Source organism: Nocardia sp. NPDC005825, from assembly GCF_040630175.1.
In the GTDB taxonomy this organism is placed as follows: Bacteria; Actinomycetota; Actinomycetes; order Mycobacteriales; family Mycobacteriaceae; genus Nocardia.
Map to the genome: position 1 here is coordinate 56,813 of NZ_JBEXXC010000014.1, position 57,671 is coordinate 114,483.

Annotated in this window: 38 protein-coding genes (2 of these 38 running past the window's edge); 25 read left to right on the forward strand and 13 right to left on the reverse strand. The window is 69.4% G+C overall.

Annotated features, from left to right (window positions below; genetic code table 11):
• The 3 genes from ABZ382_RS30220 to ABZ382_RS30230 all read right to left on the reverse strand — a co-directional run.
• Positions 1-15,777, reverse strand: the 5' portion of a protein-coding gene (locus ABZ382_RS30220) for an amino acid adenylation domain-containing protein (RefSeq protein WP_357095904.1). Its footprint begins 1,200 nt before the window's first position; 15,777 of the gene's 16,977 nt are visible here — the first part of the coding sequence; its start codon is at positions 15,775-15,777; its stop codon lies beyond the left edge, outside the window.
• 168 nt (positions 15,778-15,945) lie between these two features.
• Entirely contained in the window at positions 15,946-16,767 is an 822-nt protein-coding gene (locus ABZ382_RS30225; protein WP_357096070.1) for an SDR family NAD(P)-dependent oxidoreductase, read from the reverse strand.
• A gap of 70 nt (positions 16,768-16,837) precedes the next feature.
• Positions 16,838-18,490 (reverse strand): GMC oxidoreductase, encoded by a 1,653-nt coding sequence (locus ABZ382_RS30230; protein WP_357095906.1) that lies wholly within the window; start codon positions 18,488-18,490, stop codon positions 16,838-16,840.
• Between the two features lie 71 nt (positions 18,491-18,561).
• On the opposite strand from ABZ382_RS30230, the gene ABZ382_RS30235 reads away from it, so the two are divergent.
• Positions 18,562-19,851 carry a cytochrome P450 gene (locus tag ABZ382_RS30235; RefSeq protein WP_357095908.1) on the forward strand — a complete coding sequence of 430 codons (1,290 nt, stop codon included), beginning with the start codon at positions 18,562-18,564 and terminating at the stop codon, positions 19,849-19,851.
• Positions 19,852-19,911: 60 nt separating this feature from the next.
• On the opposite strand, the gene ABZ382_RS30240 is transcribed toward ABZ382_RS30235, so the two are convergent.
• The 3 genes from ABZ382_RS30240 to ABZ382_RS30250 are packed head-to-tail and all read right to left on the reverse strand — an operon-like array spanning position 19,912 to position 24,095.
• Positions 19,912-20,595 (reverse strand): hypothetical protein, encoded by a 684-nt coding sequence (locus ABZ382_RS30240; protein ID WP_357095911.1) that lies wholly within the window; start codon positions 20,593-20,595, stop codon positions 19,912-19,914.
• The gene (locus tag ABZ382_RS30245; protein WP_357095914.1) at positions 20,595-22,394 is read right to left on the reverse strand and encodes an alkyl sulfatase dimerization domain-containing protein; all 1,800 of its coding nucleotides are present in this window, start codon (positions 22,392-22,394) and stop codon (positions 20,595-20,597) included. Before ABZ382_RS30245 ends, ABZ382_RS30240 begins: the two co-directional genes overlap by 1 nt.
• A 12-nt stretch (positions 22,395-22,406) precedes the next feature.
• Positions 22,407-24,095 (reverse strand): SulP family inorganic anion transporter, encoded by a 1,689-nt coding sequence (locus tag ABZ382_RS30250; protein ID WP_357095917.1) that lies wholly within the window; start codon positions 24,093-24,095, stop codon positions 22,407-22,409.
• Between the two features lie 207 nt (positions 24,096-24,302).
• Here ABZ382_RS30250 and ABZ382_RS30255 point away from each other — a divergent pair, with 207 nt between their 5' ends.
• From ABZ382_RS30255 to ABZ382_RS30280, 6 genes are all read left to right on the forward strand, one after another.
• On the forward strand, positions 24,303-24,845 hold the full coding sequence (locus ABZ382_RS30255) for a helix-turn-helix domain-containing protein (protein ID WP_357095920.1): 543 nt from the start codon (positions 24,303-24,305) through the stop codon (positions 24,843-24,845).
• A gap of 103 nt (positions 24,846-24,948) precedes the next feature.
• Entirely contained in the window at positions 24,949-25,806 is an 858-nt protein-coding gene (locus ABZ382_RS30260) for a metal-dependent hydrolase (protein WP_357095923.1), read from the forward strand.
• A 31-nt stretch (positions 25,807-25,837) separates the two neighbouring features.
• Entirely contained in the window at positions 25,838-26,719 is an 882-nt protein-coding gene (locus tag ABZ382_RS30265; RefSeq protein ID WP_357095926.1) for a metal-dependent hydrolase, read from the forward strand.
• Positions 26,720-26,735: 16 nt separating this feature from the next.
• Positions 26,736-28,307, forward strand: a complete 1,572-nt coding sequence (locus ABZ382_RS30270) for an NAD(P)/FAD-dependent oxidoreductase (RefSeq protein ID WP_357095928.1) — start codon at positions 26,736-26,738, stop codon at positions 28,305-28,307.
• Complete coding sequence (locus tag ABZ382_RS30275; protein ID WP_357095931.1) at positions 28,304-29,194, forward strand: SDR family NAD(P)-dependent oxidoreductase; 891 nt, start codon at positions 28,304-28,306, stop codon at positions 29,192-29,194. Before ABZ382_RS30270 ends, ABZ382_RS30275 begins: the two co-directional genes overlap by 4 nt.
• Positions 29,191-30,231, forward strand: coding sequence for a ferredoxin--NADP reductase (locus ABZ382_RS30280; protein ID WP_357095933.1), 1,041 nt, complete (start codon positions 29,191-29,193; stop codon positions 30,229-30,231). The genes ABZ382_RS30275 and ABZ382_RS30280 overlap by 4 nt, the downstream gene beginning before the upstream one ends.
• Positions 30,232-30,548: 317 nt before the next feature.
• On the opposite strand, the gene ABZ382_RS30285 is transcribed toward ABZ382_RS30280, so the two are convergent.
• Positions 30,549-30,767: a hypothetical protein gene (locus tag ABZ382_RS30285; RefSeq protein ID WP_357095936.1), complete on the reverse strand. Its 219-nt coding sequence runs from the start codon at positions 30,765-30,767 to the stop codon at positions 30,549-30,551.
• An 18-nt stretch (positions 30,768-30,785) separates the two neighbouring features.
• On the opposite strand from ABZ382_RS30285, the gene ABZ382_RS30290 reads away from it, so the two are divergent.
• Positions 30,786-30,944 (forward strand): hypothetical protein, encoded by a 159-nt coding sequence (locus ABZ382_RS30290; protein WP_357095939.1) that lies wholly within the window; start codon positions 30,786-30,788, stop codon positions 30,942-30,944.
• A 67-nt stretch (positions 30,945-31,011) separates the two neighbouring features.
• Here the strand turns inward: ABZ382_RS30290 and ABZ382_RS30295 are convergent, their stop codons facing one another.
• On the reverse strand, positions 31,012-32,214 hold the full coding sequence (locus ABZ382_RS30295; protein WP_357095941.1) for an amidohydrolase: 1,203 nt from the start codon (positions 32,212-32,214) through the stop codon (positions 31,012-31,014).
• Positions 32,211-33,449: an MFS transporter gene (locus tag ABZ382_RS30300; RefSeq protein ID WP_357095944.1), complete on the reverse strand. Its 1,239-nt coding sequence runs from the start codon at positions 33,447-33,449 to the stop codon at positions 32,211-32,213. Before ABZ382_RS30300 ends, ABZ382_RS30295 begins: the two co-directional genes overlap by 4 nt.
• Positions 33,450-33,621: 172 nt before the next feature.
• Here ABZ382_RS30300 and ABZ382_RS30305 point away from each other — a divergent pair, with 172 nt between their 5' ends.
• From ABZ382_RS30305 to ABZ382_RS30330, 6 genes are all read left to right on the forward strand, one after another.
• Entirely contained in the window at positions 33,622-34,842 is a 1,221-nt protein-coding gene (locus ABZ382_RS30305) for a serine hydrolase domain-containing protein (RefSeq protein WP_357095947.1), read from the forward strand.
• Between the two features lie 234 nt (positions 34,843-35,076).
• Entirely contained in the window at positions 35,077-36,780 is a 1,704-nt protein-coding gene (locus tag ABZ382_RS30310) for a thiamine pyrophosphate-binding protein (RefSeq protein WP_357095949.1), read from the forward strand.
• A complete protein-coding gene (locus tag ABZ382_RS30315) occupies positions 36,777-37,436 on the forward strand; it encodes an SRPBCC family protein (RefSeq protein WP_357095951.1) in 660 nt (219 codons plus the stop codon). Before ABZ382_RS30310 ends, ABZ382_RS30315 begins: the two co-directional genes overlap by 4 nt.
• 2 nt (positions 37,437-37,438) lie before the next feature.
• Complete coding sequence (locus tag ABZ382_RS30320; RefSeq protein ID WP_357095953.1) at positions 37,439-38,455, forward strand: 3-oxoacyl-[acyl-carrier-protein] synthase III C-terminal domain-containing protein; 1,017 nt, start codon at positions 37,439-37,441, stop codon at positions 38,453-38,455.
• Positions 38,456-38,468: 13 nt separating this feature from the next.
• On the forward strand, positions 38,469-39,473 hold the full coding sequence (locus ABZ382_RS30325) for an aminotransferase class I/II-fold pyridoxal phosphate-dependent enzyme (RefSeq protein ID WP_357095955.1): 1,005 nt from the start codon (positions 38,469-38,471) through the stop codon (positions 39,471-39,473).
• The gene (locus tag ABZ382_RS30330) at positions 39,473-39,979 is read left to right on the forward strand and encodes a MarR family transcriptional regulator (protein ID WP_357095957.1); all 507 of its coding nucleotides are present in this window, start codon (positions 39,473-39,475) and stop codon (positions 39,977-39,979) included. The genes ABZ382_RS30325 and ABZ382_RS30330 overlap by 1 nt, the downstream gene beginning before the upstream one ends.
• Positions 39,980-39,985: 6 nt before the next feature.
• Here ABZ382_RS30330 and ABZ382_RS30335 read toward each other — a convergent pair whose 3' ends face one another.
• Both ABZ382_RS30335 and ABZ382_RS30340 read right to left on the reverse strand, forming a co-directional pair.
• Positions 39,986-41,005, reverse strand: a complete 1,020-nt coding sequence (locus tag ABZ382_RS30335; protein WP_357095960.1) for an alpha/beta hydrolase — start codon at positions 41,003-41,005, stop codon at positions 39,986-39,988.
• Between the two features lie 101 nt (positions 41,006-41,106).
• Entirely contained in the window at positions 41,107-41,817 is a 711-nt protein-coding gene (locus ABZ382_RS30340) for a Mut7-C RNAse domain-containing protein (RefSeq protein ID WP_357095963.1), read from the reverse strand.
• A 332-nt stretch (positions 41,818-42,149) separates the two neighbouring features.
• Between ABZ382_RS30340 and ABZ382_RS30345 the strand changes: the two genes are divergently transcribed.
• From ABZ382_RS30345 to ABZ382_RS30380, 8 genes are all read left to right on the forward strand, one after another.
• On the forward strand, positions 42,150-42,350 hold the full coding sequence (locus ABZ382_RS30345) for a hypothetical protein (protein WP_357095966.1): 201 nt from the start codon (positions 42,150-42,152) through the stop codon (positions 42,348-42,350).
• Between the two features lie 196 nt (positions 42,351-42,546).
• Positions 42,547-44,085, forward strand: a complete 1,539-nt coding sequence (locus ABZ382_RS30350; RefSeq protein ID WP_357095968.1) for a condensation domain-containing protein — start codon at positions 42,547-42,549, stop codon at positions 44,083-44,085.
• 50 nt (positions 44,086-44,135) lie between these two features.
• Positions 44,136-45,425, forward strand: a complete 1,290-nt coding sequence (locus tag ABZ382_RS30355; RefSeq protein WP_357095970.1) for a nucleotide disphospho-sugar-binding domain-containing protein — start codon at positions 44,136-44,138, stop codon at positions 45,423-45,425.
• Positions 45,422-46,396, forward strand: coding sequence for an ATP-binding cassette domain-containing protein (locus tag ABZ382_RS30360; RefSeq protein ID WP_357095973.1), 975 nt, complete (start codon positions 45,422-45,424; stop codon positions 46,394-46,396). The genes ABZ382_RS30355 and ABZ382_RS30360 overlap by 4 nt, the downstream gene beginning before the upstream one ends.
• Positions 46,393-47,226, forward strand: a complete 834-nt coding sequence (locus tag ABZ382_RS30365) for an ABC transporter permease (protein WP_357095976.1) — start codon at positions 46,393-46,395, stop codon at positions 47,224-47,226. The genes ABZ382_RS30360 and ABZ382_RS30365 overlap by 4 nt, the downstream gene beginning before the upstream one ends.
• Before the next feature lie 13 nt (positions 47,227-47,239).
• Complete coding sequence (locus ABZ382_RS30370) at positions 47,240-48,592, forward strand: hypothetical protein (protein ID WP_357095979.1); 1,353 nt, start codon at positions 47,240-47,242, stop codon at positions 48,590-48,592.
• A gap of 93 nt (positions 48,593-48,685) precedes the next feature.
• The gene (locus ABZ382_RS30375) at positions 48,686-49,693 is read left to right on the forward strand and encodes a diiron oxygenase (protein WP_357095981.1); all 1,008 of its coding nucleotides are present in this window, start codon (positions 48,686-48,688) and stop codon (positions 49,691-49,693) included.
• 92 nt (positions 49,694-49,785) lie between these two features.
• Positions 49,786-51,288, forward strand: coding sequence for an NAD(P)/FAD-dependent oxidoreductase (locus tag ABZ382_RS30380; RefSeq protein WP_357095984.1), 1,503 nt, complete (start codon positions 49,786-49,788; stop codon positions 51,286-51,288).
• 72 nt (positions 51,289-51,360) lie between these two features.
• Here ABZ382_RS30380 and ABZ382_RS30385 read toward each other — a convergent pair whose 3' ends face one another.
• Complete coding sequence (locus tag ABZ382_RS30385) at positions 51,361-52,068, reverse strand: hypothetical protein (RefSeq protein WP_357095987.1); 708 nt, start codon at positions 52,066-52,068, stop codon at positions 51,361-51,363.
• A 61-nt stretch (positions 52,069-52,129) separates the two neighbouring features.
• Complete coding sequence (locus ABZ382_RS30390; protein ID WP_357095990.1) at positions 52,130-53,689, reverse strand: carboxylesterase family protein; 1,560 nt, start codon at positions 53,687-53,689, stop codon at positions 52,130-52,132.
• A gap of 67 nt (positions 53,690-53,756) precedes the next feature.
• Here ABZ382_RS30390 and ABZ382_RS30395 point away from each other — a divergent pair, with 67 nt between their 5' ends.
• The 3 genes in view from ABZ382_RS30395 to ABZ382_RS30405 are tightly spaced (at most 30 nt apart) and all read left to right on the forward strand, a layout consistent with a single transcriptional unit that may run on beyond the window.
• The gene (locus ABZ382_RS30395) at positions 53,757-55,055 is read left to right on the forward strand and encodes an ROK family transcriptional regulator (protein WP_357095993.1); all 1,299 of its coding nucleotides are present in this window, start codon (positions 53,757-53,759) and stop codon (positions 55,053-55,055) included.
• A gap of 30 nt (positions 55,056-55,085) precedes the next feature.
• Complete coding sequence (locus ABZ382_RS30400; RefSeq protein ID WP_357095995.1) at positions 55,086-56,435, forward strand: M20/M25/M40 family metallo-hydrolase; 1,350 nt, start codon at positions 55,086-55,088, stop codon at positions 56,433-56,435.
• Positions 56,432-57,671, forward strand: the 5' portion of a protein-coding gene (locus ABZ382_RS30405) for a YfcC family protein (RefSeq protein WP_357095998.1). The gene runs 284 nt beyond the window's last position; 1,240 of the gene's 1,524 nt are visible here — the first part of the coding sequence; the start codon lies at positions 56,432-56,434; the stop codon falls past the right edge of the window. Before ABZ382_RS30400 ends, ABZ382_RS30405 begins: the two co-directional genes overlap by 4 nt.

Below are 57,671 nucleotides of genomic sequence, written 5' to 3' on the forward strand. Positions count from 1 at the left end.
GATCATGTGGGTCGGCAATCGGGTAGCGAGGTGCCTGGTCAGCACCCCGGCATCCGGAGTCGAGTGCGGGGTGGGCACCACATAACCGGTTAGCACGTCGCCGCCGCCCGGCCGGGTGTGGACCGTGACCGCGGCCCGGGAGACGTCGGGGTGACCCCGCAATGCGGTTTCGATGTCGCCCGGTTCGATCCGGTGGCCGTTGAGTTTGATCTGGAGATCGCTGCGGCCCAGGTAACGCAGTCGCCGGTCGCCGTCCCAGGTGACCAGATCGCCGGTCCGGTACATGCGCGTCCCCGGCGGCCCCCACGGGGCGGGGACGAATCGCGAGGCAGTGAGACTGGATTGCCCGTGGTAGCCGCGGGCGATGCCCGGTCCGGACAGATACAGTTCGCCCGCCACTCCGGGCGGAACCGGCCGCAGTCCGCGGTCCAGGACCACGGCGGAGAATCCGCGGGCCGGGCTGCCGATCAGCAGTGGACTGTCCGTCATCGTGGTCACGGCTTCGTCGCCGAAACTCACGACGGTGGTCTCGGTGGCCCCGTACGAGCTGATCAGCGCGCGGCCCGGCACCCATCGGTTCAGCAGATCCGGTGGGCAGATCTCGCCGCCGATGATCAGGGTGCGCAGGGAGTCCAGTTCGGCGGCGGGCAGGGATTCGAGCACCGTCGGGGTGAGCGCGGCGTGGGTGACCTGTGCGGCGGTGATCCGCTCGGCCAGTTCGGCACCGGCGACGACTCCTTCGGGGGCGACCACCAGGGTGGCCCCGGCGGCGAGGGCGCTGACCCATTCGAGGATCGACACGTCGAAGCTCGGCGACGCCGCGGCCAGCATGCGAGACGAGGCGGTGAGGCCGTACCGCTCCTGTGCTTCGGCGGCCAGATTCGAGAGCCCGGCATGGGTGACCACGACGCCCTTGGGGATTCCGGTGGAGCCCGAGGTGTAGATCAGATAGGCGGGATGCTCGGGCCGGAGCGTGGCCGTGCGCTCGCGATCGTCGATCGCGGTGGCGCGCGCGAAGGCCGCCTTCGTGGCGAATCCGGGACTGTCGACGCTGAGCCAGGAGGTGGTGTCCGGCAGTCGATCCCGATAGGACTCCGCCGTCAGCCCGACGATCGGGTCGGCGTCGGCGAGGATGTCGCCGATCCGGTCCAGAGGCTGGCCGGGGTCGATCTGGACGAACGCCGCACCGGTCTTGGCGACCGCCCAGAGGGCGATCATGGCGTCGATCGAGCGCGGGAAGCCCACGGCCACCAGCGTTTCCGGTCCGGCTCCGGCGTCGATCAGGATGCGCGCCCACCGGTTCGAGGTCTCGTCGAGTTCGCGGTAGGACAACACGTCGCCGTCGCAGATCACCGCGTCCGAGCGGGAGTCCGCCGCGGCCGCCAGCAGCTGCGGCAGCGTCGAGGTCGGCGCGCCGGGCCCGCCGCGCACGGGCGCCGAGTCGGCCAGCTCCTCCGGTGACAGCAGCGGGACGCGCAGGAGCGGCAGATCGATGTCGTCGGTGATGGCGTCCAGTACCCGCCGCACCCGGTCGGCGAGGGCGTCGATCTGCTGCCGGGTGAACGAATCGGGCAGGTATTCGAAGGTCAGCTGTAGTCGGGCGCCGAGGTGCACGATCAGGCCGAGCGGGTAGTGCGCGGCGTCGCGTCCGTGCACGTCGAGGACGCGCATCCCGGCGATGTCGGTGTCCTCGGACAGACCTGCCGTGTCGACCGGGTAGGACTCGAAGACGGTCACGGTGTCGAATATCGCGCCGGTCCCGGCCGCCTGCTGGATCCGGGCGAGGCCGAGGTGGTCGTGGTCGAGCAGCGCGGCTTGTTCGGTCTGGATGCGCCGGAGCAGCTGGGCGAGGGTTTCGCCGTGGTCGAGCCGGACCCGGACCGGCACGGTGTTGACGAACAGGCCGACCATCGATTCGATGCCGGGGAGCTGCGGGGGGCGGCCGGAGACGGTGGCGCCGAAGACGACGTCCTCGCGCGCGGTCGCGCTCGCGAGCACGATCGCCCAGGCCGCGCGAACAATGGTGTTGAGGGTGGTCTCCTGCCGGTGGGCCACGGCGACCAGGGCCGCGGTGCGGTCTTCGCTCAGCCGCACCCGGACCTCGCGCGCGGCGTCGGCGCCCCGGCCGCCGTCCGCCCGGGCCAGCAGCGTCGGCTCGGTGACGCCCTCGAGCGCCCGGGTCCAAGCCGCTTGCGCCGCTTCCTGATCCCGGGTTTCCAGCCACACCAGGTAGTCGCGGTAGGGGCGGGTCGGGGGCAGCGCGGCGGGGTCGCCGTCGGCGGCGTAGAGGATCAGCAGTTCCCGGATCAGCAGCGGGGTGGACCAGCCGTCGATCAGGATGTGATGCATGCTCAGCACCAGCGTGTACCGCTGTGGCGAGATGTCGGCCAGCGTGAGTCGCAGTAGCGGCGCGGCGGTCATGTCGAAATGCCGGTCGGCGTCCATGAGTTGCTCGAGCGCGGCCTCGGCGTCGGCGCGTGCCGTGAGGTCGATCCTGTTGAACGGCACGTCGACTCGGCGGTGGACCAGCTGCACCGGTTCGCCCGTGCCGTCGCGCGCGAACGAGGTGCGCAGGTTCGGGTGCCGTCCGATGAGGGTCCGCAGGGCGCGGCGCAGCCGGTCCGCGTCGACCAGTCCGCCGAGTTCCATCCGGAGTTGCACGATGTAGTCGTCGCGGGCGCCGTCGGCGAGCTGGGCGTGGAACAGCAGCCCCGCCTGCAGCGGTGTGAGCGACCAAATATCCTCCAGCTCCGGGCATTCGGCCTCGATCCGGTCGATCGCGGTCTGATCGAGGTCGACGAGGTCGAGGTCGGAGGGCGTCAGCCCGCCCGCGCCGGGGCGGGACGCGTGCGTCGCGAGGGCCGTCACCGCGTCGCTCCACAGTTCCGCGAGGTCGGTGACGTCGGCGGCGGTGATCAGTCCGGCCGGGTAGTCCCAGGCGGCGGTCAGGGCGGGTCCGTCCGGAGTGTCCATGGTGGCCGCGTTGATGCCCAGTACGGCCGCCGCCGACGCGTCGGGAGGCTGCGCGCCGCCCGCGGCATCGGCGCCGGCGGGCATCCATCCGAACTCGAGCGCCGCGTCGGGAATCGTGTCGAACCGGCCGAGATAGTTGAAACTCACCTGGGGGTCGGGCAGCGCGCCCAGGACGCGGGCGGTCTCGGCGTTCAGGTAGCGCAGCAGCCCGTAGCCGGCCCCGTCGCCGGGGACCCCCCGCAGCTGTTCCTTCACCGACTTCACGGCCGCTCCCGCGGCGGCTCCCGCGTCGAACGCGTCGTCGATGTCGATGTCGGACAGGTCGATTCGCACCGGGTATGTGGTGGTGAACCACCCGACCGTGCGGGTGAGGTCGGCGCCGGGGAGCGCGGTGTCGTCGCGCCCGTGGCTCTCGAGGGTGAGCAGCGCCTCGGCGACGGTCTCGCCGCGGCTTCGCCGCCACCGGGTCAGCGCCAGGGCGAGCGCGGTGATCAGGGCGTCGTCCACCTTGCCGTTGAACGCGTGGGGCAGGGCGGTGAGCACGGCCCGGGTCACCGTGGTGGGCAGCGTGACCCGGACGGTGGCCACGGTGGCCTGTTTGTCCACGGCCGGGTCGAGCGGGCGCGCCCCGATGGGCGGATCGGCGGCGGCGAGCGTGGAACGCCACCGGTCGAGTTCGTCGAGATTCGCGGCGGCGGTGTCGAGGGCGTGCGCCCAGCGGCGCATGGACGTGCCGACGGGTGTGAGCTGCGGCGGCTGCCCGGCGGTCACCTGGCCCGCGGCGACAGCGAAGTCGGGCACCAGGATCCGCCAGGACACGCCATCCACCACCAGGTGGTGGGCGACGACCAGCAGTCGGCCCGGCCCGCCGCCGCAGTCGAACCAGACCACCTGCAGCACAATGCCTTCGGCGGGGTCGAGGCGCTCGGCGGCGGCCCGCGCCTCCACGTCGGCGATCGCGGCGAACGCGCCGCTGTCCGGCGCCGCCTCCACCGACACGTGCCGGATCAGGTCGGCGGCGGACACCTCGGTCGGCCGCACCTCCACCGCCCAGCCCGACGGATGCGCGGGATCGGGCGCCAGCCGGGCCCGCAGCATGTCGTGATGGTCGAGCACGGCCTGCACGGTCGCCTCGATGACGGTCCGGTCGACGCCGGCCGGCAGCGTGAGCATCACCCACTGGCAGAAGGACTCGAATCCGCCGCGTTCGAGCATCCAGCACATGATGGGCGTCAACGGCATCGGCCCGACGCCCCCGCCGGGCAGTTCCTCCGGAAGGGCGGCGCTGTCGTGGACGGCGATCCGGGCCAGTCCGGCGACCGTCTTGTGCTCGAACACCTCTCGTACCGAGAGCTCCAGGCCCGCCGCCTTGGCCCGGGTGACCAATTGGATCGACATGATGCTGTCGCCGCCGAGCGCGAAGAACGAATCGTCGAGCCCGATCGTGTCGATCCCCAGGACTTCCGCGAACAGCCCCGCGAGCGTCGTCTCGGTCTCGGTGACCGGCGCCCGGAATTCGACTCGGCCCGTGCTGAAGTCGGGTTCGGGCAGTGCGCGGCGGTCGATCTTGCCGGTCTCGGTCGTCGGCAGCGCGTCGAGCACCATCACGGTGGCGGGGACCAGGTGCGGGGCCAGACGCTGCCCGGCGACGGTGAGGATCGCGACGGGGTCCAGTTCGGCGCCGGGTTCGGGCACGACATACCCGATCAACCGATCACCGGTGGATCCGTGGTGCACGGCCGCCACCGCGCGGGCCACGCCCGGGCAGGCCAGCAGACCCGATTCGACCTCGCCGAGTTCGATCCGGAAGCCGCGAATCTTGACCTGGAAGTCCGTCCGCCCGACATAGTCCAGCGTCAGACCTCCCCCCGGCAGCCGCAGCCACCGCACCAGGTCCCCGGTGCGGTACATGCGCTGCCCGGGGTTCGCGAACGGATCGGCGACGAACCGGGACGCGGTCAGACTCGTCCGGTTGCGGTATCCGCGCGCCAATCCCGGTCCGGTGAGGTACAACTCGCCGACGACTCCGACCGGCACCGGGCGCAGCCACGCGTCGAGCACGATCTCGCCGACGCCGCGGATCGGTCCGCCGATGGTCGCGGTCTCACCCGGCACCATCGGCTCGCCCGCATCGGTCTGGATCGTGGCCTCCGCGGGACCGTAGGTGTTGAAGAGGTTCCGGCCCGGCGCCCACCGCGACACCAGTCGGGGCGGGGGCGCTTCGCCGCCGATCACGACCGTCCCCAGGTGCCGCAGCCCGGCGGGGTCGACCGTGCCCAGGGCGGTGGGGGTCAGCGCGGCATGGGTGACCGCGTGCCGCGAGATGATCTGCGCCAGTTCGCTTCCGCCGAGGACCGTCGGCGGCGCGATGACGAGGCGTCCGCCGGACGCGAAGGCCCAGAGGAGTTCCAGGATGGCCGCGTCGAAAATGGGCGACGCGGCGTGCAGCACCCGCGCGCCCGGCCCGATGTCGAACCGCGAGCACTGCTCGGCCACCAGGTTCGCCAACCCCCGGTGCGAGACCACCACGCCCTTGGGCACTCCCGTCGAGCCGGACGTGTAGATCACGTACACGGGGTGGTCGAGTCGAATCGGCCGGACGCGCTCGGTATCGGTCACCGGCAGCGCGGGTGACCGCGCCACCTCCGCCGCGATATCCGGGTCGTCGAGGACCAGCCACCGCACCGAGCCCGGCAGCCGATCCTTCCACTCGGACAGCGTGATTCCGATCGTCACACCGGAGTCGGCGAGCATGTGCTCGACCCGTTCTCCGGGCGTGCGCGGATCCACCGGGACGAATGCCGCCCCCGACTTCGCCACCGCCCATACCGCGAGCACCGACTCGTAGCAGCGCGGCAGTCCGATCGCGACATTCGTCTCCGGTCCGGCACCGAGACCGATCAGCGTGCGCGCCAACCGATTCGACTCCGTCTCGAGCTCGCCATAGGTCCACTGCAGGTCCCCGCACACCACCGCCACCGCGTCCGGATCCCGGGCGTGGGTGGCCGCGAGCAGTTCCGGCAACACCCGCTCCGGCACCGCGGGATCCCCCGAGACCGGCGCCAGTTCGCGGTATTCCCGCGGCGCGAGCAGATTAAGCCGGGCGAGCGGCACATCGGGGTCTGCGGCCAGCTCGCCCAGGACGTCCAGGATCCGATGCAGGGTCGCCGCGATCGTGTCCCGGTCGAAGAACTCGGGCAGGTATTTGATCTCCAGGTGCAGTCGATCGTCGACGCGTCCGACCACGCCCAGCGGATAGTGGGCCGCGTCGGAACCGGTCACGTCGACCAGCCGCATACCGGCGATATCGGTGTCCGCGGTCAGCCCGTACCGGTCGACGGGGAAGGACTCGAACACCGTCATCGTGTCGAAGACCGCGCCCGGGCCGACCACGCGCTCGATCTCGGCCAGCCCGACGAACTGGTGGTCGAGCAGCGCCGCCTGCTCGGCCTGGACGCGGTCGAGCAATTGCCCGACCGTCTCCCCGGCGTCGAGGCGAACGCGCACCGGCACCGTGTTGATCAGCAGCCCGATCATCGATTCGACGCCCGCGAGCTGCGGGGGCCGCCCGGAGACGACCGCGCCGAACGTCACGTCCTTCCGAGATGTCAACGCGCCCAGCACTATCGCCCACGCCACCTGGATCAGGGTGTTGAGGGTGATGCCGCGGGACCGCGCGCGGCCGATCAGCGCGGCGGTCTCCGCCTCGCCGAGTTCTCCTGACAGCTCCCGTGATTCGGTGTAGCGGCGGCCGGGATCGGGTGCGGCCACCAGCGTCGGCTCGTCGGCGCCCTCGAACGCACGCGCCCAGGCGTCGAGCGCCGCGGCCGGGTCCTGCCGGGCGAACCAGGTCAGGAAGTCCCGGTACGGACGCACCTCCGGCAGCGGGGTGGGGTCGCCGTCGGTGGCGTAGAGGACCAGCAGCTCCTTCAGGAGCAGCGGCGTCGACCAGCCGTCGAGCAGCAGGTGATGGTTGGTCAGCACCAGCCGGTACCGCTCGGGCTCGATGGTGGCCAGCATCCAGCGCAGCAGCGGGGGACGAGCCGGGTCGAACCGGGTGGTGCGGTCGGCGGTCAGGATCCGCGTCCACTCGCGATCGCGGGCGTCGGCGTCCAGGCCGGACAGGTCCGGTTCCGACCAGGGCGCTTCGGCGGCGGCGTCGACCACCTGCACCGGTTCCGGATCGGTGACGAACGCGGCGCGCAGGTTCGCGTGCCGGTCGAGCAGCAGCGCCGCGGCTCGGCGCAGCCGCTCCGCGTCGACCCGGCCGCGCAGCTCGAGCACCAGTTGGGTGATGTAGGCGTCCACCGACTGCTCGGACACCAGCGCGTGGAACAGCAGGCCCTGCTGGAGTGGGGCCAGGGGCCAGACGTCGCTCAAGGCCGGGTACCGGTGCTCGAGTCCCTCGATGTCGGATTGCCCGAGCTCGGCGGTCAGATCCGACGGCGTCCGTCCGCCACTTCCGGCGCGGCGGACATGCGTCGCCAGCGCGGTCAGCGCCGACCGCCAGTTCTCGGCGATCTCGCCCACCGCTTCGCCGGTGAGCACCCCTGCGGGGTACGACCAGATCGCCTGTAGCCGAGGCTCTTTCGCGTCGTCCAGGACGGTGACTTCGATATCGAGTACCGCGGTCACCGGCATGTCCGGGGGCCGGGTGCCGAGGAGCTCCGCCTCGGCTGTCCCGGTGGCGACGCGGCCGCGGTAGGTGAACGCGATCTGCGGCGGCGCGGTCGCGAGAGCCGGTCCGGCGTCCTCGTCGAGATACCGCAGCAGGCCGTAGCCGATCCCCTGTTCGGGGACGGCGAGCAGTTGCTCCTTGACGGACTTGACCGCTGCCCCTGATGCGGGTCCGCCCGTGTGGGCTTCGTCGAGATCGATGCCGGACAGATCCAGGCGCATCGGATAGCTCGTGGCGAACCAGCCGACCGTCCGCGCCGGATCCGAGCCCGGTACAACGTCTTTCGCGCGGCCGTCGCCTTCGAGGCGGATTGTGACGTCCGCGGCGGCCGCTGTCCCGTGCTCGCGCCGCCACCGCGCGATCGTGACCGCCAGCGCGGTCAGCGGCCCGTCGTTCACGCTGCCGTGGAAGGCTGCGGGCACGCTGGTCAGCAGGGCCTCGGTCACGTCGGGGTCCACGTCGATCCGGACGGAGCGGGTAGTCGCGACCACGTCGATCGCCGGGTCGAGGGGCCGTGTGCCGAGCGGGGGATCGTCCCCGGCGGTCATCGCTCGCCACAGTTCGAGCTCGGTGGCGCGTTCCGGCCGCCGGGCCGCCTCGACCAGCCCGTGTGCCCAGCCGCGCATGGACGTTCCGGTCGGGGCCGGATCGGGTGGTTCGCCGGAGTCGACCGGTGCCCACGCGGCCGTGAGGTCCGCCGCCAGCACCTGCCAGGAGACGGGATCGATCGCCGAACGATGAACCACCAGCAGCACGGTTCCCGGTTCGGCGGAGCCGGCCGGATCGAACCAGACCACCTGCGTGACGATCCCGGTTCCCGGATCGAGCCGGTCCGCGGCGGCCTCCAGCTCGGCCGCCGCCAACGCACGGAATTCGCGTCGGCCCAGCGCTTCGATCGGCACTCGCACGAGGATGTCGTCTGCGCGAATCATTCCGGCGGGCAACACCTTCCATGCCCACTGCCCGTCGCTGCCCGGGTTCAGCTGCGTACGCAGCATGCCGTGCCGATCCAGGACCCTCTGCACGGCATCGGCCAGCCGTTGCCGGTCGATCCCTTCCGGCAGAGGCAGCATCGTCGCTTGGGCGAAGCGGGCGCACGCGGACCCCGTCCGTTCGAGCAACTCCCGCATGATCGGTGTCAGCGGTAGCGGGCCCGCGTCGGGCAGTTCCGCCGAAAGCTCTGTCGCGGAGTCGCTCTCCCGGGTGGCGACCAGGGCGAGCCCGGCCACGGTCTTGCGCTCGAACACATCGCGTGGCGAGAACGTCACGCCCGCGGTTCTGGCCCGGGTCACCAGCTGGATCGACATGATGCTGTCGCCGCCGAGGGCGAAGAAGGAATCGTCCGCGCCGACCCCGTCGGAGCCCAGGACGTCCGCGAAGCAGCGGGCGATGATCTGCTCGGTCGGCGTCTCGGGCGCTCGGAAAGGCTTGTCCGCAGCGAACACCGGCTTCGGCAACGCCTGCCGATCCAGCTTCCCCATCGGCGTCAACGGCACCCGATCCAGCACCATGATCGACGCCGGAACCATGTAGGACGGGAGCCGGTCGCCCAGATACTCGGTCAACACCGACGGATCGATCGAACACCCCGGCGCGGCAACGACATACGACACCAGCGATTGCGCCCCCGACTCGGCGCGACTGCCGACGGTCGCCGCGTAACTCACCGCCGCGTGCGCCGCCAGCGCCGCATCGATCTCGCCCAGTTCGATGCGCAGACCCCGGATCTTCACCTGGAAATCGGACCGACCCACATGTTCGACCGTCCCCGCGGACGTCCACCGGGCCAGGTCTCCGGTCCGGTACATGCGTTCGCCCGGCGCCCAGGGGCACGCGATGAAACGTTCGGCCGTCGCGCCCGACCGGTGGTGATACCCGCGCGCCAGTCCGCCACCCGCGACATACAGTTCGCCCGCCACGCCGACCGGAACGGGCTGCAGCCGCTGGTCCAGAATCCACCCCGACACACCGCGAATCGGGCCACCGATCGTCACCGCGTCACCCGCCGTCAGCGGTGTGCTCAGGGTCGCGGCGATGGTTGTTTCGGTGGGCCCGTAGGTATTGAGCAGGGCGTGGCCGGCACCCCAGTGCTGGACCACGTCGGCGCCGTAGTCCTCGCCGCCCACCATGAGGTGGGTCAGATCCGGTAGCGGCCAGCGGGTGTGGTCGATGGTCGACAGCGTGGACGGCGTCATCAGGACATGGCTGACGTGTTCGCGGGCGATCAGGTCGGCGAGTTCGTCACCGCCGTAGACGTCGCCGGGCGCGATGACCATGGTGGCGCCGGAACCCAGCGACAGCAGCAGTTCCAGAACCGACACGTCGAAGCTGGGTGAGGCCATGTGCAGGGTCCGGGAATCGGATTCGATGCCCATGGCGGCGCGGTGCTCGATGGCGCAGTCGTACAGACCGCGATGGGTGACCGCGACGCCCTTGGGCAGTCCGGTCGATCCCGAGGTGTAGATGAGGTAGGCGAGATCGTCGACTCGCAGCGGCCGGGTCCGCTCACCGTCGGTGATGGGCCGACCGTCGGCCACGTCATCGGCGTGATCGAGGTCGTCCGGTGTCAGCCAATCGATCCCGTCGGGCAGCCGGGAGCGCACGGCCGGCACGGTCACACCGATGACCGCCTCCGACTCGGTCATCAGGTGCGTGATCCGTTCCCTCGGATGACCCGGATCGATCGGCAGGAACGCCGCCCCCGATTTCGCGACCGCCAATTCGGTCAGCACCGAGTCCGGGGACCGCGGCATCCCGATCGCGACGATGTCCTCGGGGCCGATGCCTCGCCGAATGAGCGCTCGCGCCAGACGATTCGAACGCTCATCCAACTCGCGATAGCTCAATCGCTCCCCTGCGAACACGATCGCCGTGGCGTCGGGATCCTGTGCTGCCGCGGCCAGTAGATCCGGCAGCGTCATCGGGGCCGCGGCGAGAGCACCGTGGTGGCTCAGCAGATCGGCGCGCTCGGCGGGCTCGAGGACCTCGATCGCCCCGACCGGAACGGTCGGATCGGCGACCACCGACTCCATGATCCGGATCCACCGGTGGACAAGGGAATCGACCGTCGCGGCATCGAACAGGTCCGTGGCGTAGGTGACCGTCATCGTCATGCCGCCGCTCGCGTGGTCCGGCGAGAGGATGAATTGCAGGTCGAAGCGGGACGCGGTGCCGGGCAGATCGATCACCGACAGCTCGAGGCCGGGCAACACCAGCGTCACCGGTTCCAGGTTCTGGAAGGCCAGCAGCACCTGGAACAGCGGATGGCGAGCCTGGGACCGCTGCGTGACCAGCTGGTCCACCACCAGCTCGAACGGGATATCGGCATGATCGAACGCGTCCAGATCCACCTGCCGGACCAGGCCGAGCAGGCCGGCGAACGACTGGCCCCGATCGACGGCGGTCCGCAAGACCAAGGTGTTGACGAACATCCCGACCATCTCGTCGAGCGCCGCCACGCCACGCCCCGCGATCGGTGTGCCGACCGGTATGTCGGTGCCGCCGCTCATCCGGGCCAGCAGGACCGCCAACGTCCCGTGCACCACCATGAACAACGAGGAATCATGCTGTCGCGCGCAGGTCTCCAGCCCGCCGACCAGGTCCGCGCTCAACGAGAAATTGGTGGTCGCACCACGATTCGACATGACCACCGGCCGCGGCCGATCGAACGGCAGCGGCAGCTCGTCGATCATGCCGTCCAAGGTCTCGGTCCAGTAGCCGAGCTGCCGGGCGCTCAGCGACTCCGGCTCGTCGGGCGAACCGAGGACGTCCCGCTGCCACAGCGCGTAGTCCGCGTACTGGATGGGCAGCGGTGTCCACGAGGGGGTTTCACCGCGCAGCCGGGCGGCGAAGGCCATGGTCAGATCGCGGGCCAGCGGAGCCATGGAGAAGCCGTCCGCGGCGATGTGATGCACGACGACGGCCAGCAGGTGTTCGGGTTCCTCGGCGTCGGCCACCCGGAACAGCCGGGCGCGCACCGGCACCCGGGTGCTCACGTCGAAGCCCTCGGTGACGAATTCGGTGACCGCCGGGACCAGTTCGCCGGACGGCACCATCGTCAGCGCGGGATCCGAGTCCAGGCGGTCGACGGATTCGACCACCTGGATCAGCACGCCGTCATGGTCCGGGTACCGGGTGCGCAGCGATTCGTGTCTGGTCAGCACGTCGATCAGGGCCAGTCGCAGGGCCTCGACGTTCAGTTCGCCCCGCAGCCGCAGGGCGATCGGCATGTTGTACGCCCCGGAGCCGGTGTCGTACTGGTTGAAGAACCACATGCGTTGCTGCGCCGGGGCCAGCGGCACCAGATCCGGGCGCGGAGCGGCGATCAGCGGTGGCCGGGATCGCCGCTCCGATCCGGCTTCCTGCTCGATCCTGGTGGCCAGTTCGGCGGTCGTGGCCGTGTCGAACAGCAGCCGCACCGGAATCTCGGTGTCCAGCGCGGCGCCCAGGCGTGCCGCGACCCGGGTGGCGACCAGGCTGTCCGCGCCGAGGGCGAAGAACGAGTCGTCGATCCCGAGGGCGTCGATGTGCAGGACGTCGGCGAAGGTCTCGGCGATGAGACGCTCGGTCGGGGTCCGGGGCGCCCGGTACGGCTTGTCGTCGGCGAACACCGGTGCGGGCAAGGCTTTTCGATCGAGCTTGCCGGTCGGCGTCAACGGTATCCGGTCCAGCACGACGATCGCGGCCGGAACCATGTAGGGCGGCAGGCGATCGGCGAGATGATCCGCCACGAGTGCGGTATCGATCGTCCGGCCCGGTGCGGCAACGACATACGAGACGAGCTGCTGGGCTCCGGAATCGGCGCGATAGCCGATCGTGGCGGCGTAGCCGACACTCGGGTGACCCGTGAGCACGGCGTCGATCTCCCCGAGCTCGATACGCAGACCGCGGATCTTGACCTGGAAATCGGACCGGCCCAGATGTTGGATCGCACCGTCGGCCGACCAGCGGACCACATCACCGGTCTGGTACATGCGCTCACCGGGCGACCATGGACACGCCACGAACCGCTCCGCGGTCAACCCCGCCCGGCGGTGATATCCACGAGCCAGAAGACCACCGGCGACATACAACTCACCCGCCACACCGACCGGCACGGGCTGCAATCGCTGGTCGAGGATCCAGGCCGAGACGCCGCGGATGGGACGGCCGATCGTGACGAGCTCACCCGCCGACAACGCGGTCAGCGTGGCCGCGATCGTGGTCTCGGTGGGCCCGTACTCGTTGTACAGCCGACGGGTTCCGCTCCACCGTTCGACCAGCTCGGTGCCGTAGTCCTCGCCGCCGACGACCAGATGTCCCAGATCCGGTAGGGCCCACCGGGTGTGGTCGATGGTGGAGAGCGTCGAGGGCGTCATACACGCGTGGCTGACGTGTTCGCGGTCGAGGAGTTCGGCGAGTTCGTCGCCGCCGAAGCTGTCGCCGGGCGCGACGACCATGGTCGCGCCCGCGCACAGCGCCAGCAGCAGTTCCAGGACCGAGACGTCGAAGCTCGGCGAAGCCAGATGCAGTGTGCGAGAGGACGGTCCGATGCGCAGGGCCTCCCGGTGTTCGACGGCGCAGGTGTGCAGTCCGCGATGGGTGACGGCCACGCCCTTGGGCAGGCCGGTCGATCCGGAGGTGTAGAGGACGTACGCGATATCGTCGACCCGCGGCGGCCGCACCCGATCACCGTCGGTGATCGGCCGAGCGTCGCCCTGGTCGAGGTAATCCGTTGTCAGCCAGTCGATGTCGTCGGGGGACCGGGCGCGGGCGACCGCCGCGGTCAGGCCGACCGCCGCCCTCGAATCGGTCAGCATGTGGGCGACCCGTTCGGCGGGATGGCCCGGATCGATCGGCAGGAAGGCGGCCCCCGACTTGGCCACCGCCCACACTGCCAGCACCGAATCGGCGGACCGCGGCATGGCGATCGCGACGATGTCCTCCGGACCGATGCCCCGCTCGATCAGCTTCCGGGCCCACCGATTCGAGCGTTCGTCCATCTCCCGGTAGCTCGCCGTCCGCCCCCCGGCGACGATCGCCGCCGCCTCGGGATCCACCGCGACCGCGGCGGCCAGCAATTCGGGCAGGGTGACCGGCGCGGTCGCGGGCGCGCCGCGGCGCGTCAGCAGATCCTCGCGCTCGGCGGGGTCGAGCACGTCGATCGACCCGACCGGAACGGCCGGATCGGCGACCACCGACTCCAGGATCCGGATCCACCGACGGACAAGGGAATCGATCGTCGCGGCATCGAACACATCCGTGGCGAAGGTGACCGCTCCGGTCGTATCGTCCGCACCGGCGGGCGTCGACAGGTTGAATTTCAGGTCGAAGCAGGATGTTTCGCCTACCTGTCCGATTGCGAGCAGCACTTGGCACGCGGGGTTTCGCGATAGTTGCTCCGCCACTTGTTCGAACGGGATATCGGCATGGTCGAATGCATTCAGATCTGCCTCGCGAACCCGGTCGAGTAATTCGGTGAACGGTTCTCGAGGATCGACTTCGGTGCGCAACAGGACAATATTGCCGGATTGCCCGACAATATCGTCGGCCGGTGTGCCGACGGGAATATCGGTGCCGCCGCTCATTCGCGCCAGCAATGCCGCCAATGCGGCGTGCGCCACCATGAAGAACGAAGAATCATGCTCCCGTGCGCAATTCTCCAATCCTCGAACCAATCCCGCGGGCAAGGAGAAATTCGCGCTCGCGCGCCGATCCGACATCACCGTCGGCCGCGGCCTGTCGAAGGGCAGCGGAAGCTCTTCGGGAAGGTCCGCGAGGGCCGTCCGCCAGAACGTCAGATTCTCACGGTTGCGGCGGATCCCGGCGCCTTCGGCGGCGCTGCGGGGATCGACCTGTCCGAGCGCGGCATCCGGGACGGCGGCGAACTCGTCGAGGAACTCCGCGAATCCGGTGCAGTGCGCGGACAGTTCGCGGTCGGTGTAGAGGTTCGGATTGGCCAGGAACTGGAGGACGGTCCGCGGCGGATCCCCGGTCCGATACACATCGATCAGCAGATCCTCGACCGGGCCGGAGCTGAGGATGTGGAACTGTCCGGTCACCGAACCGAACTCGAGCTTGTGGTCGAAGATCATGACGTTCACGACCGGGCCCGCGAACCTGCGCTGCGTACCGGGGATCCCCAGGGCGGCGCGAATGTCGGGGAGGCCGCACCGCTGATGCCGCAGGACGCCCACCAGATCGGCCTGCACCCGCAGCGCCAGCGTCGCGACGGTGTCGGCCGGCTCGAGGGTGATCGGCAGCGGCGCCACATTGACGAAGACCCCCGCGGATCGCCGCAGCACGGCGGTCGTGCGACCCGACACCGGAATATTGACCAACACGTCGTCGCGGCCGGTCTTGCGGGCCAGATAGCAGCCGAACGCGGCGATCACCAGTGCGGCCGGGCTCGCCCCCACCGCCGTCGCCGCACGGTCGATCCGGTCCATCGTCGCCGCCGACAGTTCGGTGATCACGACGGCACTGTCCGCGCAGGGGGGCGCCTGCCTGGCGGCCAGACTGGTCTCCTCGTCGATCCCGGCGAGCTTGTTCGCCCAGTACGCCTGGTCGTCGGCGAATCGCTTCGACTCCCGGTAGCTGCGATCGGCCTCGTACAGGGCGCGAATGTCCGCGGGCTGGTTGGGCTCCGCCTCCTGGCCCCGCACCGCCGCCGTGTACAGCGCCGCGATCCGGTTCACGATCACCATGGCGCCGTAGCCGTCGAGCGCGACGTGATGACACCGGCTGTACAGCAGATAGTCCTGATCGCCCACCTGCAGGATCGCATTGGCGACCAGCGGGCCCCGGGCCATGTCCAACGGTGCCGTGTACTCCCGGCGCATCCAGTCCACAGCGGCCGCGAAGGGATCGGGTGAATCACGGACATCGATCAGCGCTGCCGCCAAGCCGAGAGCCGGGTCGTACAGCAGAAACGGCGCACCGTCGGCCTCGACCAGTCTCAGGTACCCCGACTGGAACTCGTGGCCCGCTCGAATCGCGGTATTGCACAGCGTTTCGATGTCGAGGTCGCCGTGGAACTCGATGTATTGTGCCTCGGATATCGGCACATCGGGGCTCAATTTCTGGGCCAGCCACAATCCCTGCTGTCCGGCGGACAGCGGTATGGGCAGCGGTCGCGGTGCAGTCATGGTTTCCCTTTGAACTCTGACCGCGCTTTATTCGCGCATTATCTACTGCAAAACCCCGACCGCGGCCAGTATATGCCCGCGGGTAGTTGCTGTACACCGCCCGAGGCCGAAATGGTTTCAGCTTCAACACAAATGGTTTCAGCTTCAATTCAACTTCTGTTTCGGCGTTCAGCTCTGGAGTCGATGCTCCATGAAACGCCGGACCTGGCGACGGTGGACGGCGGACCAGGCCTGGACCCGGACCGCCCACCAGGGCGCCACCTCGCCGGGTCTGGCGGTGACGGCGTGCGCGACGAGGTCGGCGGCCTCGTCGACGGTCAGGGCCGGGATCCGGTGGAAGTCGGTGGGGGCGCTCATCCGGGTGTGGACCAGCGGCATGTAGACCGAGGTGATGGTGACGCCGTCGGCGGCGATCTCCGCGGCGACGCTGCGCAGCCAGACGTCGAAGGCCGCTTTCGAGGCGCCGTAGGCCGCCCAGCGCGGACTCGGCGGCATGAGCACACCCCAGGTGGAGACGTTCACGATGTGTCCCTGCCCGCGGGCGCGCATGGCGGGCAGCAGGGTCAGCAGCAGCCGCACCGGGCCGAGGTAGTTGATATCGATGGTGCGGGTGAAATCGTGGAAGCGGTCGTAGGACTCGGCGATCGGGCGCCGAATCGACTTGCCCGCATTGCTGATCACCACGTCGATGTGCCCGTGCTCGGCCAGCAGCTTCTCACCGAGCAGGCCCACGGCCTCCATGTCGGTCAGGTCGGCCGGGTAGACGTGGGCGATGCCGCCCGCGGCCGTGATCTCGGTGGCCAGCTGTTCCAGTTCGGGCCGCGAACGCGCCACCAGCAGCACTTCCGCGCCCGCCGCGGCCAGCTTGCGCGCACTGGCCTTACCGATGCCGTGCGAGGACCCCGTCACCAGCACGATCTTGCCGGTGACAGCCGTCCGCAACGACTCCTCGGCGGGCCGGAATGTCGGGTACAGCAGCCGGATCGCCAGCCGCTCGGTGCGTGAGCGCCGACGGTGTGGGACCGGAGTCTCCTCCACCAATCGACTGTATCCCTCGGCGCTAACCCCCGGAACCGATGATCCGCTCGATATTGCGCTCCGCCAGCGCGGCGATCGTCAGGGAAGGATTGACCGTTCCGGTGCTGCCGGGCACGGCCGCCCCATCCATCACGTACAGGTTCCGGTAGCCGCGCACCCGGCCGTATTCGTCGGTCGCGCGTCCGATTACCGCGCCGCCCAACGGGTGCGCGGTGATCGAGGCGTTCGCGTCCAGGTCGGGTCGCGGGATCAGCTCGCAGTGGCAGCTCATGGTGTCGTTGACCTCGCGGGCTCGGGCGAGATACCCGGCGGCGCCGTCGGGCGGCCACAGCAGGTCCACGCGCCCGTCGTCCGCGTAGACGAACCGGCCGCGGGTGTCGTCGAGCACCATCCCCAGCGATCCGACGAGGCCGGTGTCGAAGGGCGTGGTGCCGGGAACGAACCAGCTCTCCAGCGAGACCGGCGCGCCCGCCTCGTCCAGGATCCGGCTCGCGGACGGCGTGCCCTGTGTGCCGACCTCGAGCGTGGTGAGCGGCCGAGCCAGGGCGACATCGCCATTGCTTCCCCAGCCTTCGCCGATGTGCTCGTTCAGGTTGGGCAGCGCGCCGGTGGCCCGCGCGCGTACCAGGAGTTCGGAGGTGCCGACCGAGCCGGCGGCCAGGAACAGCATGTCGCAGGTCAACGTGCGGGTGCGGAGGACTTCACCGGTAGGGGCCAGCTTGCTCACGGTGACGGCATGGCGGCCGGGTTCCGCGGCGATGGCGTCCACCCGATGACCCGGGTAGATCCGGGCGCGGCCGGTGTCCTCGGCCCAGCGCAGATAGTTCTGGTTCAGATCGAATTTCGCGCCGTTGGAGTTGCCGAGGTCGGAACAGCCCACCGTCGCCGACGGCAGCGATCGTCCGGCCAGCTCGTCGCGAATCACGTCCCACCGCCAGGTGCCGTCGATGGGCTGCGGGTCGTAGCCGGCCGCGCGGGCCTGTGCCTCCCAGGCGCGGGAGTGCGCGAACGCGGGGGAGCGGTAGATGTCGTCCGGTATCGTGCTGGGCCGCAGCATCTCTCGCACCCTGGGGTAGTAGATGTCGTGCATCTCCCGGTAGTCGACCACGCCGCGGAATACCTGGTCGAAGAACCGCTCTTCCGGTTCGATCATCACCCCGGTGAACACCACCGAGCCGCCGCCGACGCACGCCGCCCGCCACACGTCGATGCCCGGGTAGTTGCCGACATCGAGGACCCCGCCGAACGAGTCGACCGCCACCGGGATCCGGTTCGCCCCGGTGAAGGTGGTCCGATGCCAGAAGCCGCGGCCGTCCGGGATCGTGTCCACGGCGAAGATAGGGCGCCACGGATCGTTCGGCCAGCGCGATCCGCGCTCGAGCACCGCGACGTCGACCCCGGCCTGCGCCAGGCGCAGCGCGGTGACCGCCGCCCCGAACCCGGATCCGACGACGATCGCGGAAACGTGATCGGCCGGGTCCGGCAGGGGCGCGAAGATCTCCGGCACCAGCGCGCGGTAGATCGGCGTGTTCGGGCTCTGGCCGGGGGCATCCGCCCGGGCGAGCGATGCCGCCGCGCCCGTTCCCGCGAGGCCCAGCAACGCCGCGGCCGAACCGATGCCCGCGAGGAAACAGCGCCTGTCCATAGTGGTCCGCCCGCCCGATTCGACCGTCATACCAGCACACCTGGCAATCTCATAGCGAATCATTATCATAAAGGGCAGGTCAGGGGGTGGACGAGGTGAAGATGTTGACTCGCACATGGACACGGTGGCTGCTCATGCACGGCTTCCTGCGCACCTTTGCCCGGGTGTCGGCGCGCCGAGGTGAACCACTCGGAAAGCTGGCCCTCGGACCGGACGGCCTGCTCGGCTCATCGCCGTACATCGAGGAGATCCGACAGCGGGGCCCGATTCCCCGGATGTCCGGTGTGTACATCAGCGCCGATTACGAGGTGTGTCGAACCGTCCTGCGAGACCGCAGCTTCGGCGTGGTCTCGCCCACTCATCCCAGCCTGCCCAAGCCGGTCCGCTGGCTGCTGGCCAAAACGGATCTGGGACTGCCGAACCTGGGGGAACCGCCCTCCATGCTGGTGACCGATCCGCCGGATCACACCCGGTATCGACGCATCGTCGGGCAGGCGTTCGGGCCGAAGGCGATCGCGACCCTGGAGGAGCGCATCGCCGAAGTGGCCGATGATCTGATCGATCGCCTGGAATCGAAGCCCAACCCAGATCTGATCGCCGACTTCTCCGCGCGGATGCCCGTCACCATCATCGCCGAGATGCTCGGACTGCCCGCCGAGATGCATTCGACCCTGTTGAAGTGGGGCGACTCCGGAGCGCCGCTGCTCGAACGCGGGTTGGCCTGGACTACCTACCGCGACGCCGTCGACGACTTGATGGAGGTCAAAGAGTACTTCGACCGGCAGTTCGACGAACTCGACGACGAACCGCGCGATGACGTGCTCGGCATGCTGGCGGCCGATGACGCCCTGACCCGCCGCGAGCAGGTGGCCAATGCGGCCCTGCTGCTGGACGCCGGCTTCCTGACCACGGTGAACATGCTCGGCAATGGAATCGCCCTGCTGGCGAGCCATCCCGAGCAGCTGGAGCTGCTGGCCGACGAGCCGTGGCGGTGGCGCAACGCGGTCGAGGAGATCCTGCGCTACGACGGTCCGGTGCGGATGACCGGCCGGGTCGCGAACCACGATGTCGACCTCGACCATGAGCGGATACCGGCCGGTTCCCTCGTCCTGCTGTCATTGGCCGGCGCCAACCACGACCCCGAGGTCTTCCCCGACCCGCATCGATTCGACGTGACCAGGGACAACGCGGCGGAACATCTCGCGTTCGGCAGCGGGATCCACGGGTGTCTGGGATCCCGGCTCGCCAGGCTGGAAGGCAGCATCGCGCTGCCCGCCCTCTTCGATCGGTATCCGAACCTGCGCCTGGACGGCCCGCCGATCCCGCATCCGCTGCGCAATCTGCACGCCTACCGCTCCATGCCCGTCGAGCTGGGTGCGGAAGCGCGCTGACGAAACACAGCCGGTCCTCGATTCCGAGGACCGGCTGTGCGACCACCGTCCGACGTCGGATCAGACGGTGGGTAATTGGTTGCGGCGCAGCACGATGTACACGCCGACCACCAGCGCCCAGGCGGGCAGAATCCAGGCGATGTGGATCGAGGTGGTCACCGCGATCAGCATGAAAAGCGCTGCCGCCGTGGACAACAGCGTCAGACAGCGCGGGAACGCGCCGCTGACGCGGGCCAGATTGGCCAGCGAGAGCATCAGGACCGCCCCGAGCCGGGGCGCGATGACGGTCACCAGATTCATGCCCAGGCCGTAGCTCACCGGATACGCGTCTGCCGCCGCGTCCGGACTCACCCGGCTCGCCAATGTCGCCGGAATCGAGAAGGCGCTGATCGAGGTGAGCAGGGTGGCGATCAGCACCAACCCGCTGCCGAGGAACACGGTGGCGAACAGCTGATCCTCACCGCTGCCGAGCCGCCGGCGGATGGTGCCGATGAACCACAGCAGCGCGATCGAGGCCACCACCATGACCAGCACGACGACCGTCATCCGCGTGCGATTGCCGGACTGCGCGAACCACTGTTCCACGGTCGCGTGATCGGCGTTCCAGCCGGGAAGCTCGCGCAGCATCTCGATCGCGATCGCGGCGAGCACCGCGAAGAGGATGCCGGTCAGGCCCATGGCCTCGTACGAGGCCGCGCGGCCCGGGGGCGGCGGCGCGGTCTGCGATGTCGAGTCCGTGGTCATCAGGGCGTGACGATCGCGAAGTTGGGGTCGGACTTGTCGAGCAGCCCGGCGAGCCGCTGCCAGACTCCGGCGTCGCCCGTGGTCTCCAAGCCGTCGAACTTGCCGGTCGCCATCAGCTGCAGCAGGCCCAGCTTGGTGAGCGTGACGTCGAGGTCGGCGTCGCGCTTGCGGGTGGCCGGGTGGTGGATGAGCGCGCCGTGGCTCAGCTCCATGCGGTAGTCCTCGCCGCTGTCGGTGAAATGCCAAGCGATGCTGAACTTCTCCGACCAGGCCTTGGAGCCGACAATGTTCAGCGACAGGGTGTCGAAGAGCTGGGTGACGCTCATCGCCATGGCGACGGCCGGGCTGGCCGACATCGGAGTCGGCTGGATGTCGTTGCTCAATTCGTAGGCGCCGGTGAGGAAACAGTTGCGCCAGGTGGCGCATTCGGAGCCGAAGCCGAGCTGCTCGAGGATCCCGGCGAGGGTCTGCTTCGCCCCCGGGTGCGAGGGCTCGGCGAAGACCGCGTGGCTGCCGAGTTCGGCGGCGAAACGCAGATCGCCCTTGTCGGCGAACTCCTTCACCTTGGCCACGGTGGCATCCACACCGCCCAGCAGTTCCACGTAGCGGGTCGCCTGCGCCTGCGGGGGGTGCTGCCACAGGTGTGCCGGGTTGGCGTCGTACCAGCCGAGATACCGCTGGTAGACGGCCTTCACGTCATGGCTGATGGAGCCGTAGTACCCGCGGTTGTTCCACTGCGCCTCCAATTCCGGTGCGAGCGGGAAGTTCTCGGCGATCTCGGACCCGATCTCGCCCTGGTTCATCCGCCGCACGGTCTGGTCGTGCAGGTAGGCGTAGGTGTCGCGCTGCTGGGTGAGGAACTCGACGATATTGTCCCGGCCCCAGGTCGGCCAGTGGTGCGAGGCGAACACGACGTCGGCCTTGTCGACGAACAGCTCGATGGCCTCGGCGATGTAGCGCGACCACGCGCGCGCGTCACGCACCTGCGCGCCGCGCAGGGTGAGGATGTTGTGCAGAGTGTGACAGGCGTTCTCGGCCATGCACAGGGCATTGTGGTCGGGCAGCAGGAAGTTCATCTCGGCGGGAGCCTCGGTGCCCGGCGTCATCTGGAAGATGAATCGGACGCCGTCGATGGACTCCTCCTGCCCGGTGGCCGTGATGTCCATAGTCGGTGCGAGCAGACCGAATTCGCCGGCCGAGGCGTTCGGACCCAGACCGATGCCCGTCGAACCGCGTGGGCCGCGCGGCAGATTCGCGCCGGCGTAGTAGCCGCCGCGGCGGAACATGGCGGTGCCCGCGTACACGTTCTCCGAGATGGCGTGTTCCATGAAGTGCTCGGGCGCGATGATCGGCACCTTGGTGTCCTGATCGACCACGCCGAGCACGCCGCCGAAGTGGTCGGCGTGCGGGTGGGTGTAGATCACCGCGGTCACGGCCCGATCGCCCCGGTGCTTGCGGTACAGCGCCAGCCCGGCGGCCGCGGTCTCCGCGCTCATCAGCGGGTCCACCGCGATGACGCCGTTGTCGGACTCGATCAGCGTCATGTTCGAGATGTCCATGCCGCGAATCTGATACACGCCCTCGCACACCTCGTACAGGCCGTGGATGTTGCACAGCTGGGACTGCCGCCACAGGCTCGGGTTGACCGTGTCGGCACCATCGGCGTTCAGGAACTGGAAGGCCTCGGCGTCGAAGACCACGTGTCCGTCCTGCGCCTTGATGGTGCAGGGGTCGAGCCGGTCGATGAGTCCGCGCTCGGCATTGTCGAAATCGGTGCGATCGACGGGTGCTGCTGTCATGGTGCTGTCACCTCACTGTTGGGATTTCCGACTGTCGATCCAGGTGGTTCCGAGGTCGACGGCCTTGGCGACCGGCCCGAAGATCTCGGGCTCGGACCCGACGATGCCGTCGACGCCGAGCTCATCGGTGAGCCCGGTGTGTTGCAGGACCCGCGTCAGTTCCGGTTCCACGCCCGCGAGCACGAGTCGCCCACCGGCGCTGTGCAGTTGGCGGTTGTAGCGTTCGAGCAGGCGCAGGATGGCCGAGGAGGGGATGTCGGGCATGGCGCGCAGCACCAGCACCAGCACCGAATTCCGCGCGCCGGAGACGTCGGGCAGGGCGGCTTCCAGGCGGGGGAGTTCGGCGAAGAAGCTGCTGCCGCGATAGTCGAGGACGGTGACCTCACCGGGCGGAAGGGCTTGCGGCACCGGCGAAGTGCACCACTTGCCCGCGTCGTTGCGAGTCAGTCCGACCAGCTGCACCTGTCCGGCCGCCTGCACGCAGTACAGCAGCAGTGACAGCATCGCGCCGATCACGATGGCCTGCTGCAGCGGCAGCTGCGTGGTGGCGGCGAAGGTGGCGATCATGGCCGCGGTGGACAGCTTCGAGGTGCGGGCCACCAGCTCGATGTCCTTGACCTTGCCCCAGATCAGCTCGCCGCCGACGACCAGGATGAGGCCGCCGATCACCGGCATCGGGATGCGCTCGGCCAGGCTGCCGCAGACGACCACCACCAGCGCCAGGAAGACGCCGGAAATGATTCCCGCCCAGCGGGTTCGGGCCCCGACCCCGGCCGCGACGCCGGTGCGGGACAAGGAGCCGCCCGACGGCAAGGAGGAGAACAGGCCGCCGCCCAGATTCGCGATGCCCTGGGCGGTGAAGTCGGCGTTCACGCTGGAGCGGCTGCCGTCCGGGTTCGGCATGGACGGCGCCACGCTGGCGGCCTGGGCCAGCGCGACCAGCGCCACCGACAATGCCCCGGCGGCCAAGTGCGGCATGGCATCCCAGTTCGGCAGCGACAGGCCGGGCAGCGCTCCCGGAATGCTGGCGATATCGGAGACCAGTTCGACGTCGGTGCCCAGAATCGCCACCGCCACGCTCACCACGACCATGGCGACCAGCAGGGCCAAGGCCTCGATCTTGGGTATCAGCCGGGCGACCGCCCAGACCAGGATGGTGCCGACGGCGACCCAGGTGGCCGACGACTGCCAGTTCCCGATGCCGGTGAGCCAATTCCATACCTGCACAAGCTTGTTGTGCCCTGGCGGCTTGTAGCCGGTGGCGTCCTTGAATACGCCGGTCATGATCTGCAGGGCGATGCCGGTGGAGAAGCCGACCATGACGGCGTTGGACACGAAGCTCATGACCACGCCCAGGCGCAGCACGCCCATGAGCACCATGACCACGCCGACCAGCAGGGTCAGCGCCGCCAGATTGCCGGCATCGTGCGGATCGAGTCCCGCGGTGGCGATGGCGGATTGGCCGGTGAGGGCGATCGCGCTGGTCAGGGTGGTGACCATGAGGACGGTGGAGGCGGTCAGCGAGCCCAGGATCGGCGGCACCACGCCCGCGTAGAGTCCGGCGACCGGATTGAATCCGGCGATCGAGGCGTACGCCATCCCCTCGGGAATGCTGAACAGACCGGTCGCCATACCGGCGGTGACATCTTTGGCTGTTGGTTTGCCGATGCGTTGCCGAATACGTGCCACGCTTACGCCCACGCGTGTGTCTCCTCGCTGCCCGATCAGCCGCCGACAAGGTGGAACCCAGATCAAGTAGAACGCGGCACACCGCGTCCGGAAACAGCCTTACATAGAGCGGGCGAACTTCCGGCAAATTGAGACCGGTCTGTTGCTCAGATTGACCCCTGGACGAATCCGGACGTACGTCTCAGGATGAGACCTGATCTTCACCGGTGAGGAGTGGGCATGGTGGCCGAGCAGCGCGTGGACTGGCTGACGGGTGGGGTGCGGCGATCGGTCGCCTCGGATCGGATCGTCGCGGTCGCCTCGGAACTGTTCCAGACGCGGGGCTTCGACCGGGTGGGCATGGACGACGTGGCGGGGGCGGTCGGCTGTTCGCGGGCAACGCTCTATCGGCACTTCCCGGGCAAGGCGGCGCTGTTCGACGCGGTCATGGCCAAGTCGGCGGTGGGAGTCGCCGAGCGGGTGGCCGCGACCGTGCGGCGCTACGAGGGCTCGCGGCGGATCGTGGAGGCGATCCTGGCCTCGGTGGCCGCGGTGCGCTCGGATCCGGTGCTGGCCAAGGGATTCGCCGGCACCCGGGCCGGCGGCAGCGACGGCGCGTTCGCCAGCTCGCCGGAGCTCGGGCGGATCGCGACCCTACTCACCGGCGTCGCGCCGGATGACGAAGCGGTGCAATGGATTGTGCGCATCGTGCTCTCGCTGCTGACCTGGCCGCTGGCCGATGCCGCGAGCGAGCGCCGGATGGTGGAGCGCTTCATTCGCTGAAGCCGGGCCGGACGCGCCCTTGTCTACTGTCTGGGACAGTTCTACACTTGGTATATCGAACACGCGGTACTAGGTACTTCGTGTCGCACCAAGGATGGTCCAGATGGCGAATACCCTTCCGGCGCAGACCTATCCCCGGGCCCGCCGCATCAGATTCCGATTCGATCGCGCTTCCAGCGACAAGTACTTCGTCGAGAACGACATGGTCTACAGCCATTTCGTGGCCGGCATGTCCGGTGGCTTCCCGGCGGGGGAGGAGTCCTTCATCCGCTCGGTCCGCCGGGTGGCCGACCGGGTCGTCGATCCGGTGCTGAAGAAGCGGGTGACCGGCTTCGTCGGGCAGGAGGCCATGCACGGCCTCGAGCACCGCAAACTCAACGAAAAGCTGGTCGAGCTGGGCTATCCCATCGCCTGGCTGGACTCGCCGCGGGCCGTCGAGCGCATGCGGTGGATCGAGGAGCGGGTATCGCCCGAGGTGCACCTGGCCATGACGGCGGCAGCCGAGCACTATACGGCGGTCCTGGCGCAGCGCATCCTGTCCAGCGATGAGATCCAGGCGATTCCCGGGGATCCGGAAGTCTGGAATCTGCTGAATTGGCATGCGCTGGAAGAACTCGAGCACAAGTCGGTGGCCTTCGACGTCTTCCGTGCGGTCGGCGGCAGCGAGCGCACCCGCATCGCGGTCATGCTCGCCATGTACTCGCTCACGCTGCCGCTGACCTACGTGACCCTGGCGCTGGCCGTCGGGCGCGATCCGGTCGCGCGGCAGCAGCCGATCCGCGTTGCGCGCGAGGCGTATCGGCTGTTCACCGGTCCGGTCTTCCACCGGCTCATGCCGGAACTGGGCAAGTATCTGCGCCCCGGCTTCCACCCCGACGACATCGACACCTCCGCCCTGCTGTCCCAGTGGCAGTCGGAGCTTTTCGGCGACGACGGCCAGCTCGTCGACCACCTGAAGTAGTCACAACTCCATTGCCAGAAAGGACCGGCCAATGACGATCGGTCGGCAGGACTCCACGTCCCTCATGCCCTACCCGAAGGTCCGGCGCATGCGTTTCCGGTTCGGTGACCCCGAGCCGATGGCGCACCAATTCGTCCGGGGCGATATCCCTTTGACGCATTTGATCGCCGTGCTCTCCGGCGCGTTCCCGCCGGGCGAGGAGTCGTTCATCCGCTCGGTGCGCAAATTCTCCGGGCAGGTCGGCGATCCGGTGCTCAAGAAGCGGGTGGCCGGGTTCATCGGGCAGGAAGCGGTGCACGGGCAGCAGCATCGGCGATTGAACGAGCAGCTGGTCGAGAACGGCTTCCCGATCGTGCGGCTGTTCACCTTCGCGCCGGGCGCGCTGCGCGAACGCGGGGTGATGGCGATCGAGAACGCGGTGCCGCCGGAGGTGCATCTGGCCTTCACGGCCGCGGCCGAGCATTACACGGCCACGCTGGCCAAACGGATTCTGAGCAGCCAGGAGATCCAGGACATTCCGGGGGACCCGGAGGTGTGGCATCTGCTGAACTGGCACGCTTTCGAGGAACTCGAGCACAAGTCCGTGGCGTTCGACGTCTTCCGGGCGACCGGCGGGACCGAGGCCGTGCGGATCGGGGTGATGGCGGGGATGTACGTGTTCACCATCCCGGTGGTCTCGCTCGGCGTCCTCGCCTCGATCCTCAGCGATCCGCGCAGCTGGCGGCCGTGGCAGGTGGCGCGGCAGACGGTGCGGCTGGCGCGCGGGCCCATTGTGAAGGGCCTGCTGAAGGAGATGCGGCCCTATCTGCGGCCGGGCTTCCATCCCGACGACATCGACACCGACGGGCTGCTCGCGCAGTGGCAGCGAGAGCTTTTCGGCGCGGACGGCGAACTGTCCGACCGTATCGGCTGAGCCGGAGGAGACCGACATGGCAACACAGCGCGGTGGCACGGGTGCGCCGTCCGCAGTCCGGCCCGACCACGAGGTCATCGTGGTCGGCGCCGGATTCGGGGGCATCGGCAGCGGGATCGCACTGCAACGGAGGGGAATCCACGACTTCGTGATCGTGGATAAATGGGATCGGGTCGGCGGCACCTGGCATGCCAATACCTATCCCGGTGTGGCGGTGGACATTCCGTCGTTCATCTACAGCTTCTCCTACGAGCAGCGCGGGGACTGGTCGCGGATCTTCGCGCCCGGCACCGAGCTGCGGGACTACGCCGAGGGCATGGTCGACAAGTACGGGCTGCGGGAGAAACTGCGGTTGAACACGACCATCATGGCGGCCGACTTCGACGACCGGAACAGCCTGTGGCGCTTGCACACCGACGGCGGGGGGCAGCTCACCGCGCGGCACATCGTGCTGGCCATCGGCGGGCTGGAACGGCCCAAGATGCCCGACATTCCCGGACTCGACGACTTCGGCGGGACGCTGGTGCACACGGCGCTGTGGGATCACGATGTCTCCCTGGCCGGGAAGCGGGTGGCGGTCATCGGCACCGGAGCCACCGCGCTGCAACTGATTCCGGCGATCGTGGACGAGACCGAGCATCTGACCGTGTTCCAGCGGACGCCCATCTGGGTGTTCCCGAAGAACGACGCCGAGGTGGGGCCGCTCGGGCGGATGGTGCTGGGCAATACACGGATTCGCGCCGCCTTGCGGCTGGCCGGAAATCTCGGCACCGAGGTCGCCATGAGCGGCATGGTGGCCGGACCGGCCTGGCTGACCTCGACCGTGCGCCGGGCCGCCGAGGTGCCGATCCGGCGCTGGATGCGGTCCCAGGTCCACGATGCGGACGTGCGGGAAAAGCTCACGCCGCGTTATGGATTGGGCTGCAAGCGGCCGTCCATGTCCAATGACTACCTGCGGACCTTCAACCGGTCCGACGTCAGCCTGATCACCGACTCCATCGCGCGGATCACCGAGCGCGGGGTGGTCACGGTGGACGGGACTGAGCACGAGGTCGACGTGCTCGTCTGCGCCACGGGGTTCAAGCTGTGGGAGAAGGGCTCCATCCCACCGTTCCCGGTGCGCGGGCGCGGCGGACAGGATCTCGAGAAGTTCTGGGACGAGCACCGATACCAGTCCTACCAGGGTGTTTCGGTGCCCGGATACCCGAACTCGTTCACCATCACCGGCCCGTACGGCTTCGTGCTCGGCTCCTACATCTGGATGATCGAGGCCACCTCGGCGCATCTGGCGCGGGTCATCGCCGAGTCCAAGGTGCGCGGCGCCACCGAGGTCGAGATCCGGCAGGAGGTGCACGACGAGTACTTCCGGCAGTGCCTGCGGCGGCAACAGAAGAACTTCCTGTTCACGCCGGTGTGCGAGGGCTCCAACACCTACTACCTCGACAATCACGGTGATTCGCCGTTCCGGCCGTCCACTCACGGCGAGATGTACTGGCAGAACCGGCATTTCGATCTGGACGTCTACCGCTACACGGTGGGTGCGCCGGTCGCGGCCGAGACGGTCGCGTTCTCGGAGGAGGTCTCGTGAAACTCAATGCCATCGATCCGAAGCTGGTGGTGGTCACCGGCGCGGGCAGCGGGATCGGGCGGGCGACGGCACTGCGGTTCGCGCGCGGGGGATCCCAGGTGATCGTCTCCGATATCGACAAGGACGCGGCGCTCTCGACGGTGGCGCTGATCCAGGCCGAGGGGCGGCGGGCGGTCGCCGCCCAGCTCGATGTGACCGATCCGCACGCCTGGGCCGCCTTCGCCCGGGACGTGCACGCCGATCACGGGGTGCCGGACGTGCTGGTCAACAATGCCGGAATCTTGGTCAGCGGGGCGTTTCTGGATCTGGAACCCGACGACTGGGTGCACCAGCTGGACGTGAACCTGCTCGGGGTGGTGCACGGCTGCCGGTCGTTCGGGCGGCTCATGATCGACGAGGGCAAGCGCGGGCACATCGTGAACATCGCGTCCGCGGCCGCGTTCACGCCGACGCCGGTCATGTCGGCGTACTCGGTGTCCAAGGCCGGGGTCAAGATGCTCACCGAATGCCTGCGGCTGGAGTTCGCGCCGAAAGGCGTGGGGGTGAGCGCGATCTGCCCGGGCGTGATCAACACCGATATCGCGAGGCACGCCACCACCGTCGGGGTGGATCCGCGGCTGGTGGAGCGCGGACAGCAGCTCACCGCACAGATCCAGGAACTCGCCGAACGCCTGCCGTTCTCGCCGATGAGTCCGGATCTGGTGGCGCGCGCCGTGGTCCGCGCGATCCGCTACGACCTGGCGGTGGTCCCGGTCCGCACCGAGGCGTGGCTGGGCTACTTCATGCTGCGGCTGGCGCCGGGCGTGAATCGTCGCATGACCCAGGCCCTGTCGATGGACCGCATCCAGGCGGCCGGTGAGCTGGTCTTCGGCAGGAGAGCGCCGTGACCGCTCGCGCCCACCAGCTGAAGGTGCGTGAAGTCATCAGCGAGACCGCCGACGCGGTCTCGCTGATCTTCGACATCCCCACCGACCTCACCCCCCGCTTCGCCTATTCCCCCGGCCAGTACCTGACCCTGCGCGTCCCCAGCGACCGCACCGGCTCCGTGGCCCGCTGCTACTCCCTGTCCAGCAGTCCCCACTGCGACGACCGCCCCACCGTCACCGTCAAACGCACCCCGGGCGGCTATGCCTCGAACTGGCTGTGCGACAACGTCTCTCCGGGAGACATCCTCACCGTCCTCGAACCCGCCGGAAACTTCGTACCCCGGGTCTGGACCCACGACCTGCTGCTCTTCGCGGCCGGCAGCGGAATCACTCCCGTCATATCCGTCCTGAAATCCGCCCTCACCCTGGGCCGGGGCGATGTCGTCCTGCTGTACGCCAATCGCGACCGCGCCTCCGTCATCTTCGGGGCCCAGCTGCGAGAGCTGGCCCGTCGCCACCCGCGTCGCCTCACGGTGACCTACTGGCTCGAATCCGACCGCGGCCTGCCGACGCCCCGTGCTCTGGCAAGCTGGGCCCGGCCGTACCGACGCCACGACGTATACCTCTGCGGTCCAGCGGGATTCGCCGCGACGGTCCGTCAGGGACTGGGTCAACTCCGCATCCCCGATCGGGCGATCCACCGCGAGGACTACCGCTCCCTGGCCGACAACCCCTTCGAACACCACGAACCCGCGGCCACCCCACAACCTGCCGACCCCACCGCTGCCACCGTCCGAGTCGACATCGACGGCGAATCCCACACCCTCCCTTGGCCCCGCACCAAAAGGCTCCTCGACCTCCTCCTCGATCACGGCATCGACGCCCCTTATGTTTGCCGCGAATCCGCCTGCGCCACCTGCGTCTGCACCGTCAAACACGGCCGCACCCGAATGCTCCAGAACGAATCCCTCATCGAGGAGGAACTGGCCCAGGGCCAAACCCTCGCCTGCCAAACCCTCCCCGAATCGGATGAACTGCACATCTCCTTCGAATCCTGACCCCGACCGGATTACCGATCCACCGACGGATTCGACTATCGGACAGCGGTGTCCCGCACTTCGTATGCTGCCGGACGTCGCCGGTGCACCATCGCCACGGACGCCTTGCAGGTCGGGGTGACCTACACGGTCACCGAACTCACGGTGAAGGATTCCTGCACCGCGACCCTGTACTACATCGATTCCGGCAGGCGGGTTCTCATCGACCGGGGCGCCGGCCGCGGCGAACTCGGCTCGGCCACGGCCACCCTGCACTGGACACCCAAGGACGCGGGTTCGATAGAACTCATCTCCTCGGTGACCTGTCCGGGCGGCTACTACACCGACCAGGGCAATATGACGGTCACCGTCGCTCCGGCCTGGACGCCGCCGTCGACGACGACCACCGTGCCGCCGACCACGACCACGACGGTCCCGCCGACCACCACGACGACCGTGCCGCCGACGACCACGACCGCACCCCCGACCACGACGACGAAGCAGTGCGCGCCGTGGGATTGGAGTTGCGGCCAGACCACGACGCCCGCGCCGACCACGACGGCGCAATGTGCTCCGTGGCAGTGGAATTGCGCCCCGGCGACCACGACCGCGCCGCCCGCCACGACCACGGTCCCGCCGGTGACCACGACCGCACCGCCGACGACCACGACGGCGCCGCCGACCACCACCACGCCGCCGAAGTGCGCATGGTGGCAGATCTGGTGCTGACCTAATTCCAGTAGAAGATCTCGAGCCCGGTATCCACTTCGCCTGTGCGGCAAGGGATACCGGGCTCGCCAGTTATGGGCGGGTGAGTTCGGCGCGGGCCGCCGTCAGCATGGTGGTGATGGCGGCGGGGAGGGCTTGGGCGGGGTCGGGGGCGAAGTGGGGGGAGTGGTTGGAGGGGTAGTGGGGTGGGAGGGCGGATTCGGTGAGCATGTAGTGGAGGTCGTCCTGGGTGAAGCGGGCGGGGTCCATGCCTCCGATGTGCCAGAAGACGGAGGGGACCTCGGCGGCGGTGCCGAAGGCGCCGAAATCCTCACTGCCGGTGATGGGGTTCTGCATGGGCATGACGGGGAGGTCGGCGGCGGTGAGGGCGGCCAGGACGCGTTCGGTGTCGCCGGGGGTGTTCTCGGTGACCGGGAAGTGGTCGTAGAACTCGACTTTCGGTTCCTGGGGCGCGCCCGCGGCGGCGGCCTCGGCCTCGGCGAGGCGCTGGATGCCCTCGATCATGCGGGAACGGGAGCCGTCGGTGAAGGTGCGCAGGCTGAGCAGCACCTCGGAGCTGTCGGCGATGATATTGGGTCGGGTGCCCGCGTGCAGCGCCCCGGCGGTGAGGACCGGCGTTGCGGCGGTGGCGGTCTGGCGGGCGGTCAGCGCCTGCATGCGCACCACGAATGCCGCCGCCATGAGCAGCGGGTCGATGGCGGTGTGCGGCTGGGAGGCGTGGCCGCCCTTGCCGAGGAAGGTGATGCGCACCGAGTCGGAGGCGGCCATCAGGGTGCCGGGGCGGCTCAGGATCAGCCCCGCGGGCAGCGGGCCGACATGCTGGCCGAGCACGATGCGCGGCTTCGGAAACCGCTCCAGCAGACCGTCGTTGAGCATGCCCTGCGCGCCGGAGCCGGTCTCCTCGGCGGGCTGGAACAGTGCGACCACGGTGCCGGGCAACGGATTCGCGGACAGTTCCGCGCACGCGCCCAGCAGTGCGGTCACATGCACGTCGTGGCCGCAGGCGTGCATCACCCCGGGCACGGTGGAGGCGTAGTCGAGGCCGGTCTCCTCCTGCACCGGCAGACCGTCCATGTCCGCGCGCAGCCACACCACCGGCCCGGGCCCGCTGTGCAGCACCCCGACCACGCCGGTGCCGCCGACGTTCTCGGTCACCTCCCAGCCGGGCAGCGCGCGCAGCTCGTCGGCCACCAGTCGCGCCGTGGCCCGCTCCTCGCCCGACAGCTCGGGGTGGGCGTGCAGATGCCGGTAGACCTGCTGCCAGTGCTCGATCATGGGAGACGCTCCTTCGACGGGACGGCCGCCGCGGCGCGCCGGGACACCATCGTCCGGAACGCGTCGGCGGTTTGCGGAACCACCAGCGCCGCCAGCAAGGCCAGCAGCGGCCCGATGGCCATGGTTTCGAAAGCCGTTGTGTACGAAACATGATCGGTGATGAACCCGAAGGCGAGCGGACTCGCCACGCCCGCCAGCTGCCCGCCGAAGACGATCACGCCGGTGGCCCCGCCGATGTAGACGCTGGGCAGCGCCCGCAGCGGCACCGAGAACGCGGGCATGTAGGCCAGCCCCGCGACCAGGCTCATCACCACGCCCAGCACCACGAAAAGCGGGAACGATTCCGCCCGCGGCAGCGCGAACAGCATGGCGGCGGTGAACGCCATGGCGGGCACCACGATCACCCGTGGCCGTCCGCCGAGCCGATCCGAGAGCCGTGCCCCCAGTACCACCCCGGCCGCCGCGGCCAGCGTGGTCGGCACCGCCGCGAAAGCGATGCCCGCCATGGAGATTCCGCGCTGCTCGTGCAGGAAGGTCGGCGTCCACGCGGTCACGCCCCACACCAGTACGTCGTAGCCGAAGAACATGACCGCGAAGCCGAGCAGTGCGGGGGAGAACAGCACCGAGCGGCGTTCGGCAGCGGGCCCGGCGTGCGCGACCGGAATCTCGTCCTGGGTCAGCGGTTCCGGCATCCACCGCCGCCAGGCCAGGATGACGGCCACCCCGAGCACCGAGATGACCGCGAACATGACCCGCCAGCCCACCGTGGGCAGCAGCACGCCCGCGATCACCGCCGCCAGCAGCAGGCCCGCGGCGTTGGAGGAGTTGGTCCAGCCGGCGGCCGTGGTGCGCTGATCGGGATGGCTGCGTTCGGCGAGCGCCTTGATGGCCGCCGCCGGGAACACGCCCTGCACCAGACCGAAGAGGAAGCGAATGGCCAGCAGCACGCTGAACGACCAGGCGAGCGCGGTCAACCCGGTGAAGATCGACCAAGCGGTCAATCCGACGATCCCCACCCGCAGCGCCCCGTACCGATCCGCGAGCAGACCCCCGGGCACCTGGATGATCGCGTACGCGAGAAAGAACACCGACACCAACAGCCCCTGCTGCATGTGGTCCAGCCCCAGGTCCGCACCGATCGACGGCAACGCGAAATTGATCACGGTCCGATCGATGTAGTCGACAACCCAGGCCGCGAACAGCAGCATGACGGTTATCCGTGTGGTGCGCGGCATCAGGCCCCTTCACAACGGGAGTGGCTGCATGCCACAGTGGCCCCCGAATCCGAGAATAGGGGCGATTTGCCCGATATTGCCATATGAACCGGGCCCCGCGACCGGCCCGGCGGCGGCTGACCCGCCGATGCCGCTACCGGCCCGAAAGCCGGTCCCCGTAGGCTCGCCGGCGATGAGCGAGATGATGCAGCACGGGTACGTGGCCGAGGGCTACGGCCGGGTCGCCGACGCCTTCCGCCGCAATTTCCGGCACGGCGAGATCGGCGCGGCGGTCGCGGTCTTCGACGGCGACACCCCCGTGGTGGACCTGTGGGGCGGCTCGCGTGACCCGGTGCGCGGACTCCCGTGGGAGCGCGACACCATCGCGCCCGTCTTCTCGTGCACGAAAGGCGTCGCGGCGCTGATCCTGGCCGTGCTCGTCTCGCGCGGACGGCTGGACTACGACGAGCCCGTGGTGCGGTACTGGCCGGAATTCGCGGCCCACGGCAAGGACGAGGTGACCGTCCGCCAGCTCATCGACCATCAGGTGGGCCTGCACATCCTGCGCGACACCCGGATGACCCTCGACGACCTGCACGATCTGGACGGCGTGGCCGCGGTGCTGGCGGCCCAGCGTCCCGGGTGGACGCCGGGTACGCGGCAGGGCTATCACCCGGTCAGCATCGGGCTGTATCTCAATGAACTGGTTCGCCGCGCGGACCCGGCCGGGCGCAGCATCCGGACGTTCATCGCGGAGGAGATCTCCGGTCCGCTCGGCGTCGATTTCACCCTCGGCCTGGACGCGGAGCTGGGTGGCGACCGGATCGCCCACCTGACCCGCACCACCGGCCTGGACCTGCGGCACGAGCGGAACCTGCCGTGGAATCAGGCGATTCCGGCGCTGCTGCGCCGCGGTCAGCTCTTCCGCGCCCTGTCGGTGCCGGAACTGGGGATGCCGGAGGATTTCGTGCGCCCCGAGGTCATGTCGATCGAGCTGCCCGGCAGCAATGGCGTCGGCTCGGCGCGCGGCCTGGCCCGCATCTACGCCGCGGGCCTGACCGGCGAGTTGCCGATCGCGCCGGAGGTGCGGGCCCGCATCGCCGACCCGGGCCCGGTGCCCGCGCCGGACGCCGTGCTGCGCACCCCGACCCGATTCCACCTGGGCTTCCGGAAGTCGTGTCCCGCCTTCCCCTTCGGCTCTCCCGACCACCGCGCCTTCGGCACACCCGGTCTGGGTGGTTCGCTCGGTTTCGCCGATCCGGCGACCGGGCTCTCCTTCGCCTACGTCCCCAATCGGCTGGGCCTCACCCTCAATGGCGACCGGCGCTGCCTACGCCTGGCCCGCGCGGTGTTCGACTCCTCGACACGCCGAACGGGCACGCGCACTGAACCGCGGCGGACCGCCGATCGTTGATCCGGATGTACCGGCCGCCGAGCCGGTAGCCGTCCAGATGCGGTCCGGATTTCCCCCTGTGCCCGGACCGGGGCCCCGCCGGGATATCCCCGGTGGGGTCTTCGCATGACCAAAACGCCTGTACAGCAGCATCTTTCGGGCAAGTGTGTGACCTGAGACACATTGATCGAGTTCGTTCCGGCCAGTTACCTTGTGTGCGATGCATCGCGGACAAGGCAATACGAACGGGGGATCGTGAACCAGAGCGAACGCACGGCCCGAACCGTCGCCGACCTCGTCGTCGAACGGCTCGCGATCCACGCCGACCACGTCTTCGGCGTCGGCGGGGCCAATATCGAGGACGTCTACGACGCCCTGCACCGGCATCCGGAACTCACCGGCATCATTGCCAAACACGAGTTCGGCGCGGCCACCATGGCCGACGGCTACGCCCGCGCCACCAACCGGCTCGGTGTCGTGGTGGCGACCTCCGGCGGCGGTGCCATGAATCTGCTTGCGGCCCTGGCGGAATCGTTCGACTCGCGGGTCCCGGTCCTCGCCCTGGTGGGTCAGCCGCCGCTGGGGCTGGAGGGCCGGGGTGCGTTTCAGGACACCAGTGGGGTGCCCGGCCGCATCGACGCCGAGCGGCTCTTCGCCCAGGTCGCCCGCTACTGCGTGAAAGTTCGCCGACCGCAGGACATCTCGGTGGAGCTCGACCGGGCGATCGCGGCGGCGCGGGCCGGTGGTCCGGCTGTCCTGCTGCTGCCCAAGGACGTTCAGGCGACTCCGATCGTCGAGGGTGACGAGGTGACGGCCGAACCGCAGGCCACTGCCGCGGAGCAGTCCGATGATGGGGAGCTGCTGCCCGATGACGTCGTGGACCTGCTGGCATCGCTGCCGCGGGGAAGTCACGCGGTAGTCATCGCCGGACCCGAGGTCGCCGCGGCCGACGCGCGTGCCGAACTGGCGACCGTGGTGCGGGCCCTCGATGCGACGGTCCTCGTCGCCCCGGACGCCAAGGACGCGTACTCGAACGCGGATCCCCGCTTCGCCGGTGTGGTCGGCGTGATGGGTCATCCGAACGCGGCCCGCCTGGTGTCGGAGGCGGAACTCTGCCTGCTGGTGGGAGCCCCGCTCTCGCTCACCGCCCGCGCCGGCCTGGATGCCGCCCTCGCCGCCTGCCCACGGGTCGTGTACCTGGGGATCGAGCAGCCTTTCGTCCCGGTGCACGCCGAGGCGCGTGGTCCGCTGGCCGCCGCGCTGCGCGGTGTCGCGAATTCGATCCACGGGACCGAGGGCGCGCACCTCGAGCCGGGATCCACTGGCGCACAACCCGATCGCCTTCCGCTCCCCGAGTTGCCCGTGCCGCCCGCGTCCGGACCCGGCGTCCGGTACCGCCCCGCCGTGGCGGCCATCGAAGCGGCACTGGACGCCGGCATCGATGTGGTCGCCGACGCCGGGAACACCGGCGCGGCCGTCGTGCACCACCTCGGAATCCCCGAGGGCGGACGGTTTCTCATCGCGCTGGGCATGGGCGGTATGGGTTATGCGTTCGGCGCCGGCATCGGCTGTGCGCTGGGCCGGGGCCGCCGCACCGTGGTGATCGCCGGGGACGGCGCGTATTTCATGCACGGCCACGAGGTGCACACCGCGGTCGAGTACCAGGCGCCGGTCACCTTCATCGTGTTCAACAACAATGCCCACGCCATGTGCGTGACCCGCGAGCAGGTCTTCTACTCCGGCGAGTACAGCTTCAACAGATTCCGCGCGTCGGAGATCGGCGCGGGCGTCGCCGCCCTGTACCCGGAGCTCCCGGCCTGGACCGCGCGCACCCTCCCCGAATTCGAGCAGGCCCTGGACAAGTCGCGGGCAATACCGGGGCCCGCCTTCATCGAACTGCAGTGTGACCCGGACGAGATCCCACCGTTCGCACCATTCCTGAAGGAGTCTTTCGCATGACCGAGACCGTCGCCGACGAGCCGATCGAAGTCCCGGAGCTGGATGTGCCGGGCGTGTACCGCATCGAGACCATGGCCCTCAAGGAGGGCATGCCGCTGGTCCTCGATATGACCCGCGCCGTGTACCCGCACGACGAGATCTACGGCCAGTACTGCACCGTCACCGAATACGTGGCCGCGCCGCCGGACGAGGTGTACGCCTACCTCGCCGACACCCGCAGCCTGTGCGAATGGACCTACAGCATGCGCGGTTTCGAGCGCACCGCCGATCCCGAGGTGTGGGTGTCCGACGACCGCATCGGTTCGCACACCCGCATCTTCACCCGTACCGTCGCCAACCCCGAGGCCCGCACCGTCGACTACCACTGCGCCTGGGACCAGGCCGACCACCTGTGGATGGTCTACCTGATGCGCGTGGTGGACGCGCAGGTGGTGCTGAACAAGCCGGGTTCGGTCGTCACCTGGACCAATTGCCACCACCCCTTCTACGAGGACAACGCCTACCCCGAGTCCGCGCCCGAGGGCCGCCCGGTGTGGGTCGGCGACTTCTGGCACCTCTTCGCCGCCGGGCACCTGCTGGAACTGCGCAATCTCAAAGCGATCTGCGAACACCGGCATGCCGCCGGGCAGCCGATCAAGCCGGAATGGATGGACTGATCATGAGCGCCGACACCGTGAGCCTGCTCGATGTCGCCGGGTACCTGCCCGAGACCATCGTCTCCGCCGACTATTTCGCCCAGTACGCCGACCCGGACGAGGTCACCGCGAACCTCATGTTCAAGGCCCCCAAGTTCCGCCGCCATGTCGCGCCGGGCGAGACCCCGGCCGATATGGCCGAGCGCGCGGTCGCCCCGATCCTGGACCGGCACGGCCGGGACGTGTTGCGCGGCATCGACATTCTGATCGTGCACACCCAGCTGCCCGACATCGGCATCGTCGGCAGCGGCGGGGATGTGGCGGCCCGGCTCGGCATCGCCCCGGAGTGGCTGATCGACCTGCACAACGGCGGCTGCGCGTCGTTCGTGTACGGCATGAAGCTGGCCCGCCAGATCCTGCTGTCGTCGGACGCCCGCTCGGCGCTGGTGGTCACCATCCAGAACGTGGCCGGTCAGGTCTTCACCCAGGAGCAGGTGCGGGGCAAGGCGCAGGCCGCCATTCCGGGCGACGGCGCGGGCGCGGGACTGCTGGTGAAATCCGGTGATTCGCCGATTCTCGATATCGAGACCCGCCACCTGCCCGAATTCGCCGGGCAGATGACGGTGATCGCCGACCCGCCGCGCCGCTACTGGGAGGCCGGCAGCGGCGAGATGCATGTCGGCTTCACCGAATCCAAGATCGCCAAGGTGTTGCAGCGCGGCAACCGGCTGGTCCCCGAGGTCGCGTCGGCGGTGTGCGGCCGGATCGGCGTGCCCACCCAGGACCTGGACTTATTGGTCACCAATCAGCCCAATAGAGCCTTCCTGCGCAATTGGCGGGACGCCCTGCAACTGCCGCAGGAACGGCATCCCGACACCTTCGACGACTGCGGAAACCTGTTCGGCGCGGGCATTCCCGTCACCTTCGACCGCGCGGTCGACGAGGGCCGGGTGCCGGCCGGATCGCTGGTCATGTTCGCGGGCTTCGCGCACGCGGGCGATTTCGCGGGGGCCGCCGCCCTCCGCTGGGGCGGACGCTGAGCGGGGCGGCGCCGTGAGCCCCCTGGTGACGGCCGGACATCGGCTGCAGCTCAACGAGATTCCCTACGGCCCGCCGCCCTCGGTGCAGGAGGCGCTCAGCGCGGCGCTGGCCTCGGCCAACCGGTATCCGGAATTCCTGCCGCGCCGCCTGCCCGGGCTGATCGCCGAACGGCTCGGCTGCCCGCCCGATCGGATCGTGGTGGGCGCGGGCGCGACCGGCGTGATCATGCACATCGTCCAGGAATTCGGCGCCGGTGGCGCCGAGGTGGTGATGGCGACGCCCACTTTCGACGGATTCCCCATCCTGACCAGCATGGCGGGCGGGCGGCCGATCGCGGTGCCGCTCACCGAGTCCGGGTGCCAGGATCTCCCGGCGCTGGCCGCCGCGGTCACGGCGAGAACCCGGCTGCTGGTGGTCTGCAGTCCGCACAACCCCACCGGAACACTGGTTCCGGCAAGGGAATTCGAGAATCTCCTGAAGGAAGTTCCGGACACCGTCACCGTGGTCCTCGACGAGGCGTATGTGGACTTCGTGTCGGACACCGATCGCATCGACGTGTTCGAGCTGTTGGATCGACATCCGAACCTGCTCGTCCTGCGCACCTTCTCCAAGGCGTACGGTCTGGCCGCGCTGCGGGTCGGTTACGCGCTCGGGGCCCCGCGGCTGATCGCGCGAATCGCCCGCTGGCAGTTGCCTTTCGGCATGACCGCGCTGGCCGAGGTGGCGGTGCGGGCCTGCTACGAGGCCGAATCCGAGATCGAGGCGCGGGTCGCGACCCTGGCCGCGCACCGCGACCGGCTCACCACCGGACTGCGCGCGCTCGGCCTCTCGGTGCCCGACAGCTACGCCAACTTCTCCTACCTGACCCTGCCCGGCCCGGAGGCCGATCGGGTGGCGACCGCGCTGGCGGGCGCGGACATCCACGTCAAGTCCTATCCCACCGGTATCCGCATCACCGTCGGCGATCGGGCGGCCACGGACGCCGTGCTCGTCACGGTCCGCAGTACAGTGCAGTAATGCAAGAACATCCGCCTTCCGCACCCGCTGGGGCCGGAGCGGACGAGGAGATCGATTACGCGCTGCTCTCGCTCAATGCCCAGCTGTGCTTCGCGCTGTACTCCACGTCGCGATCCATGACCGCCGCCTACCGGCCGTTCCTGGACGATATGAGCCTGACCTACCCGCAATACCTGGTGCTGCTGGCGCTGTGGGAGCGTCCCGGCATCGCCATGAAGGACCTGGGCGAACAGGTACACCTCGACTACGGCACGCTCTCCCCGCTGGTCCAGCGACTACAGGCGCGCGGCCTGGTGGAGAGCGTGCGCAGCGCCACCGACGGCCGGGCCGTGGTCCTGCACGCCACCGAGTCCAGCCGCGAACTCCAGCAGGGCGCGCAGCAGATGATCCGCACCGTGCTGGATCTGGTGGGAGTTCCGGTGGAGGACATCGAAGTCCTGCGCGACCAGGTCAAGGCCCTCGGTGCGCGCCTGGACGCCGCCGCGGCCGCCGCCCGCGCCCGCTGACCCCCGTCACCGCACGGAGTCGGCGAGCGCATTGCGGTCCACGCTGAAGTAGGTCTTGTCCTCGCGCAGCAGCCAGTCCGGACCGACGAAGTAGCGGGCGGCGTCGGGATCGCCGAAGCCCAGGTAGCGCAGCCACGCCACGGCGGTGCCGGACGAGCGATAGGCGTCCGTCCCGTCGACCGGCGAGAAGTGGCTCACGCCACGGGCATTCGCGATCCAGGCCGGGGCGTTCCAGGTCAGGTTGTACTGCCACCACCGCACCCAGGCGAAGTCCGGGACCACGAAATCGTTGACGCCGGTGAGATACAGCGTCGGGACGGTCAGTAGCGGGCCGAGGGCGATCGGCCCGGGTTCGATGGCCAGTACGCCCGCCACGTGCAGGGCCGGATCGATGAGGCCCGCCACCGGGGTCAGCATGGGCACCAGCTGTTGCGCGGCCCCGCCGCCGGCGGAGTGCCCGGCGAACACGGTGTGCGCGAGGTCGACCTTGCCGAACAAGGGCGAGGCCGGATCGCGGTTCGACCAGATCCCCAAGGCCAGGCCCGCGGCCGGGACATAGGCCAGCGAGTTGAACCACTCGTAGGGGATGGTGACGACGAAACCCTGGCCGGCCCACTGCCGGGCGAGCCGGTCGTACATGCCGGGATTGGCGTCGATGCCGCCGGTCAGCACGATCAGCGGGGCACTCGGCAGCTCGGCGATATCGGCCGGGTAGTAGGTGTTCACACCGGCGGGGGAGTCGAGGCCGTTGGGGAAGGCCGCGGTGCAGGTCAGGTCGTCGGTATTGCCGAAGATGTGGACGGCCACGTTCTGGACGAAGCCGACGATCGACGCCTGGCACGGACCGACCTGCGCGTTCGTCGCGACGGGGTGCGGGCCGGTGTCGCCGTAGCGGGACTGGGCCGTCGGTTCCGGACCGGGCGGATCCTCGGCCGAAGCCGTTGCGGCCGTCCATGATCCGGCCGCCAGCACGACCGCCGTGAGTGCCGCCGCGAGCGCGCGCCGACCCACCCGAATCCTCCGCATCGAGGTCCCTCCGTTCCCTGCACCGGCCGGACTGTGTGAGACCGGTCAGTGTCAGAGGAGCGTAGGCGACTGTGGGCCAGGACACAACGGTCCTGGATCGATCAGGCGAATTTGGCCAATGCGTCGGCCACGATGGCGTCCAGCCGCGCGTGGTGCGCGCCCTTCCAGTAGGTCTGGCCGCAGTCGACGCACTCGGCGAAGGTGTCGTAGCTCTGGCCGGTGTTGTCGGGCAGGCGGTCGCGGACCGTGGCCGGGTCGGCGGGGCGGAGCGCGCCGTTGCAGGAGGTGCACCGGGTCCACGGGGCCAGGCGGGGGGCGAAGCGCGACAGGATGTCGTCCAGCTGCTCGGCCGGGTGGTGGCTGTAAACGTAGGCGCCGGAATAGATTTCGCGACGCCGCAGCAGGCCGCGGTCGCGGGAGAGCAGGACCCGCTGCTCGGCGGCGGAACGGGAGGCCAGCGCGGCGTCGCCGATATCGGGATTCTCGTAGGCCGCATCGATTCCCAGCAGGCGCAGGCGGCGGGCCAGGGTACCGAGATGGATGTCGAGCAGGAAGCGCAGCGGCTCGGCGCACACCTGCGGGCGAGCCACGGCCGACACGGTGATCTTCTCGCCGCCGCGCGGAATGTGGCCGGTGGCAGCGGATTCGCCGTCCACCAGGACCGTGCCCACCTCGGTGAGCGGCACACCCAGCGACTCCACCACGTGCCCCAGCGTCGAGGTGCCGTCCACCCGGACCGGCGTGCGGTCCCGCTGACCGACGAACACGCGCAGCTCCGGCGCGAACTCGACGGTGATTTCCCCTGCGTTCACCAGCCCAGGATCCCAGAAATCGGGTACCCGCGAGCAACTCGTTTTCCGCCCGGGCCCTGGCGGCGGTCGGCGGCCGAATGTGAAGTGGAGGCGAATTCCACCGGTGCAGTGGCCTGAAGCACAGTGGAAGGGTGTGAGAACAGTCCGTTAACCAATTGTTTGCGATCAGGCTGGTTGCGGAGTTGGTCGGTAGATGATTTTCTTGGGATCGCAGGTCATCTACCCATCGGGTGAAAATCCTCGGCAGCGTCGCCAATCGCAATTCGGACCTGTCCACCCAAGTCGCCGCTCTCGGCGCACTTGTCCTGATGAAGGTGAAAGGAAATCGGGCCATGTCTGCATTCCGATCGGCTCGTGCGGCCGCAGTCCTGCTGGCGGGAATCGCCGTGCCCCTGCTCGTGCCCGTCCTGGCCACCGCCGCACCAGCGGGCGGTGACACCCCTGCCGGTGTGAGCCCGGCCCCCGAACAATCGATATTGCCGCAGCTCGGAACCGGTAGCGCCGCCGTGGGCACCGGGTCCGCCGGGAAATAGTGCTCGACAGCACAGTTGGCGGGGGGATTCCGATGTGCCGAATCGCCGTCGACCGGCATATCACCATTCAATAGCTTCTAATTCGCCGGATAGCTCAGAAACGGGTTCGATCGCGCTGGTTTCGCGCACCGTGAATTATTTACGGAAATCGAACGGCCGCACCGGCACCGGCGAAGTCTCGATGAGGGAGACGGTCATGGATTACACCCACCTATCCGAATTCGCGGTACGCCCGGGCGCACTCACCCTGTGGCGGGCCGAACTGGCCCCCGGCGCGGCGTGGACCGCCGACGCCCGGCCCCTGACCAGCGTGCACGTCCGCCACTGCCGGGCGACGGACGCCGCGGACCCGCGACCGGGCCGGGGCCGCTGGATCGGAACCATCTTCGAAATGGACGCGCCGTTCCACGCCGCGCACTGGCGCGAGACCACGCGCCGCTGGCACGTCCGCCACGAGGGCCTGCGCACCACCTTGGCCCGCCACGACGTCCCCGAACCCGAGCGGCTGGTCTGCGCGGCCGCCGACGTGGACGTCACCGCCGAACCGATCCACGGCGTCACCGGATCCGGCGCGATCAACGAATACCTCACCGCCACACTGGAATCGAAACTCTCGCCCCTCCAGTGGCCGCACTGCCTGCTCGCCACCGTGGAGCACGCCGACACCGGTGACTTCACCGTCCTGGTGGCCGCCGACCACTCCGTCCTGGACGCCTACTCGCAGGCCATCGTCATCCTCGAACTCCGCGCCCTGTACGCCGAGGTCACCCGCGGCGAGCCGCCCCGTGAATCGCCGACCTTCGGCAGCGCCGCGGACTTCGCCCAATGGGAACGCGACACCGCCGCCGCCCTCACCCCCGACTGCGAAGCGGTCCGCTACTGGCAGCGCTTCCTCGACGGCTCCGGCGGCATGCTGCCCCGCTTCGAACCCGCGATCACCGCCGAGGGCAGGGCGAGTGTGGTTCCCGGCGTGGGGACGGGCACGGTCGTCGGCGGGGGCGAGCCGGCAGCGCTCCCGCAAACTTCGGTGTCGCGAAAGCTGTTGTCGCTCAGCGACCTCGAGCAGGTGGAACGCGGGGTGACCGAGCGCGGCCACCGCCTCTCGGTGGCGGTCTTCACCGCGCTCGCCATCGCCTACCGCCGGGCCTTCGGCTACATCTCGCTGCGCGCCATCATGCCCATCGCCACCCGGCCCGACCTGCGCTGGCTCGAATCCATGGGCTGGTTCGTGAACGTCGTCCCGCTCGACCTCACCCTCGCTCCCGACCTGGATCTCGACTGCGCCCTGGAGTCGACGCGTACGGCCCTGCGCCGCTCCCGTACCGCTAACGACGCCACCTGGGCCCGCGTCCTGGAACTCCTGAACTGCACCGACGAGCCCCGCTTCGGCATCTCGTTCCTCGACATCCGGGCCCTACCCGACCACGAACTCGTCGAATCCCTGCGTGGCCACACCCTCCGCTCCGAGTCCTACTCGCCAGACGAGGTGTTCTTCTGGATCGTCCGAGCCACCGACGGCCTCCGCCTCTCCACCCGCTTCCCGGCCACCTTCCCGGAGGTCGAGATGGACCGCTTCCTCGCCGAATTCACCCGCGCCATGCGCGAATTCGCCGGTCCCGGTGACCACGGTGACCGAACGGCGGCCGCGCGAGCGCCTTTCGCGCTTCCGCCGACCGTGCACGACCGCGCGCCCGCCCCTGTGCCCTCGCGGGTCCCGACTCCGGCGCAGGTGTGACGCGTGGACGCGCTCGGGGAGTTGTCGAGCGACAGGATGCGGAGGGCGACATGAAGATTCTGCTCGCTTTCGCCGGGAGCCGGGGTGACGCGCAGCCCGGCGTGCTGCTCGGCCGCGAACTGCTGGGCCGCGGTCATGACGTAACCGTGGCGGTATCGCCCAATCTGGTGGAATTCGCGGAGCGCCGCGGCGTTCCGGCCGTGCCCTTCGGCCTCGACAGCGACGAACTGCTGCGCGCCCAACGGGATGATCGGCGCTTCCGGCACCCGAACCCGGTCCAGCGCGTGCGCGCCGTGCTGGATCTACAACGTCGCGGATTCGCCGAAGCGGCAGGTGATCTGCTCGCTGTCACAGGTGGGCACGATGTCCTGGTGACCGGCATGGCGTGTGAGGAAGCCGCCGCCGAAGTCGCCCGCGAACACGGTGTTCCGCTCGCGGCCATGCATTTCTTTCCCATCCTTCCCAATGGCAGCGTCCCGGTGGTGCCGTCGGGGTGGGGTGGGCGGATACCGCGCCCCGTGAACCGTACGGGTTGGCGAACCCTGACCGCCGCCCGCGCCCGGGCGCTGGCTCCCTGCGCCCTCGCCTTCCGCGAGTCGGCCGCCCCGGCGGGCGAGAGCGGGCGGAAGATCCCCTCGTACACGGCGATCCAGGCCTACGACCCGGAACTGTTCCCCGGGCTGGCCGGTGAGCTGCCCGACGCGCCGTTCACCGGGTTCCCGGTGGCTGCCGACGGCGTGACCACCGCCGGGCTGGACCCCGAGCTGGCCGAGTGGCTGATCGCGGGCCCGGCTCCGGTGTACGCGGGGTTCGGATCGATGCCGGTCGCCGACCCGGTGGCGGTCGAGGCCCTGGTCCGGGAGGCCGGTCGCCGCATGGGACTGCGAGTTCTGTTGGTGGGAACGATGTTTCGTGGCCGGATCGGCGATCAGCTCGCCGTGGTCGGTCAGGTGGACCATCCGGCCGTGCTGCCCCTGTGCGTCGCGGCCGTGCATCACGGCGGGGCCGGAACGACGGCGGCCGCCCTGCGCGCGGGCGTGCCCTCGGTGATCTGCTCGGTGCAGGCGGACCAGCCGTACTGGGGCAGGCAGGTGGCGGCGCTCGGATTGGGAGCCACCGCGACCTTCGCGGGTCTGACCGCGAATCGGCTGGAGCGGCTGCTGATCCGGGCGACCGCGCCGGAGGTTCGGATGCGGGCCGCGGTCTACGGTGCCCGGTTCCGGGACGACGGCGTGCGGCGGGCGGCGGATGTCGTCGAATCGCTGTCGCCGGAGCGGCCGCGGGCAGTCCTCGATCCGGGGGAACTATCGGCTTCGACCATGATCGGAGGTGTGCGATGAGCGGTGAGATCGCCATCGAGACACGGGGACTCGGCAAGAGTTTCGGATCCATGACCGCGGTGGACGCCGTCGACCTGACGGTTACCGCGGGCACGGTGTTCGCGCTGCTCGGGCCCAATGGCGCGGGGAAGACGACCACCGTGCGGATGCTGGCCACCCTGCTGCGGCCCTCACACGGCACCGCGACGGTTTTCGGGCACGATGTCGTGTCGCAGGCTACCGCGGTGCGGTCGATGATCGGTCTCACCGGCCAGTACGCGGCTGTGGACGAGAACCTGACCGCGTGGGAGAACCTGCGCCTGTTCGGGCGGCTGCTCGGCCTCGGCCGGCGCGGGGCGCAGGATCGGGCCGCGGAACTCCTGGACGAGTTCGAGCTGACCGCCGCCGCTGACCGCCGGGTGGGATCGTTCTCGGGCGGCATGCGGCGGCGGCTGGATCTGGCGGCGACGCTGATCACGGTGCCGCCCTTGATCTTCCTGGACGAGCCCACCACCGGCCTGGACCCGCACACCCGCGAACGCATGTGGTCGGTGGTGCGCGGCTTGGTCGGGCGCGGCGCGACCATCCTGCTCACCACGCAGTACCTCGAGGAGGCGGACGCCCTCGCGGACCGGATCGCCGTCATCGATCACGGCACCGTGGTCGCCGAGGGCACGGCGGGGGAGCTGAAGTCCTCCATCGGCGAGGAGATGCTGCGCCTCGACCTGGCCGATCCCGCGCAGCGCCCGCTGACCGACGCTGTCGTTGAAAGACTCACCGGCACTGCGCCTCTGCACGGCGACAACCCCGCCACCGTGGCGGTGCCGCTCACCGATATTGACGCCGCCGCCGACATCGTCGCCGCCTGCCGCGACGCCGGGATCCGCCTGCGCGGCTTCGGGGTCGAACGCCCCGACCTGAATTCGGTGTTCCTGGCGCTCACCCGGCGCCCGGCCCGCACCACGCCTCCGGCCGAAAGGCGGACCGCATGACCGTCCTGTCCGACACCCCGGTGCTGCTGCACCCCACCGCCCGCATCGCCCGGCAGCCGCGCCTCACCCGGGTCGGCCTGCGCGCGGGTCTGGCGCAGTCGCTGTTCATGGCCCAGCGCGGCCTGCTGACCTTCCGGCACAGCCCGCAGCTGCTGTACGACGCCGTGCTGTTGCCGATCGTGGGTCCGCTGCTGTTCGGCAGCGTCTTCGGCAAGGCCATCGCGGGCAGCCTGGACGCGTACCTGCCCACGCTGATTCCCGGTGTGCTGGTGCAGATCGTGCTCACCTCCTCGGTCGCCATGGGAGTCCAGTTGTCCGAGGACATCCGCTCGGGCGTCTTCGACCGCTTCGTCTCCATGCCGATCGCCCGCTTCGCGCCGGTGGCCGGCGGCCTGCTGGCGGGCGCGACCCGCTACGTCATCGCCGCACTCATGGTGCTGCTCGTCGGCTTGGGCATGGGCTACCGGCCGGACCACCCCTTGGGCCTGGTGGCGGGCGCGGCCCTGGTGGTGTTCGCGACCACCGCCATGAGCTGGCTGTTCGCCTTCATCGGCGTGACCGTGGCCAAACCCGCCGCCGTGCAGGGCATGTCGATGCTGGTGCTGACCTTCGCCAGCTTCGCCTCCAATGCCCTGGTCCCGGAGGCGGCCATGCCCACCTGGCTGCGCCATGTCTCCGACTACAACCCCGTCTCGCATCTGGTGGCGGCGGTGCGCACCCTGGCCGAGTCCGGTTCGGTCGGCTCCGACTTCGCCTGGTCGGTGGGTTCCGCGCTCGTCGTCGCGATCGTCTTCGCGCCCTTGACCGTTCGCACCCTGCGTGCCCAGTGATCCGGAGATCGTCATGCCCGCAGTGCTGAACCGGCTCACCGCCGACGACGACCTGTTCCTGAAACTGCACGACCTGTACGGCAACGCGCTGGTCAACCAGCTGGCCTGGCGCTTCGACGAACCGCTGGATCCCGTTGCGCTGGAACGCCTGCACGCGCACCTCGCCCACGGCTTCCTGGCGCGGCGGGTGATGACCACGTCGGTGCCCTTCGCTCGGCCGTGGTGGGTGTCGGCCGCGACGGCGGAACCGCTGGCCGTGCACCAGCGGCCGGTACCCGAAACAGGGGTCCTGGATTGGCTTTTCGAACAGAGCAAGGTGGAGTTCGACCCGGTGACGGGCCGGGTGTGGCGACTGTCGGCCGCGCCCACCACCTCCGGGGGCACCCTGCTGTCCCTGGTCACCTCGCACGTGGGCGCGGACGGCGGCGCGGTGCTCTACGCGCTGGGTGACGCGCTGCGCCGCCTGGACGCCGGGGACGCGCCGGATATCGCGACGAGTTCGGGTCGTCTGGTGGGCTCGATCCCCACCGGCGGCCTGTTCCGCGCGCACCTCGCCGACGCCGTCGGCCAGCTGCGCGCCGCCGCCCGCGGTGTCCGCGCCGCGTTCGAGGCCCGCGACGTCCGCGAGCCCGACCGCAACCCGCGCCCCGCCGCACCGCGGCTGCCGCTCCCGGAACGCCACTCCGCCGCCGACCTCGTCGTGGAAGTCGATGCGGCCGAATGGAATGCCGTCGCCGCCGCCCACGACGGCACCGACAACGGCCTCATGGTCGGCGTCGCCGTCGGCCTGCTCGGCCGTAGCGGTCGGATCGAGGACGGCGCCGAGGTCCGGGTCGACATTCCGCAGTCTTTGCGCGGCCTCGACGATCCCCGCGGCAATGCCACCACCGGCCTGCCCATCGCCGTGCCCTACCGCGCGGGCGTGCGCACCGATCTGCGTCAGGTCCGGACCGCCGTCAAACAGGCGGCCCGCGCCTACTCCGATCCGGCCACCACCCCCGCGCTGCAACACCTCCAGCCGGTCCAGATGATGCTGCCGAAGTTCGTCCTGGGCTTCTTCTCCCGCACGGCCAAGGCCCCGGAGTGCCTGTGCACGAATCTCGGCGCGACCGGTCAGGGCGTGGCGACCATCGCGGGGGTACGCGCCCGCTCGGTGCTCATGCGCCCGGTGGTCTGCACCGCCGACACCGATCTGTTCCGTCGTGTGGAGGTGGGCCTGAACCTGTCCTGGTCGAGCGACGGCGACACGGTCACCCTCGCGATCACTGGTGCGGATCCGGATCGTTTCCCGACTCGGGAAGCCCTTCGCGAGCTGGTCGGAGCCGAATTCGAGGCCTGGGGACTGCGTCCGCTCTTCTGGAGTTGAACCCTACTGGTCGGTACCTGTTGACGCGGCGCCAATGTACGCGTAACCATGGATTACAGATACTTAGGTCCATTTCCGAAAGAGGCTCTGACAATGACGTCAGCACATGCGACGGACGACCCCACGGTCGCGCTTGCCCGGCAGTACGCCGACAAGCTCATGCTGCTCTCGCAGGGGTCCGTCGACAAGAATTTCGATCCCTTCACCGATATCGATTGGGACCACCCCGATTTCGAGGTCAAGGCCGACGACAAGCGCTGGATCCTGCCCGTCTCCGGTGACATGTTCGCCCGGCATCCCTGGTATCAGGCCCAGTCCGAGGCGCGCAAGATCGCCATCGGTCTGTGGCGGCAGGCCAATATCGCCAAGGTCGGCCTGCAGTTCGAGACCCTGCTCATCGGCGGCATGGTGCAGCACACCTTCAAGCTGCCCAATGGCTCGCCGGAGTTCCGGTACTGCACCCACGAGGTCATCGAGGAGTGCAACCACACCCTGATGTTCCAGGAGATGGTGAACCGCATCGGGATCGACGTGCCCGGCATGAGCACGATCCTCAAGCAGCTCACCTACCTGGTGCCGCCGCTGGCCTCGGTCTTCCCGAATCTGTTCTTCATGGCCGTGCTGTCGGGCGAGGAGCCGATCGACCATATCCAGAAGGCGATCCTGCGCGCCGGCGAGGACATCCACCCGATCATGCGCGGCGTCATGGCGATTCACATCGCCGAGGAGGCCCGCCACATCTCCTTCGCGCACGAGTTCCTGGAACACCATGTGCCGCAGGCGAACCCGTTCGACAAGTTCGTGCTGTCGCTGGCCTTCCCGATCGTCATGTGGATCGGCGGCCGGGCCATCCTGGTACCGCCGCGCGCCTTCTTCCGCGAGTTCGACATTCCGAGCGAGGTTCGCAAGGAGGTGTTCTTCGGCTCCGATGACTCGAAGGAGGCCTTCGCGGGCTTCTTCGGTGACGTGCGGTCGCTGGCCAAGAAGATCGGGCTGCTGAACCCGGTGTCCAAGCGGGTCTGGAATGCCCTCGGCATCGGCGGCCCGACCACCCGCTACCGCTCGGAGCCGGATCGGCCGGGCCAGGTCCGCGCGGCCTGACCCAGCCGATGGTAGACGTTACCGCGAATAACATGTAATACTCGGTACGCCCGGACGCCGGTGTCCGGGCGCGACCAGAAGCGAGTTCCCCCATGACGCGGCATGTCGACGTACTGATCATCGGCGCGGGCCTGTCCGGTATCGGCATGGCCTGCCACCTGACCAGGGAGAAGACCGGGCGCAGCTACCTGATCCTGGAGCGCCGGACCGCCATCGGCGGCACCTGGGACCTGTTCAAGTACCCCGGTATCCGATCCGACTCGGACATGTACACCTTCGGCTACGGCTTCCGGCCCTGGCACGGCACCAAGGTGCTCGCCGACGGACCGCACATCCGCCAGTACATCGAGGACACCGCCGCCGAATACGGCGTCACCGACCACATCCGCTTCGGTCGCAAGGTCACCAAGGCTTCCTGGTCCAGCGACGACAGCATCTGGACCGTCGAGGTGCTCGACGAGCGCACCGGCGAGACCGAGACCTACACCAGCGACTTCTTCATCGGCTGCACCGGCTACTACGACTACGACAACGGCTACCGGCCCACCTTCCCCGGCGAGGAGAGCTTCGGCGGCCGGATCGTGCACCCGCAGCACTGGCCCGAGGATCTCGACTACCAGGGCAAGAAGGTCGTCGTCATCGGCAGTGGCGCCACCGCCATCACCCTGATCCCGGCCATGAGCAAGGACGCCGCGCACGTCACCATGCTGCAGCGTTCGCCCACCTACATCGCCGCGCTGCCCGCCGACGACCCGGTCGCGGTCGGCTTCAAGCTGGCCAAGATCCCCGCGGCCATCGCCTACAAGGCGGGCCGCGCGCGCAATATCGGACTGCAGCGGGCCAGCTACCAGCTCTCGCGCACCAACCCGAAGCTGTCGGCCAAGCTGATGCTGGCCGCGGTGCGCGCGCAGGTCGGTCCCAAGATCGACATGAAGCACTTCACCCCCAGCTACAACCCGTGGGACCAGCGCCTGTGCGTGGTGCCCAACGGCGACCTGTTCAAGGTGCTGAAGCGCGGCGAGGCGTCGATCGCCACCGGCGCCATCGAGACCTTCACCGAGAAGGGCATCCGCCTGTCCTCGGGCGAGGAGATCGAGGCCGACATCGTGGTCAGCGCGACGGGCCTCACCGTGCAGATGCTCGGCGGCGCGGCGCTCGAGGTGGACGGGCAGACCCTCGCCACCCGGGATCTGGTGGCCTACAAGGGCGCGCTGCTCGGCACCGTCCCGAACATGATGGTGATCCTCGGCTACACCAACGCCTCCTGGACCCTCAAGGCCGACCTGGCCGCGGAGTACTTCTGCCGCCTGCTGAACCACATGCGCGACAACGGTTTCAGCGAAGTGGTCGCGGTGCCCGAGGAGGGCGACCGGTCCGAGGCGTCGCTCATGGGCGGCGCGCTGACCTCCGGCTACATCCAGCGCGGTGACGGCGTCATGCCGCGTCAGGGCACCCGGGGGCCGTGGCTGGTGATCAACAACTACTTCCGCGACCGCGCCATGCTGCGCAAGGCTCCGCTGGAGGACGGTGTGCTGCGGTTCCGCCGCGGCGCCCACAAGGCGGCTCCGGTCGCGGCCGAAACCCGTTCGGCCTGATCGGATTCCGGATCTCGAACCCGGCCGTGCAGGGTGCGGCCGGGTTCGTCATTTCCGGGGCGTCGTGCGGTCCTAGACCGGCTGGAAGCCGCTGCCGACGCCCTTGCCGGCGTCGACCGCGGCGCGCACGGTGTCGAACGCGACGGCGATGACGGGGGAGTGCAGCGGATTGTTGGCGTCGGTGCAGCTGAACCGGAGATTGCGGGTGTCGCTGATCAGCGGTGCGGAGATCATGCCGACCAGCTTGTCGCCCATGGTGACCGGCGCGCCCGAATCGCCGTAGCTGGAGCAGGCCTGCTCCAGCAGCCCCACCGGGCTCGACGTCCACACCACGCCGCAGGCGTGCCCGCTGGTCCGGCCGTTCTGGCACACCACGCTCCAGGCGGGCGGCGTCGGCGCGAACCCGGCGATGGTGGTGCCGTCGAACGAGCGCAGCGGGGTGACCGCGGCCGGATCGAATTCGATGACCGCGTAGTCGAGCTGCGCGTCCGCGGCGCGGACCACCCCGACCACCCCGGCGTCGGGGAACTGCTCGCCGTGTACCGGGGTGCCGGCCTCGGCGCAGTGCCCGGCGGTGAAGCCGACCAGTCGCCCGGCGGCGTCGTAGCCGATGGTGGTCAGGCTGCACTTGGCGGTGTGGCCGCCCTGGCCCAGCACCAGCCCCGAACCGCCGCCCAGCGCGGCCTGCGTGTCACCCGGCGCGGCCTGTGCGGCCGTGACGGTCGACAGCCCACAGGCCACGGCCACCGCGGCCGGTGCGATCCAGCGCTTCACCTGCATTGACCGACCCACCTATCCACGATTCGACTCGACGCGTATTGCTCCACGGTAGCCCGCGGGATCAGCGCAGCCAGATCGGGCGTTGTGCGGCGAAGGGATCGGACTGGACGTGCGGCGAATCCGACCAGATCATGGTCTCGCGCCGGTCGAGAGTGTAGCGAGGCCAGCCGGCGCCCGGGTCGGCGTTGCTGATGAAAGCGACCCACGCCCGGTGAATGGCATCGGCCAGCGCCTGCGGCGGATGCTCACCGGTCACCGCGGTCACGCCTTTCGCCCGCAGCAGGTCGAAGGCGAAGGGGACGTCGAGGCAGTGGAACGACATGCCCTGATACTCCGAGGCGTTCGAGGTCCAGGTGAACTCGTACAGCCAGGTGGGCTGCCCGTGGCCCGCCCGCATCTCGGCCACCCGGTAGGACGGCATCCGGATCACGGCATCGCTCTGCGCCTGTCCCGCAAGCTGATCCGCCGACAGCCCCGGGTAGGCGAGGTGCCAGTCGGCGGCATGGGAAGCGTCGAAACCGAGCGCGCCGAGGGCGGCGGGCAGCGTGGTATCGGTGACCGGCGGCCGTTCCCCGGCCAGCGGCGCGGCATTGAACTCGTGGGCGGTGAAGCCCAGCATGAGCGGAACATCCTGGTCCGCACCGGATTTCAGCACGTCGGCACTGGTGGCCGGGATGAGTGTGCCGTCGGCCCACGGGGCCAAGCCGAGCAGGGTGGCGGCGCTGCTGTCGGGTCCGGGCATGCGCAGCTTGTCCTGGAGGTCCTGCAACCCGGACTTGCTGAGGTCCCGCAGCGCCGCGGCGGTGGCGGGCAGGCCGGTGCGCTTGGTGAACAGGGCCGACATGGCCAGCGCGGTGGCGCGATCATTGGGCTGGGTGACCGCGCCGGACTCCGAAATGCCCGCGCGGAAAAGACCTTTCGCGGACGGGGTGTTCATGAGCGCCCACACCGCGCCGCCGCCCGCGGACTGGCCCGCGATCGTCACCTTCGCCGGATCCCCGCCGAACGCGGCGATATTGTCGCGCACCCAGGCCAGCGCGGCGATCCAATCCAGCACGCCGCGATTGTCGGGAGCATCGTCGAGATGCAGGAAGCCTTCGATGCCCAGGCGGTACCCGACCGACACCAGTACCACGCCGTCGCGATTGAACGCGGCGCCGTCGTACCAGGGGCTGGCCGGGCTGCCCGCCACGAACCCGCCGCCGTGAATCCACACCAGCACAGGCAGTTTCGCGTCCGGATCCGGCTTCGGGGTGAATACGTTCACCGTGAGGATGTCGTCGCCGGGAATCGACGGCTCCGGAATCGCGGTCACCTCGGACAGCTGCTTGACCTGAGCGGTCGGACCGTACGTGGTGCAGTCCCGGGTCTCGGCCCACGCGGCGGCGGGCACCGGCGCGGCGAACCGCAGCGCGCCCACCGGCGGCTGCGCGAACGGGATGCCGAGGAAGGCGGCGCCGGTTTCCCGCCGCACGCCGCGCACCGCTCCTGCCGCGGTGGTCACGACCACCGTCTCCGTCGGCTTCTCGGACTCCGACGTCCCGCGTGCGCACGCCGCCGTGAAGGCCAGCGCCCCCGCTCCGAGCAGCAGAGTTCGTCGTCCGATCCGTTCCACGCCCATGCCAACCTCTGATCCCGAATTAACGTCAACACTTGAAATAATTACCTGACACCATAATCTCGATCCCGTGGATCCCGTACCGCCCACCCGACGGCCCGCCGCCCCCGGCGGCCCGACCGTGTCGCCCCCGACCGACGCGGCCGCCATTCGCCGTCGCAACCTCGGGCTGGTGTTGGGCCACCTCGCCGACCACGGCCCCTGCCCGCGCACCGAGGTGGCGGCCGCCACCGGACTGGCTCACGGTTCGGTCACCGCCCTCGTCGCCGATCTCGCCGACCGCGGCCTCGTCGCCGAGGACGACGCCCAGCGTTCCGGCGCTCGCGGCCGCCCCGGCCGCCCGCTGCGACTGGTCCCCGGTCGCGCCGCCGTGGCCGCCATCCAGGTCACCTCCGAACAACTCCGCGTGGCGGTCTGCGACCTCGCTGGAGGCATCATCTGGCGTGACGCCATCGCGCACGACCTCGCTCCCGGCACACCCCGCGCCATGGCCGCCGCCATCGCGTCCATCATCGCCCGCGCCACCGCCACGCTCCCCGAATCGGTTCCCGCCCCCATCCTCGCCCGCGCGGTGATCGCCATGGCCGGCCCGGTCCTCGACGACCCCGGCCAAACCGTGGTGGTGGCACCGAATTTCGGCTGGCTCGAATCGGTCCCCCTCCGCGACCTGATCGCCGCCCACCTCCCGGCCCCCGCCGTGGCGATCGACGTGATCAACGACGCCAATGCCGCCGCCCTCGCCGAATTCCACGCCCGCCCTGGCGATTCCCGCGGCCTGGTCCTCATCGAGGCGGGCACCGGCATCGGCGGCGGCGTCGTCCTCGACGGCCGCATCCACACCGGCAGCCACGGCATCGCCGGCGAACCCGGCCACGTCCCGGTGGCCATGTCCGGCCCCGACTGCGTCTGCGGCGCTCGTGGCTGCCTGGTCACCTTCGCGGGCCCCGAAGCGGTCCTCGAATCCGCCGGCCTCACCGCTCTACTCCACAGCCAGGGCCTGCACGCCGCCCACTCCGAACTCCTGTCGATGCTGAGACAGTCCGCACCCCAAGCACTCTCGGCAATGGACGCCGCCGCCGCTGCCATCAGCACGGCGATTCTCTCGATCACAGCCCTCCTCGATACCGACGAAGTCGTCCTCGGCGGCCTGCTGGCGGACTGGTTCCCGTGGATCGCGCCGACCATCGAGAATCATCTCCGTGGCCGCCGGGCCCTGGCGCCCACACTCGGACTTCGGATCGCACCCGCGGTGCTCGGCGACGACGCCATCCTCGTCGGCGCCCTCGGCTTCGCCCGCCGCGCGGTCCTGGCCGACCCCGCAGTGGTCCCGCCGCTGCCGATTCTGCGTGTCGCTGAAGATTCGCGGTGAACTGACGCCGGGCGGTGGTTCGATGGCGGAATGGACCTGCGCCAGGATCTGAGCGGTACTGTCGACGGACTCATGCCGGAGTTGAAAGCACTGCTCGGACAGCTGGTGGAGATCCCGTCCATCGCGTTCCCGGACTATCCGAAGGAGAACGTCCAGCGGGCGCACGATCTGGTCGCCGAGGAGTTGCGGAAGTCGGGGGTGGGGGAGATTCGGGTGTTGGATCTGCCCGACACCTCGCCGGTGGTGTACGGGCGGATTCCGGCTCCGGAGGGGGCGCCCACCGTGCTGTTGTACGGGCATTACGACGTTCAGCCGTCGGGGGACGAAAGTCAGTGGCACACACCGCCGTTCACGCCCACCGAACAGGATGGTGCGATCTACGGGCGGGGTGCGGCGGACTGCAAGGCCAATGTGGTGGCGCATATCGGGGCGTTGCGGGCGTTCGGGGGCAGGCCGCCGGTGGGGGTGACGGTGGTGATCGAGGGGCAGGAGGAGTACGGGTCGGTCTTCGACGACTATCCGGCCGAGCATCCGGAGTTGTTCGCGGCCGACGCGTTGTTGATCTGCGATGCGGGCAATATTCGCGCGGGGCAGCCGACGCTGGTGACCGCTTTGCGTGGGGTCGCGGACGTGTTCGTGGAGGTGCGCACCCTGGCCGCGCCGGTGCATTCGGGGCAGTTCGGCGGTGCGGCGCCGGACGCGCTGCTGTCGTTGATCACCGCGTTGGCCACGCTGCACGACGCGGACGGGAATGTCGCGGTGCCGGGGCTGCGCCGCGATCACTGGACGGGCGCGAACTACACCGACGCCGAATTCGCCCGGGTGACGGGGATGCGGCCGGGGATGCCGCTGCTCGGGACCGGTCCGATCGGTGAGCGGATCTGGTACGGCCCGGCGATCACCGTCATCGGGTTGGACGCCCCGCCGACGAAAACCGCTGCGTCCGCCGTGGTTCCGTACGCCAAGGCGTACCTGAACGTGCGCGTGCACCCGGAGCAGGACCCGGCCGAGGGGCAGCGGGCCGTCATCGAGCATCTGCGGAAGGCCGAGCCGTTCGGGGTCGAACTGGAGGTGACCGGCGGCGATATCGGCACCGGATTCGCCGCGCGCACCGACGGTCCCGCGTACGCGGCCATGGGGGAGGCCATGACCAAGGCGTGGGGTGTCGACGCCATCGATTCGGCCATGGGCGGTTCCATTCCGCTGACCAATTCCATGGCCGCCGCCAATCCCGGTTCCGAGGTGCTCATGCTCGGTGTCGAGGATTCCGAATGCAATATGCACGGCTTCAACGAGCGGGTGCTGCTGAGCGAGTTGCGGAATGTGGCGCTGGCCGAGGCCGAGTTCTTCCAGCTCTTCGCGGACCGGATGCGCGCATGAGCGAGACCGCGACGATCGAGGACGCCCCGAAGCCCGTGCGGCACAAGAAGAAGCGCGGCTTCCCGTCCACGTACACGATCCTGGCCGGAGTCACCCTCGCGGTGTGGCTGGCGGCCTTCGTGATTCCGCCGGGCGCGTACGACCTGGACGCGCAGGGCCGCCCGATCGCGGGCTCCTATCACCGCATCGCGGACGCCAAGGACTTCTCGGCGCGCATCCGGGACCTGTTCCTGGCTCCGGTCAACGGCCTCTACGGCATTCAGGACCCGAAGACCTCGCAGGTCGCCCCGGACCTGAGCGGCTCGCTGTACGGCGCGGCCGCGGTGTTCCTGTTCGTGCTCGCGGTGGGCGCGTTCATCACCGTCGCCTTCGCCACCGGCGCGCTGGACAGCGGGATCGGACGCCTGGCGTTCAAGCTGCGCAACCGGTCGATCCTGCTGATCGTCGGCATCATGGTGGTGTTCGCGATCGCCGGCACGGTCGAGGGATTCGCCGAGGAGACCCTGGGCTTCTACGCCCTGCTGGTCCCGTTGACCCTGGCCCTGGGCTACGACCGCATGACCGCGGTCGGCGCGATCATCTCGGGCGCGGGCATCGGCGTGCTGTGTTCGACGGTGAACCCGTTCGCCACCGGCACCGCGTCCTCGGCGGCGGGCATCGCCATCGGGGACGGCATCGTGTTGCGCCTGGCCATGCTGGTGGTCCTGACGACGGTCACCGTCGCCTACGTGATCTGGTACGCGCGCCGCGTCAAGGCGGATCCGAGCAAGTCGTGGTCCGGCTGGCAGCCCGGCGACAGCGAGGTGAAAGCCGATGAGCACGAACCGGATCCGATGACCCGCCGTCAGGTGTCGGTGCTGTGGCTGGTCGGCGTCACCTTCGCGTTCATGATCTTCTCGATCATCCCGTGGGGCACCGTCATCAAGGGGCCGGACGCGAAACCCTACAGCTGGGAACTGGGTTGGTATTTCCCGGAATTGACCGCACTGTTCCTGGTCGGCGCGATCGTGGTGGGTCTGGTGGGCGGCCTGGGCGAGGCCAAGATGTCGGAGAACATCGGCAAGGGTTTCAGTGATTTCGTGGGCGCGGGCTTCGTCATCGTGCTGGCTCGCGGCGTCACGGTGATCATGAACAACACCCAGATCACCAGCACGGTGCTGCACGCGCTGGAGGGCGTGGTGTCGGGCACCTCGTCGGCGGCGTTCGCGGTGGCGGTGTTCCTGGTGAATGTGCCGC

What these genes read in the sequence shown, in the direction of transcription:
- ABZ382_RS30230 (WP_357095906.1), bottom strand. Translation starts at nt 18,490, where the DNA reads ATGACGGTCGAATCGGGCGGGCGGACCACTATGGACAGGCGCTGTTTC.
- ABZ382_RS30235 (WP_357095908.1), top strand. Translation starts at nt 18,562, where the DNA reads ATGTTGACTCGCACATGGACACGGTGGCTGCTCATGCACGGCTTCCTG.
- ABZ382_RS30240 (WP_357095911.1), bottom strand. Translation starts at nt 20,595, where the DNA reads ATGACCACGGACTCGACATCGCAGACCGCGCCGCCGCCCCCGGGCCGC.
- ABZ382_RS30245 (WP_357095914.1), bottom strand. Translation starts at nt 22,394, where the DNA reads ATGACAGCAGCACCCGTCGATCGCACCGATTTCGACAATGCCGAGCGC.
- ABZ382_RS30255 (WP_357095920.1), top strand. Translation starts at nt 24,303, where the DNA reads ATGGTGGCCGAGCAGCGCGTGGACTGGCTGACGGGTGGGGTGCGGCGA.
- ABZ382_RS30260 (WP_357095923.1), top strand. Translation starts at nt 24,949, where the DNA reads ATGGCGAATACCCTTCCGGCGCAGACCTATCCCCGGGCCCGCCGCATC.
- ABZ382_RS30265 (WP_357095926.1), top strand. Translation starts at nt 25,838, where the DNA reads ATGACGATCGGTCGGCAGGACTCCACGTCCCTCATGCCCTACCCGAAG.
- ABZ382_RS30270 (WP_357095928.1), top strand. Translation starts at nt 26,736, where the DNA reads ATGGCAACACAGCGCGGTGGCACGGGTGCGCCGTCCGCAGTCCGGCCC.
- ABZ382_RS30295 (WP_357095941.1), bottom strand. Translation starts at nt 32,214, where the DNA reads ATGATCGAGCACTGGCAGCAGGTCTACCGGCATCTGCACGCCCACCCC.
- ABZ382_RS30300 (WP_357095944.1), bottom strand. Translation starts at nt 33,449, where the DNA reads ATGCCGCGCACCACACGGATAACCGTCATGCTGCTGTTCGCGGCCTGG.
- ABZ382_RS30305 (WP_357095947.1), top strand. Translation starts at nt 33,622, where the DNA reads ATGAGCGAGATGATGCAGCACGGGTACGTGGCCGAGGGCTACGGCCGG.
- ABZ382_RS30315 (WP_357095951.1), top strand. Translation starts at nt 36,777, where the DNA reads ATGACCGAGACCGTCGCCGACGAGCCGATCGAAGTCCCGGAGCTGGAT.
- ABZ382_RS30320 (WP_357095953.1), top strand. Translation starts at nt 37,439, where the DNA reads ATGAGCGCCGACACCGTGAGCCTGCTCGATGTCGCCGGGTACCTGCCC.
- ABZ382_RS30330 (WP_357095957.1), top strand. Translation starts at nt 39,473, where the DNA reads ATGCAAGAACATCCGCCTTCCGCACCCGCTGGGGCCGGAGCGGACGAG.
- ABZ382_RS30335 (WP_357095960.1), bottom strand. Translation starts at nt 41,005, where the DNA reads ATGCGGAGGATTCGGGTGGGTCGGCGCGCGCTCGCGGCGGCACTCACG.
- ABZ382_RS30345 (WP_357095966.1), top strand. Translation starts at nt 42,150, where the DNA reads ATGTCTGCATTCCGATCGGCTCGTGCGGCCGCAGTCCTGCTGGCGGGA.
- ABZ382_RS30350 (WP_357095968.1), top strand. Translation starts at nt 42,547, where the DNA reads ATGGATTACACCCACCTATCCGAATTCGCGGTACGCCCGGGCGCACTC.
- ABZ382_RS30355 (WP_357095970.1), top strand. Translation starts at nt 44,136, where the DNA reads ATGAAGATTCTGCTCGCTTTCGCCGGGAGCCGGGGTGACGCGCAGCCC.
- ABZ382_RS30360 (WP_357095973.1), top strand. Translation starts at nt 45,422, where the DNA reads ATGAGCGGTGAGATCGCCATCGAGACACGGGGACTCGGCAAGAGTTTC.
- ABZ382_RS30365 (WP_357095976.1), top strand. Translation starts at nt 46,393, where the DNA reads ATGACCGTCCTGTCCGACACCCCGGTGCTGCTGCACCCCACCGCCCGC.
- ABZ382_RS30370 (WP_357095979.1), top strand. Translation starts at nt 47,240, where the DNA reads ATGCCCGCAGTGCTGAACCGGCTCACCGCCGACGACGACCTGTTCCTG.
- ABZ382_RS30375 (WP_357095981.1), top strand. Translation starts at nt 48,686, where the DNA reads ATGACGTCAGCACATGCGACGGACGACCCCACGGTCGCGCTTGCCCGG.
- ABZ382_RS30380 (WP_357095984.1), top strand. Translation starts at nt 49,786, where the DNA reads ATGACGCGGCATGTCGACGTACTGATCATCGGCGCGGGCCTGTCCGGT.
- ABZ382_RS30385 (WP_357095987.1), bottom strand. Translation starts at nt 52,068, where the DNA reads ATGCAGGTGAAGCGCTGGATCGCACCGGCCGCGGTGGCCGTGGCCTGT.
- ABZ382_RS30390 (WP_357095990.1), bottom strand. Translation starts at nt 53,689, where the DNA reads ATGGGCGTGGAACGGATCGGACGACGAACTCTGCTGCTCGGAGCGGGG.
- ABZ382_RS30400 (WP_357095995.1), top strand. Translation starts at nt 55,086, where the DNA reads ATGGACCTGCGCCAGGATCTGAGCGGTACTGTCGACGGACTCATGCCG.